Genomic DNA, 54140 nt, shown 5'->3' with positions numbered 1-54140 from the left:
CCCCTCCAGGCTGATCACCAGGAACGGCAGCGCGACGAACGTCTGCGCCATGACGACCGCCGTCGTGGTGAAGGCGATCTCGATGCCGAGGACGTCGAGGGTGTGGCCGAGCAGCCCGCGCCGGCCGAACGTGTAGAGCAGGGCGAGGCCGCTGACCACCGGCGGCAGGACGAGGGGGAGCAGGACGAGCGAGCGTACGACCGACTGGCCGGGAAAGCTGGTGCGGGCGAGGACGGTGGCCATGGGTACGCCGAGCACGATGCACAGAACGGTGCTCGCGGCCGCGGTGCGCAGGCTGAGCAACAGCGCGTCGACCGCCGACTCGGAGGTGATGAGCGAGCCGAAGTGGCTCCACTCGACGCGGGTGACGACCGCGACCAGGGGGAGGAGCACGAAGGCGGCCCCCACGAGCGCCGGCAGCCAGAGCCAGCGGGGGAGTCCCAGCGAGGCGGGAGCCGCCGCGGCGGCAGGCCCGGACGCACGCGCCCGGGCCTGCCGCCGCGGCGAACCGACGTCAGGGCTTGCCGAACCCGGCATCCTGGAGCACCTTCTGGCCCTTGCTGCCGACGACGTAGTCGACGAACTCGTCGGCGAGGTCGCTGTCGCTCGCGTCCTTCAGGGTGGCGATCGGGTAGGTGTTGACCACCTGGGAGGACTCGGGGAACGTCACGCCGGTGACCTTGTCGCCGGCCGAGGTCACGTCGGTCACGTAGACCACGCCCGCGTCGGCCTCGCCGGACTCGACCTTGCCGAGTACGTCGGTCACCGACTGCTCCTCGCTGACCGGCTTGATCGTAACGCCGGTCTTCTGCTCCATCTGCTGGGTCGCGGACCCGCACGGCACCTCGGCGGCGCAGACGACGACCTTCACGCCGCTCTTGCCGAGGTCGGCGAAGCTCTTGATGCCGGCCGGGTTGCCCGGCGGCGTCGCGATCTCGAGGACGTTGGAGGCGAAGTTCTGCGGGTCGGTCGCGGTGCCGTCGGACGTCAGCTTGTCCATGTTGTCGGTGTCGGCCGAGGCGAACACGTCGGCCGGGGCGCCGCTCTGGATCTGGGAGACCAGGTCGGAGGAGCCGCCGAAGCTGAACTTGACGGTCACGCCGTCGTGCGCGGCCTCGAACTGCTTGCCGATCTCGGTGAAGGTGTCGGTGAGGGAGGCGGCGGCGAAGACGGTGAGCGTCTGGGAGTCACCGCCGCCGCTGTCGTCGCTGCTGCCGCAGGCAGCGAGCGGGACGAGAAGGGCGGCAGCGACGGCCGCGAACAGGGTGCGAGGTGTCTTCATCTAGGGGCGCTCCACGACGACGTTGGTTGACTTGATCGAGGCGACCGCCGTGACGCCGGGCTCCAGGCCCAGGTCGTCGGCGGCCTCGGTGCTCATGAGCGACACGATCCGGTACGGCCCGCAGATCAGCTCGACCTGCGCCATCACGGTGTCCTTGGTGACCTTCGTGACCAGGCCGAGGAGGCGGTTCCTCGCACTGACCGACCGGGCCCGATGGGGATCGGGGGCGTCGGCGAGCTCGACCGCGAGGTCTGCCAGCGCCGGCCCAGGGACGACGGTCCTGCCGCCCTCTGTCACCGTCTCCAGGCGACCCGCGTCAACCCAGCGGCGGAGGGTGTCGTCGCTGACGCCGAGCAGGTCGGCCGCCTCGGCGATCCGGTAGGTGCTCATGATCGGGCATCATGCCGCATCTGCGGACTCATGTCGCCGCACCTTCCGAATCTGCGTGACGATATGCCGTCGCTTGACCGCACTTGCGGCTCAGGTGACGGCCGCGAGCACGGCGGTCGCAGCGACCAGTGACACGGGGGTGAGGAGCAGCGAGACGCGGTGGAAGAGGGCCTGGTCGGGTCTGATCCCCTGCCGGACCAGCGTGCGCCGCCACAGCAGGTTGGCCAGGCTGCCCGTCCAGGTGAGTCCGGCGCCGATCCCGAGGCCGAGCAGGGCGGCGAGGACCTCGGGCCCGCCCGCCGGCGCCAGGAGCGGGACGAGCAGCAGCGTGGCCGATAGGTTCGTCAGCAGTGCCGCGGCCAGGGTGGCGATGACCGCGATCAGCAGCAGGTCCACGAAGGTGGCGCCGTCGGGCAGCAGGTGCGTGGCGACGTCGCCGAGGAACCCGTCGGCGAGGCCCGCGACGACCACGCCCAGCGCGAGCACGAACAGCACGAAGCTGGGGTGCGCCGCGCGGGCCGCGTCGCGCCCGCCCAGCAGCCGCCGGTGCCGTGACCAGGCCAGCAGCACCACCGCCGCTGCCCCGGCAGGCCAGCACGGATCGACGCCCAGCGGCGAGAGCGCCCCGAAGCCGACCAGCATGAGAGCCACCACCGCGAGGGGTACGCCGACCGAGCCCTCCCACGCGAGCGCGCCGGTCTCCGCGACGGTCGCCGGCGGGGACAGGTCGCGGCGGAACAGCAGTCGCAGACCGGCGTACTCCACCAGCAGGGTCGCCCCGAGCGGCAGCGCCATCCTGGCGGCGAAGCCGCCGAACCCGTACGGCAGATGCGGCATCGCGAGCAGGTTGGTGAGGTTGGAGACCGGCAGGAGGAGCGAGCCGGAGTTGGCCATCCGGAGGCAGGCGTACGCCGCAGGCCGCGGCGAGGTGCCGAGCCGACGGGCGGCGACCAGCACGACCGGGGTCAGGAGTACGACCGTCGCGTCCAGGCTGAGCACGGTCGTCGTCAGGACGGCGACCGCGAACACCCCGAGCAGGAGCGCCTGAGGCCTGGCGCGGCCGTCCGCGCCCACGCTGTGGCGGCGTACGACGTCGGCGGCGCGGGCGAAAAGGCCCGCCCGCGCACACACCTCGGCCACGACCAGGATCGAGACCAGGAAGCCGACGACCGGCAGGAGCGGGTCGACGGCGTCCCACGCCCGGTCCGGCCCGACCAGGCCGCACGCGAGCACGACGCCAGCAGCGACCACGCTGAGCAGGGCCTCGGTGCGGGGCCGGGGATGTCGGTGGGCGGTGACGAGCAGCCCGGCCAGCGCCACCACCCCGACGGTGTCCTGGAGAGGTGGGGGCAGCTGCACCGGACCATTGTCGGGGTCAGCGCCGTCCGCTCACCGGCGGGATGGGACGATGGAGGGCGTGAGTGAGCAGGGCAGCCAGCCGGGACCGCAGGCGGGGACCCAGGCGGGAGCCCAGGCCGGATCCCCGCAGGGGGCCCGCCGCTACCCGCGGACCTTCGGGGGTCTGATCGGCTCCATGGTCGTGCTGGTGCTCGCCGTCGTCGCCTACTGGGTGATCACCACCACCTTCGGCGACGCGACCCGGGACCTTCGCAACGAGGGCGTGCCGAAGAGCGCCGACTGGGTCGGCACCGTGCGCACCGTGCAGAGCGCCGAGGGTGAGAACGGCGTGAAGATCAAGGTCGTCTATCCGCGGTCGCTGCCGTCGGGGTGGTACGCCAACACCGAGCCGTCCTTCGCCCCCGGCAAGCACCCGACCTGGACGATGAACTTCGTCCGGGGCGACAACCAGTACGTCGGCATCGAGCTCGCCCCCGGCAGCGCCCACGAGCTCGCCGAGAAGAACGTCGACGACGGCGTCCGCGAGGGCGGCACCACGACCGTGGACACCGCGGTCGGCGACACCTGGCAGACCTGGTCGGACGCCGGCGGCGACCATGCCTACACCACCCGCCTCGCCGGCTCCACGCTCATCATCTGGGGTCCCCACGACGACGACCTGCGGACCTTCCTGGGCCTCCTGACCACGGACCGGCTCAAGCGTTGAGTCGGGGGTTGTGACCGGTCGAGTCCGGGGTTGTGACCGGTCGAGTCCGGGGTTTTGACCGGGCGTCGCGTCGAAACTCACGACTCGGCAGGGCAGAACCCCCGACTCGACGGGTCACTCGCGGTCGGAGTCCTGCGGGTCGGTGGCGATGGCGGCGTCGAGCTTCTTGCGGGCACCGTCGAGCCACTCCTGGCAGATGGTGGCGAGCTTCTCGCCCCGCTCCCAGAGCGCGAGGGACTCCTCGAGCGTGGTGCCGCCGGCCTCGAGCCGCCGGACCACGTCGACGAGCTCCTCGCGGGCTTCCTCATAGGAGAGCTTCTCGTCGCTCGGTCCCTGGCTGTCAGGCATCGGGCAGCTCCTGTTCGATCGTCTCGGTGTCGGTCGTGGTGGCGTGGATCCGGCCGTCAGCGAGCCGCACGCTGAGTGCGGAGCCCGCGCCGACCCCGGCCACGCTGGCGATCACGTGTCCCCGGTCGTCCTGGACGACGGCGTATCCCCGCCGCAGGGTCTGCAGCGGCGACAACGCCCGCGCTCGGGCGCGGTGGTGGCCCACCTCGTCACCGGCCCGGTCGAGCTGGTGGGAGAGGCAGCGCCGGGCGCGCTCGCGCAGTGCGGACACCTCCTCGAGCCGGGCGTCGAGCAGGGAGCGCGGGTCGGCCAGGGCCGGGCGGGAGCGAAGCGCGTCGAGCATCGTCTGCTCGCGATGGAGCCAGGAGCCGAGTCCGGAGCGCATCCGGTCACGAGCGGTGGCGACGAGCCGGAGCTCCTCGGCGACGTCGGGGACCACCAGCTTGGCCGCGTCGGTCGGGGTCGAGGCACGGACGTCGGCGACCAGGTCGAGCAGCGGCATGTCCGGCTCGTGGCCGATCGCCGAGACGACCGGGGTGCGGAGCGCATGGACGGCCCTGACGAGGTGCTCGTCGGAGAACGGCAGAAGGTCCTCGACCGAGCCGCCGCCCCGGGCGACCACGATCACGTCGACCTCGGCGTCGCGGTCGAGGCGCTGCAGCCCCTCGACGACCTCGGGGACGCTGCGCTGACCCTGCATCGCGGCGTACGCCACCTCGAAGCGGACCGCCGGCCAGCGGCGTCGGGCGTTGTCGAGCACGTCGCGCTCGGCGGCGGAGTTCGGCGCGGTGACGAGCCCGACCTTGGTCGGCAGGAACGGCAGCCGCTGCTTGAGCTCGGCCGCGAAGAGGCCCTCGGCAGCGAGCAGCTGTCGGCGCCGCTCCAACCGGGCGAGCAGCTCACCGAGCCCGACCATCCGGATGTCGCGGGCGTAGAGCGAGAAGGTGCCGCGGTTGGCGTAGTAGGACGGCTTGGCGTGGACGATCACGCTCGCGCCCTCGACCAGCGGCGGGTTGAGCCCGTCGAAGAGGACCCGGCTGCAGGTCACGGTGACCGAGATGTCGGCGACGGTGTCGCGCAGCGTCATGAAGACCGTGCCCATCCCCGGCCGACGGTTGACCTGGGCCACCTGGCCCTCGACCCACACCGCGCCGAGCCGGTCGATCCAGCCGGCGACCGCGTTGGCGATCTGCCGGACCGGCGCCGGCGACTCGGGGGAGGTCTCGAGGGCCATGTCGCGACCTTACTGACGACCGCCGACAAGCCCGAGCGCATGGGCAGTCCGTAGACTCGGGCCCATGAGCACAGACCTCGGTACGCCGCGTGTCCTGTCCGACGACGAGAGGTCGGTCCTGCTCGCCTCGCCGCGGGGCTACTGCGCTGGTGTCGACCGGGCGGTGGTGACGGTCGAGCAGGCACTGGACCTGTACGGCGCCCCTGTCTACGTGCGCAAGGAGATCGTGCACAACAAGCACGTCGTCGACGACCTGCGCGAGCGCGGCGCGATCTTCGTCGAGGAGCTCGACGAGGTCCCGGAGGGCGCCACCGTCGTCTTCTCCGCCCACGGCGTGTCGCCGGCCGTCCACGCGGCTGCCGCAGAGCGCGGGCTCAAGACGATCGACGCCACCTGCCCGCTGGTCACCAAGGTCCACCACGAGGCCAAGCGGTTCGCCGGCGACGACTACGACATCCTGCTCATCGGCCACGCGGGCCACGAGGAGGTCGAAGGCACCATGGGCGAGGCCCCCGGCCGCATCCAGCTCGTGGAGGGGCCCGCCGACGTCGACAAGGTGGTCGTCCGCGACCCGTCCCGCGTCGCGTGGCTCTCGCAGACCACGCTGTCGGTGGACGAGACGCTCGAGACGGTCGCAGCGCTGCGGGAGCGGTTCCCCGAGCTGCTCGACCCGCCGAGCGACGACATCTGCTATGCCACCCAGAACCGCCAGCAGGCCATCAAGGACATCTCCAAGGACGCCGATCTCGTCATCGTCGTCGGCTCCGGCAACTCCTCGAACTCCGTCCGGCTGGTCGAGGTCGCCCGGGAGGCGGGCGCCGCCGCGGCCCACCGCGTCGACGACGCCTCCGAGGTGCAGGACGCCTGGCTCGAGGGTGTCAGGAGGGTCGCCGTCACCTCGGGGGCGAGCGTCCCGGAGAAGCTGGTCGACGGCGTGTTGGCGACGCTGGCGGAGAAGGGGTTCCCCGACGCCCGCGTCGTACGCAGCGCTGAGGAGTCGCTCATCTTCGCGCTCCCCAAGGAGCTGCGCCGCGACCTGAAGGCCGCCGCGGCCGGCTCCTGATGGCCCGTTACGTCGACGTCCACCCGGACAACCCCCAGCCGAGGCTGATCCGACAGGTGGTCGACGCGCTCCGCGACGACGCCCTGATCGCCTACCCGACCGACTCCGGCTACGCGCTCGGCTCGCGGATCGGCAACCGCGACGGCCGCGACCGGATCCTCGCCATCCGCGGCCTCGACGAGCGGCACCACTTCACCCTGGTGTGCCACGACTTCAGCCAGCTCGGCCAGCTCGTCCACATCGACAACAGCGCCTTCCGGGCGATCCGGGCGGCCACGCCGGGGCCGTATACCTTCATCCTCCCCGCCACTCCCGACGTCCCGCGGCGGCTGATGCACCCGAAGAAGCGCACCGTCGGCGTACGTATCCCCGACCACCCGGTCGTCCGTGCCCTCCTCGAGGAGCTCGGCGAACCCATCCTCTCCTCGACGCTCATCCTCAAGGGCGAGAGCGAGCCGGAGACCTTCGGCTGGAACGTCAAGGAGGAGCTCGACCACCAGGTCGACATCGTCATCGACACCGGTGAGGAGACCCCCGCGCAGCCGACCACGGTGATCGACTGGTCGGGGTCGGAGCCGGTCGTCGTACGCGAGGGCGCGGGCGAGGTGTCCGGCTTCCTGGCATGAGCGAGGGACCGTCAAGATCCTCAGGCCGAGACCGTCTCCTCGTCGCGGGGGAGATCGGCGGTAGCGGCTGCCCGCACGGTGACGACGTGGCGACGCATCGCGAGGCAGCCGAGGCAGAGGGCGTAGCCGACGAAGAGGCTGATGCTGTGATGCCCGAGGCCGCTGACGACGGCCTGCACGACCCCGTCCTCCGCGTCGGCGATGGCGTCCGGACGGGTCAGCCCGAGCAGCAGGAAGACGCCGACCATCAGCAGTGGCGGCAGCACTCCGACGGTGAAGAAGTCGCGGGGGTGGACCAGGAGGGCGACCCCCACGCTGAGCGCCACGAAGACCACGTCGAAGAGGAGGCTCATCCGGCCGGTGAGCTCGAGGTCGAGCGCGGCCACGGTGAGGGCGAGCGCGACTCCGAGGGCGACCACCCGGCGTCCGGGTTCGCGCCCCTCCTCCCAGATGGTCCGTGCATGGGTCATGGCACCGTCACAGTCCTCGTCTCTCGAGGCTCACCGTAGAGCCGTCGTCGTCCTCCGCGGCGGCGACGCGCCGCCCGGGTGCCTCCGGCGCGGGGTCGACGGGGGTGAGCCGCTCCACCGCGCGCAGCTCCACCGAACGCGGGCTCGGCAGCTCCTCGTCGGTCACGCCGAGCTCGCTGAACCGCCGCGCCGAGACGAGCACGCGGGTGTCGAGGGAGCCGATCGCCTGGTTGTAGCGAGTCACGGCGGCGTTGAGCGAGCGGCCGATGCCGTCGAGATGGCCGGAGAGCGTCACCAGCCGCTGGTGGAGCTCGCGGCCGAGCTGGTGGATCTCCCGCGCCCGCTCGGCGAGCGCCTCGTGGGACCATCCGTGAGCGACGGTGCGCAGGAGCGCGATGAGGGTCGTCGGGGTGGCGAGCACGACGCGGCGCTCCGCGGCGTACTCGATCAGGGTCGGGTCGGCCTCCAGCGCAGCGGCCAGGAAGGACTCCGCCGGCACGAAGAGGACCACGAACTCCGGGGTCTCGGGCAGCGCCCGCCAGTAGGCCTTCGAGCCGAGCTGGTCGACGTGGGTCCGCAGCTGGCGGGCGTGGCGCTGCAGGTGTGCCCGGAGGCTGTCGTCGTCCTGGGCGGCGACGGCGTCGAGGTGTGCATCGAGCGGGACCTTCGCGTCCACGACGAGCTGCTTGCCGCCGGCGAGGTGGACCACCAGGTCGGGCCGGAGGCTGCCGCCCTCGAACTGGACCTGCTCGGTGAAGTCGCAGCGGTCGACCAGCCCGGCCAGCTCGACGGCGCGGTGCAGGTGGAGCTCGCCCCAGCGCCCGCGCACCTGCGGACGCCGCAGCGCCGTCGACAGGGCCTTGGTCTCGAGCCGCAATTGCTCGACCTGGGTGTCGAACTGGCCCTGCCACTGCGCCCGGGCGCGGTCGAGGTGGTGCATCTGGTCGCTCAGCCGGTCGAGGCCCTGCATCACCTCGGCCTGGTCCACCATCCCGGCCGCCACGCTCCGCACGCTGCGTGCGCGCACCCAGAGCACGCCGACCAGCGCACCGAGCGCGAGGCCGACCAGGAGGCCGAGGACGAGGGCGAGGATCTCCATGGCCCCAATGTCGCAGGGGCCACCGACAGTTTCGGGGGGATGGGTCGGTGGCCCCTGCGGGATGGGGACGATTCAGCGGTGGAGTCGGATGATCTTCGAGCTCGACGTCGTGTAGCCGACCCAGCTGCTCGCGACCGCCTTGGCGCGGAGTTTGACCGGCCTCCCTTCGTAGCGCGCGCGACCGGTCACCTTGCCCCGAGCGCTCGTGACGTCCTTCGACCACCGGTAGTTGACCCACGCGCCGCCGACCTTGTGCTGCAGGACGACGTACTCATACTTCGTCGGGAAGTAACCGCGTGGGCGCTCATCCCTGAGGGTGATCGTGTAGCGGACGATCTGGCCCTTGCGCGGCGTCCGATCCGACACGGTCAGCGTCGTGCGCGAGTGTGGTCTGCGCATCGTGAAGGAGCTCGTCGGAAGGCTCACCTGGTGCTTCCAATTCGAGGAAGCGTCCCAGTCGTACCACGTGAGCTGAGCCTTGACCCGGTACCGGCCCGGCATCTCGGAGCCGAAGAACCAGAAGTAGCCGCTCGCAGACTTGGAATTGCTGCCGTACTTGTAATCCGATCCGGCGTCCGTGCCGTCGGGCGCGACGAGCGTGACCTCGAGATCCCAGTCGTCAGCTGCTGCCGGCACTGAGACGCTGAAACCGTAGCGGTGCTTCTGGCTCGTGTCGTACAGGACACCGTTCGAGGACGAGGTCCAGCCCGAGGCACTGGCCGCCTGTGCTGCCGACGGGGAGAGCAGCACGAGGCCTGCGACTGCGAGGAACAAGCTGACGAGTACGGCGACGCTGCCGCGAAGGGGCTTCACGTCTCACCATCGTCCGCCTGTCGCGGGTCGGGGCCGACATCCGGAGCGCTGTCTGGTTGATCTCGTCCGTAGTCGCGAGCGGTGTGACTGAGCGCTCATGTGGTGGTCGTCGGCGTCCCCTGGTGGAATCGGAGCAGCCAGCGGTCGCCGACCCACTGCCAGAGCGAGGACCGGTTGGACGCCGTACGCCCCTCGTCGGTGGAGCGGATGGTGCGGTAGGTGACGAGTACGACGTCGTCGGAGACCTCGTGGACCGCGAACGCTGACAGCGGCAGCTCGACCGGGATCGGTGCGCCCTCCATCGCGACGCTCGCCTCGCGGGTCCACACCCTCCCCGACGTGCCGAACTCGAGGAAGTCCGGGTGGAGCATCGGCTCGTAGAGGTCGGGGTCGAAGCGGACCTCGGCGCGCCACAACGACTCCTCGAGGTCCTGGAACATCGCCGCGTCGACCATGGCGACCACCCTAGGAGAGGTGGACGTCCGCACGCGCGGTCAGCTCGAAGACGCCTGGCCGATCAAGTGGGCCTTGATGAGGTGGAGGTCGGCCTCGATGGAGGTCAGGCGCTGGTCGACGGCACCGAACCGCGCCTCGACGGAGCCGAACCGCGCGTCGATCAGCCACTTGAAGATCGTCGCGAGTGACACGACGGTCGCAACGACCGACGTGACCATGCCGATCAGCAGCGCCATGGTGTTCATTCTGCAGGCTCCGTCCGGACTTGTCAGGCGTGAGGTAGCCGGAAGTCAAGCGCGTCGGGGTGCGGGACGCCCGTCGCCGGGCAGAGCCTGTGGAGAGTGTCGATGCGAGAGCTGGCTGTGGACGATCACCGGTTCGACCCCGAGCAGCTCTTTGTGCATCACACGGAACCGACCTCCCCATGTGGAGTCGCGATAGACGAGGACGCCGACCTTCCACGTATTCCGCCGCGCGAGGAAACGCTGATAGGTCCAGCCCACGAGCAGGTAGACGATCGCGTCGCCCAGGCCGCCGTCCCAGCGCAGGTCAGCGCGCAGCATCTGACCCTTCTTGTAGTGTCAATCGGCCACGTCGACGACGACCGGCGCGTGGTCTGAGGCGCCGACGCCGGCGCGCTCCTCGCGGTCGATGAAGGCGTGGGTGACCCGCTTCGCGAACGACGGGGAGCCGAGGACGAAGTCGATCCGAAGGCCCCGATTGCGCTCGAACCGCTGCCGGTAGTAGTCCCAGTACGTGTAGACCTCCGGACCCGGCGCGAAGGGGCGTACGACGTCGGCGTACCCCTCCTCGACGAAGGCCTGGAACGCGGTCCGCTCGGCGGGCGTGACGTGGGTGGAGTTCTTGAACTGCGCCATGTCGAAGACGTCCTCGTCGAAGGGCGCGACGTTCCAGTCGCCGACGAGCGCGGTGTCGTCGTCCTTCCACGCCCGCGCCGCCTCACGGAGCCGGGCGAGCCAGTCGAGCTTGTAGACGTAGTGCGGGTCACCTGGCTTGCGCCCGTTCGGCACGTAGAGCGACCAGATCCGCACCCCGCCGCCCCCCTTCGTCCCACACAGTGCGCCGAGCGCCCGAGCCTCCGGCGCCAGCGGCTCGCCCCAGCCGGGCATGCCGGAGAAGCCGACCTCGACGTCGTCGAGCCCGACCCGGGAGAGGATCGCGACTCCGTTCCACTGGTTGAGTCCTGCGGCGGCGACCTCGTAGCCCATCGACTCGATGCCCATCAGCGGTAGCTGGTCGAGCCGGGCCTTGGTCTCCTGGACGGCGAGCACGTCGACGTCCTGCCGCTCGAGGAAGGCCTCGACCCTGGTGATCCGGCTGCGGAGCGAGTTGACGTTCCAGGTCGCGATGCGCACACGGGCAGACTAGGGGGTGTGACCGACCCTGCGACCGACCCCGTGTCCCAGTCCGGCGACCTCGACGACTCCGCCGACATCCCCGAGCTGCGCGAGGCGCTGGCGGCGCTCGCCTCCTCGGTGGTGGTGGTGACCGCGACGGTGGACGGTACGCCGTACGGCTTCACCGCGACGAGCTTCACGAGCGTGTCGATGGAGCCTCCGCTGGTCGGGGTGTTCCTGGCCGACTCGGCGTCGTCGTACGACGCGTTCTGGCGGGCCCGCACGGTCGCCTTCAACTTCCTCGGGGCGCACCAGGCCGACATCGCGACCCGGTTCGCGACGCGGGGCGCCGACAAGTTCGGCGGCATACCCCTGGCCGCCTGCCTCGACAAGGGCCCGGAGGCGGCGCCGGTGATCGCCGACGCGATGGTTACGCTCGCCGGTGAGGTGACGGAGCGGGTCGTGCTGGGTGACCACGTCCTCCTGCTGGCCCGCCCGACGGTGGTCACCCCGGTGCGGCACGAGCCGCTGCTCTACTACCAGCGCGCGTTCAGGCGCCTCGAGTCCTGAGAGGGAGAGTGATGTCGGCCCCCACCCCCGACGAGGTGTCGTGCGCGATCGAGATCGCCGGCGCGCGCCGGGTCTACGAGCTGCCCGACCTCTCCCGGCTGCTGGCGCTGCACGACGTCCACCTCTCCGTCGCGGCCGGCGAGTTCGTGAGCGTGATCGGTCCCAGCGGCTGCGGGAAGTCGACGCTGCTGCGGCTGATCGCGGGACTCGAGGAGCCCGACGGCGGGTCGATCTCGGTCGGCGGGCTCACTCCCGCGCGGGCCGCGGGGGCGAAGATGCTCGGCTTCGTGCCGCAGACCCCGGCGCTGCTGCCGTGGCTCTCGGTCCTGCGCAACGTCGCGCTGCCGACCAGGCTCAACCGCCGGGCCGCGCGACCGGGCGCCACCCGGCAGGAGCTCGAGGAGCTGCTCCGCAAGGCCGGCCTCGGGGACGCGATGCACAAGCTGCCCTCGCAGCTCTCGGGCGGCATGCGGCAGCGCGTCTCGATCGTGCGCGCCTTCGGGCTGCGCCCCGAGGTGCTGCTCATGGACGAGCCGTTCTCCGCGCTCGACGAGTTCACCCGCGAGGCGCTGCAGCAGCAGCTGCTCGACCTGTGGGGTGAGCTGCGGGCCACCGTCGTCTTCGTCACCCACAACATCACCGAGGCGGTCAGGCTCTCCGACAAGGTCGTGGTGATGGCCCCCAAGCCGGGCCGGGTCGTCGACGTGGTCGACATCGACCTGCCGCGGCCCCGCGACCAGGAGCTGATCACCTCCGAGGCGTTCCACGACTACGAGATCGCCCTCCGCGACCGGCTGCGCGACGCCTTCGAGCACGGGCTGGAGTCCGCGTGACCGACCGTCTGGCCGAGCAGGGCGCGACCGAGCACGCCGGCGTACTCCCTCCCTCGACGACCACCCCGTCGCCCGGCACCGTACGCCGGCGGCTGATGCTGCGCCGGCTTCGGATCCTGCACCCGGCGTACTGGGGTCCGTTCGTCGTCATGCTCCTCGTCCTCGGCCTGCTCTGGCGCATGGGCGCGCACCGCTGGCCCTACCTGCTGCCGCCGCTCTCCGAGGTCGGCAGCCAGCTCACCGACGACCCCGGGTTCTTCGTCCACAACGCCTGGGTGACCCTGCGCGAGGCACTGCTCGGTCTCGGCATCGCGTTCGTCTGCGCCTTCGTGATCGCGGTCGTCGTCAGCGAGCTCCCGCTGGCCCGGCGGGCGATCATGCCGGTCGCGGTCGTCCTCAACGTCACCCCGCTCGTCGCGATCGCGCCGGCGCTGGTGGTGGCGTTCGGGTTCGGCGTCGTGCCGAAGCTGGTGGTGACCGCGCTGATCTGCTTCTTCCCGATCCTGATCAACACCGCGGTCGGGCTCCGGTCGGTGCCTGGGCCGGTGCTGCAGGTCTACCGCACGGTCCACGCCTCTCGCTGGGAGGTGCTTCGCCACCTGCGGGCCCCCACCGCCCTGCCGTACGTCTTCGCCTCCCTGCAGATCGTCTTCCCGCTCTCCGTCATCGGAGCGGTCGTCGCCGAGCTGTCCGCGGCCGGCTCCGCCGACGGGCTGGGTACGACGATCCAGGTCGCCTCAGGCAGGAACAATCTGAGCCTGGTGTGGGCTGCCATCTTCGTGTTGGCCATCATGGGTGCCCTGCTCCTGCTGCTGGTCAGCGTCGTCCAGCGCCGGGTGCTGCACTGGCACGAGTCCAGCCAGCGCCTCGCCTGAGCGACCCCGACCGCCGAACGACCGGGCGCCGAGCCCCGCCGTACCCCCGAGGAGAACGCATGACCATCCGTCCCCGCCTGCGCGCCGTCGCCCTCGGCGCCGCCGCCTCGCTGCTCGTAGCCGGCCTCGCCGCCTGTGGCAGCGACGAGGGCTCCGACGAGGGCTCCGACGAGGCGGGGACGACCGGATCGGCGGTCCCGAAGGAGCGCTGCGCCCAGAACCAGAAGGCCGGGAAGATCACCTACCTGACCAGCTACTTCTACCAGGCGTCCGCGTCGATCTTGGAGGTCCTCGCGGCCGAGAAGCTCGGCTACTTCAACGACGTCTGCCTCGAGGTCGGTGTCCAGCCGGGCTCGGGTGACACCCCGCAGAACGCCAAGCTCCTCGCCGCAGGCAAGGTCGAGTTCACCGGCCTCGCCGAGCAGGACGTCATCAGCGCCAACGAGACCGGCGCGAAGGTCGTCGGCCTCTCGTCGTACGCCGATGCCGGGCTGGACATCCTCATGACGCCGACCGACGTCACCGACCTGAAGCAGCTCGACGGCAAGACGCTGGGCGAGAAGGGCTCGGTGCCGCTGTCGGTCCAGGCGATGCTCATCAAGGAGGGCGTCGACTGGGACAGCGTGAAGAAGGTCAAGGTGGGCTACGACCCCTCCGTGCTCGCCCGCGGCCAGGTCGACGCGCTGACCGGCTTCGCGTCCAACGAGCCGAACCTGCTGAAGGAGAGCGGCTACACGCCGAAGGTGTGGCAGCCGGCCGACTACGGCGTACCCGGCTCGATCGTCACGCTCGCCACCACCCCGTCCTTCGCCGACGAGCACCCCACCGTCGTCGAGGACTTCCTGCGGGCCGCGTTCAAGGCCTACCAGTACTGCGCCGAGCCCGACCACGTGAAGGAGTGCGTCGGGTTCGTCGAGGACTACGAGGGCAAGCAGCAGTTCGACGAGCAGCACGAGACCGACGTGTGGACCACCGAGGTCAAGGTCGGGGAGGACAACCCCGTGCCAGGCAAGTGGGGGAGCGTCGACCTCGACAACGTGCGGGCGCTCGCCGGCCTGATGGGGAAGTACGCCGACCAGCAGGTCGACCCGCAGGACGCGGTGGGCTACTTCGACACCTCGTACGCCGACAAGGTCGTCGACGATCAGGGCACGGTGATCTGGCCGGTGAAGTGAGGGCCCGCGCCGGAGATATACAAGAACCCTTGTAGACCGCGTGCCGGGTCCCTAGCGTCCCGGCCATGGCCACCTCGATCGCGACCCTCCGCGCCGTCCTGCACCCGACCCGGCGCCGGATGGTCGAGTACCTCCTGCTGAACGGTCCGACGCAGGTCGGCACGCTCGCGCGCGAGCTGGGCGAGCAGGTCGGCAGCATCAGCCACCATCTCCGGATGCTCGAGCGGGTCGAGGTGGTCGCCCGCGTGCCCGAGCTGGAGACCGACGGCCGGACCAGCTTCTGGCGGCTCCTGGAGCGATCGTTCACCTGGTCGGCGTACGACTTCGACGAGCCGGCGCACCGGATCGAGGCGAAGGCTGCCGAGCGGGCGAACATCGAGCACCAGTTCCGCAAGCTCGCCGAGTGGAAGCGGGAGGCCGACAAGTCACCCGCCGCCTGGCGGACGGCGGCGTTCACGACCGACTTCACCGTGCTCGCGACGCCCGAGGAGCTCGCCGAGATCGATACCGTGCTGTTGGGCGCGCTGCAGGAGTGGCGAGCCCGGATCCAGGAGCGGATCGAGGCCGGCGACGGCCAGGAGCGCGAGCCGGTCTTCGTGTTCCTCCACGGCTTCCGGTCACGGCCGTGAGCACCCCGCGGGGCCGCGACCGGGCCGTCTGGGGCTGGCTCGCCGTCGGCGCCCTCTCCGACGTCGGCGACATGGTCTGGAACGTCGCGCTCGCATGGACCGCCGTCCACCAGGCCTCGCCGGCCGTCGCCGGACTGGTCATCGCGGCGGGTCGGATCCCGATGGCCGTCATGCTCCTGATCGGCGGCGTCGTCGCCGACCGGGTCGACACCCGGCGCCTGCTCGTTGCCACCGACGCCCTCCGCGCTGTCGTCCTCTGCGTCGCCGCCGTCGCGTCCTGGGCGGACGTCGCCTCGGTGCCGCTGCTCCTGACGGTGGCGGTGCTCTTCGGGATCGGCGACGCGTTCTACAGCCCCGCGGCCGGCACGTTCCCGCGCCAGCTGGTGGCGCCGGACGACCTGCCCGCCTTCCTCGGAGCCCGCCAGGCGGCGAGCCGGCTCGGCACGATGCTCGGCGGCGCTCTCGGCGGCGTGCTCGTGGCGCTCTGGGGCCTCCCCGGCTCCGCGCTCGTCGACGCCGCCACCTTCGTCGTCCTGCTGGCGTACGTCGTCCTGATGCTCGCCCCGCGCTACCCGATCGACCGCAGCGGCCCCCGCGAGTCCGTGCGCGCCGGCATCTTCGACGGCTTCCGGCACCTGCGCCACGAACGGCTGACCCGGACGCTCGTGCTCACTCTGGCCGGCACGAACCTCGCCGTCACACCCGCGCTCACCGTCGGCGTCGCCCTGCGCGTCGCCCACGAAGGGTGGGGAGCGCACACGCTCGGCCTCTCGGACGCCGCGTTCGGGCTCGGCGCGATCCTCGGCTCGCTCCTCGGCACCTGGCGGAAGCCGCAGCGGATCGCGCTGTGCGGGTTCGTCAGCCTGGTCGCCCAGGGCGGCCTGATCGTCGCGCTCGGGCTCGGCGGGCGGACGGTCCTCGTCGCTGCGGCGGCCGCGATCGGGGTGACGGCCGGCGTCGCCTCGACCTACCTCGGCGGCTTCTTCATGATGGTCGTCGCCCCGGCGTACCTCGGCCGCATGGCGTCCGTCCAGGCGCTCGGCGACAACGTCCTGATGCCGGTGGCGAGCACCGGGTTCGGCGCCCTCGCGGCGGCGACGGCGACCGCGCTCCCCTTCGGGGCGTACGGCGGTGCCATGGTGCTCCTCATGCTCGCCGCCCTCGCACGGCCCTCCCTCCGCACGCCCGCCGCGGTGGCACCGCAGCCGGTCGCGGTGCGACTTGACGGTGCGTCCACACGTTCTTGACGCTGCGTCGATATTGCCTTGTCCGGGCCCGGTGCGCCGCCGAGCCTGACGTGGTCCCGCGCTCCCGGGCGACCGCCCGGGCGCGCCACCACCTCGGGTTCAGGGGGATCCCATGCTGCACGTCCCGGCGGCCGTCGCCGCCCTCCTTCTTCTCGCCGGCAGCGCCGGCGCGACCAGCGTCGCCCAGGCCGACGCCCGCACCGGCTCGGCCCACGTCGTCGCCCGTGCCGACGCCACCGACCATGCCTCGCTGGAGTGGGCCTGTCTCTCGCTCCACCGGGGGCAGGAGCACACCGTCCGCATCCCCGGCCGGGTGGTCGACGCCCTGGTCGAGCGGACGCCGTCGTACCGCGGTCCCTGCGCGGAGTACGGCGAGACCGCGCACCTCGGCGACGGCACCCTGACGGCGTACTCCCAGCGCGTCGGCGATCGCCCCGTCGCGATCGGCGTCGTCATGAGCGACGGCGTGCTCGACGATCTGCCGTACGACCCGCCCAACGCCGGGCTCTACTGCTACGACAAGGACGGCGACGGCACAGTCGACCGGATGCACGAGTGCAGCGGCGGCTACGAGAGCCAGCTCGACCTGTCGCGGAGCTTCCGCGAGCACGCCGACAGCCCGTTCACCTACGCGCTCGTCAACTGGAACCCGTTCGGGCACATCCCGGTCGGCGTCTACGACGTCGCTCACTTCGACATGCACTTCTACACCGGCGAGGACGCCGATCGGCTCGCCATCCGGCCCGGGCCGTGCGGGGCGCTGGTCGACTGCGACGACTACAAGCTGGGCAAGCACCTGCCCGACGCGAAGTACATCGCTCCCGGCTTCGTCGACCTCGACGCCGTCGAGCCGGCGATGGGCAACCACCTCATCGACCCGGACGGCCCGGAGTTCCACGGCCAGCCCTTCACACACACCTGGATCTACGGCACCTGGGACGGCAAGGTCACCTTCGACGAGGCGATGGTGACGCTCAAGTGGTACGACGGCCTGCGCGACGGCACCACGGCCGACGCCTGCTTCGACATCCCACAGCCCAGCGCCTGGCAGAAGTCCGGCTGGTACCCCACGTCGTACTGCCTCCGCCACCGCGACAACCGCCACGAGGTCGTCACCTCGCTCGAGGACTTCGTCCACCGGACCGCGTCCTGAGGCCCTTCCGCGTCGCCGCCGGGCATTCGTCCGGCGGCGGCGTACGCACCTAGGATTGCCCCTCGTGGCTCTCACCATCGGCATCGTCGGACTCCCCAACGCAGGCAAGTCGACGCTCTTCAACGCGCTGACCAAGAACGACGTGCTCGCGGCGAACTACCCGTTCGCGACTATCGAGCCCAACGTCGGTGTCGTCGGCGTCCCCGACCCGCGGCTGGAGAAGCTCGCCGAGATCTTCGGCTCGGAGCGGATCCTGCCGGCCACCGTGGAGTTCGTCGACATCGCCGGCATCGTCCGCGGCGCCTCGGAGGGGGAGGGACTCGGCAACAAGTTCCTCGCCCACATCCGCGAGTCCGCCGCGATCTGCCAGGTCACCCGCGTCTTCCGTGACGAGGACGTCACCCACGTCGACGGCGAGGTCAACCCCGGCAACGACATCTCCACCATCCAGACCGAGCTGATCCTCGCCGACCTGCAGACCGTCGAGAAGGCGATCCCGCGGCTGGAGAAGGAGGCCAAGGGCAAGAAGGACCTCCTCCCGGTCGTCGAGGCGGCGAAGGCCGCCCAGGAGGCGCTCGAGGCCGGCACGCCGATCCACAGCACCTCGCTCGACCGCGGCCTGCTGCGGGACCTGTCCCTGCTCACCGCGAAGCCGTACCTCTACGTCTTCAACTGCGACTCCGACGAGCTCGGCGACGAGGAGCTCAAGCAGAAGATGCGCGAGCTGGTCGCGCCCTCCGAGGCGATCTTCCTCGACGCGAAGTTCGAGGCCGAGCTCGTCGAGCTCGGCGACGACGAGGAGGCCCGCGAGATGCTCCACGAGATGGGCATCGACGAGCCAGGCCTCGAGCTGCTCGCCCGGGTCGGCTTCGACACCCTCGGCCTGCAGACCTACCTCACCGCCGGGCCCAAGGAGGCCCGCGCCTGGACGATCCGCAAGGGAGCCACCGCGCCCGAGGCCGCCGGGGTCATCCACACCGACTTCCAGAAGGGCTTCATCAAGGCCGAGATCGTCTCGTACGACGACCTCGTCGAGGCCGGCTCCCTTCTCAAGGCCCGCGAGGCCGGCAAGGTGCGGATGGAGGGCAAGGACTACGTCATGCAGGACGGTGACGTGGTCGAGTTCCGGTTCAACGTCTAGCGTCATGAGCTCGGGTGCCGTCGGCGACGAGCCGATCATCCGCCGGGGCGACGCTGCCGACGTCCCGGATCTTCTCGCCTTCTGGGCGGTGGCCGGTGAGAACGCGGCCCGCCCGAGCGATGACGCGGCACTGGTCGAGAACCTGCTCGCTCGGGATGCCGACTCCCTCCTCGTCGCCGAGCGCAACGGGATGATCGTGGGCACGGTCATCGCGGGCTGGGACGGCTGGCGGGCGCATCTGTATCGGCTGGCCGTCGACCCGGAGTCGCGCGGCCAGGGGATCGCGCGGCGTCTTGTCCTGGCGGCCGAGGAGCGGCTGCGGGCGCTCGGAGCGATCCGCTTCGATGCGATGGTGCTGTCGGGCAACGCGCTCGGCGAGACCGCCTGGACGGCGCTCGGCTACGAGCCGCAGCACGACTGGACACGATGGGTGAAGCCCTCGGGCGCATGACAGCCGAAAATCCGGGATAGCTTCGGCCGGGAATCGTATATGATAACACACAGGGTGTCGTGTATGGACTGTGACCGACATCACCTATACGATCCTGACGTGCCCAACTCGGGGCTAGGAAGGGTCGACGTCGGTGTCGTCTGGAGAGCGATGTGCGCGTCGGCTGTTCGTCGGCGAAAGAGGCAAATCGTGACTCGGAAGAGCGAAGACATCCACGGCGGACTTTCGGCCTCCAGCGGCGGTCTGAGGAGACGTTCGGTCCTGCTCGGCGGCGCCGCCGCGGCGGTCACGGCGTCGGCGGCGTCCACGACCGGGACGCCCGCCGCCGCTGCCGGCCCGGCGGCCAGCAGGACAGACGGCAGGTCGCCGTCGCGACGCCGTGGCGACCAGCTGAGCGTCGGTGCGGGCAAGGCCGAGATCTCGATCCCTGCCGCCACCTACCAGGCGGAGGGCTACAACGACATTCACGATCCGCTGTACGCCCGCCTTCTGCTGGCCAAGACGAACTCCGCGAGCCTGGTCCTGCTCGTGCTGGATCTCACCTCGATCAGCGAGGAGGCCATTGCCGACATCCGGACGTCGGTCGCCACGGTGACCGGTGTCGCCCCTGAGAGCATCATGGTGACGGTCACCCACAACTTCTCCAGTCCGCACGTCGGCCCGGCGTCGTCCTCCACGCAGGCGGCCACCTGGGTGGCCAATCTGGTGGCAGCCGCGACCAGTGCCGCCAAGGCCGCGGTGGCGGGGTTGACGAAGGCTCGCGTCGGGTACGGCGCGGGCAACTCGAACGTCAACGTCAACCGCAACCTGCTGACCAAGGACGGGTACTACCTCGGCGCGAACGAGCAGCTGCCCTCGGACAAGACCGTTCTGGTCGCGCGGTTCGACGACGCGACCGGGCAGCCCATCGCGATCCTGATCAACTACAGCGTGCAGTCCTCGGTGATCATGGAGTCGTCGACCAGCGGCAACAGTACCTACCCCCTACGAGGTGTCGGCCGACCTGGCGGGCGCAGCCTCCGCGTGGGTCGAGGACGCCTACCCGGGCGTCGTCGCACCGTTCATCTGTGGCGCGACCGGCGACCAGCACCCGATCTTCCGGTCGTTGAACACGCTGATCGACAAGGATCTCGTCACCTCCACGGAGGACGAGGGCGCCGCAGGCTGGACGCTGCTCAAGGTCCAGGGTGAGCGCCTGGGCACTGAGGTGGTTCGTGTCGCAGAGAAGATCGAGTCGAGTCCAACCGCAGATCTGGCGCTGTCGGCGACCAGCATCACCGTGCCCACCGTCGAGACCACCCAGGGACAGCAGGCACAGCCGACGACGACGCACACCTGGACCGTGAACGGCAGCCAAGCGCTGCCGGTGTGGGTCTTCCGCATCGGCGAGGGCGTCTATGCGGGAACGCCGCCCGAGCTCTCCACCTCAACCCTGGAGAGCATCCGGCGCGCCTCACCGTTCAGGCACACCTTCGTGGCGGGCATGTTCGAGGGCGGCAACAAGAACATGCCCGACAAGTGGAACTACGACCACATCACCTACGCCGCTCTCGACGGCAACTTCGCGCCGGGTTGTGCCGAGAAGTACGCCGCGTACGCGGGAAGGCAGATCAGGTCGCTTGCCTGATACGAAGAACCAGCACTACTCGGGGAGTTGAGGACCTTGGGAAACATGTCGATGGACCGGCGAGCATTCATCGCCGGGGCGGCGGGAACGGGAGCGGCTGCGGTGCTCGGGGTGTCGGGCGCCGCGTCCGCGGAGTCGGCGAGAAGGGGGTGGAACGCCCACGGGCACATCCGCACTCTGACCGCCATCACGCAGGTGTTCGGCGAGGGACAGAAGCTCGTGGCCGTCGCCGTCGAGTACGACGCCGTGATCTCCCGACATGGGCTGTCCACGACGACCTTCGCCGTGGCCGACCGTACGGTGACCGCGGTCTACCCGAACTCCGAGCCCCGGATCGCGGCGTCCGGGCGCGACGGAAGGTACGTCATCGTCGAGCTGTCCCCGGAGGATGACGCGGCGCTTCTCTGGGTGCACATCGACAACGGAGGTGGCGGCGTCGGAGCCGGCGGCCCCAGCGTGGGTGACAACACGCCGGGCTACAAGATCGTCCCCGCCTCTGCCGACGTCACCCAGACCGGCAGCGTGTACACCGTGCGCGGACGTACCTACCCGGCGTTGACGGAGGCCCTGCCGACGACCGGAGCGATCAACCTCATCGTCGACGAGTTCACCCAGCACACCTACACCGACGCCGCCACCGGCCGAACGCTGGGGTACAACCTCTTCCTGCCACGCGGCTACAACCGCCACAAGCGGTACCCACTCGTGCTCTTCATGCACGACGCCGGTGTGATCGCCGTCGACACGATCGGCCCACTCGTGCAGGGGTTGGGCGCCGTCTGCTGGGCCAGCCCTGAGGACCAGGCACGTCACGAGTGCATCGTTGTGGCACCGGAGTATCCGGAGGTGGTGATCGGCGACGACTACCAGCCGTCGACCTACTTCGAGGCCACGGTCAACCTGGTCAACGAGATCGCCTCGACGTACGCGGTCGACAGGTCCCGCATGCACGCGACCGGACAGTCGATGGGCGCGATGCTGGCCCTGGGCATGAACATCCGCCACCCGGGGATGTTCGCGTCCTCGTTCATCGTGGCGGGGCAGTGGCCGTCGGATCAGGCCGCCCCTCTCGCGAAGGAGAAGCTGTGGGTGCTCGTGTCCCAGGACGACGAGAAGGCGTACCCCATGGAGCAGGCCATCATGGACGTCGTGGAGTCCGAGGGAACCGAGGTGGCCACGGGCGTCTGGAACGGCGAGTCCACGCCGGCGCAGTTCGCCGCCGACGTACGCAGTGTGGCCGAGCAGCACGCTCCGGTGAACTTCACCTCGTTCGCCAGCGGAACGCTTCCGACTGACACCCAAGCACACCCCGAGACGTGGCGTGTCGCCTACACCATCCCCGGAATCCGCGATTGGATCCTTCAACGCCGCGGTCACCGGTAGCCGGCGGCCGTGCGGCTGTGGCGGCCTCCGTCAGCGAGCCTTGGTGATCGTTCCGGTTCAACCTCTGGTCTGGCGCTCCCGGTCCCGTCGGAGCAGCCCGTACACATGCGAGTCCGACACCTCGCCGTCGACGATGCAGTCCTCCCGCAGCGTCCCCTCACGCAGGAACTCGAGCTTCTCCAGGACCCGGGCGGAGGCGAGGTTGCGGGTGTCGGTCTCGGCCTGGACCCGGTTCAGGTCGAGCGTGTCGAAGGCCCACTGCAGCACCGCGCCCGCGGCCTCCGTCGCGTAGCCGTGGCCCCAGGCCGCGTCGTCGAGGCAGTAGCCCAGCGCCGCGCTCCGATAGGTCGGGTTCCACCGGCTCAGGCTGCACCAGCCGATGAAGGTCCCGTCGGAGGCGCGGTCGATGGCCAGCCGCGCCCCGGTGCCGTCCTCCGCCATCTGCCGGCAGGCCGCGATGAAGCGCTCGGCGCGGTCGCGCGAGGTCCACGACGGCGAGTCCCAGTACCGCAGCACCCGGGCGCTGCTGTGCAGGGCGAAGAGGTCGTCCGCGTCTTGGCCGGCGAAGGGGCGGAGCCTCAGCCGGGCGGTGACGAGGGTGGGCGTGGGCAGGGCCATGTGGGTCATCGTGCCCCGCGACGCCGGACGGCATAGGCTCGGCCTCGTGCCGATGCCGAAGCGAGTCGACCCGGACGACTACTACGCGCACCTGCCCGAGGTCGCCCGCCCGCACCTGCTGACCCTGCGCGAGCTGTGCCGCGACGGCCTGCCGAAGGCGGAGGAGGTGCTGCACTGGAACAACCCCGCGTTCGTCCAGGACGGCACCAGGCTGCTCATGCTGCAGTCGTTCAAGGCGCACTGCTCGCTGCGCTTCCCGACCCGGCAGTTCGCAACCCAGCGCGCGACGGTCGAGGCCGCCGACTACGAGGCCGGCGAGGGGTTCATCAAGCTGCCGTACGACCGCGAGCTCCCCGTCGACCTGCTGAAGAGCCTCATCCGGGCGCGCCTGGAGGAGTACGAGGCGACCGGCGCCGGCTGGTGAGGCTCACCCGCCCACAAGCAGCGCCTCGAGCGGCGCGAGCGGAACGATCCCGTCCGCCCGCGCGGCCAGTGCCTCGTCGACAGTGACGAGCGCGTCCGCCTGGAGACGGGCGACGGCGAGGGTCTCCGCGTCGTGGAGGTCGCCCCAGTCGTGCGCCAGAGCGAGCTCCCACGCCGTACGCCGCGACACCCGGTCGCCCAGCAGCCGCATCCTCTGCTCGGTGGCCCGGGTGTGGACGGTGAGCGCCGCGCTCTCAGTGCGTACGCCGCGGCGTACGTCGGCGAGCAGCAGCGTCAGCAGGTCGGAGTGGATCCCCTTGGCAGCCACCAGCTGATGGGCGGGATCGATCGCGAGGCCGTGGTCGATCAGGTGGAGAAGCGTGCGCGCGTCGATCGCGTAGCGGGCCATGTCGGCACCCTAGGACCGGTTCCGGACGGAGGCCGTCCGGCTCCAAGGCCATGATGGGCCCATGGCCGACTTCCCCACCCTGCTCCAGCCGGTGCTCGACTGCGTCAACATCCGGGAGACCGCGGAGTTCTACCGCCGGCTTCTCGGCTACACCTACCGCGCCGGCGAGGAGCCACCGGCGGAGGGCTCCGACGAGCCCGACGACGCCGACTGGATCGTGCTGCTCAAGCCGAACGGCGAGCGCGGCATGGCGTTCCAGCAGGTCGACGAGCTGCCGCGGACGACGTGGCCCGAGCCGGGCGTCGCGCAGCAGTACCACCTCGACCTGACGGTCCCGAGCGTCGCGGACCTCGAGGCCCAGCACGAGCGCGTGCTGGCTCTCGGCGCGACGCTCCGGTTCGACCGCAGCGACACCCCGGAGGAGCCGCTGCGGGTCTACGCCGACCCCGCGGGCCACCTGTTCTGCATCTTCGTGGCCTGACGCGTCGGCGGCCCGCCCGGCCCGCACGGCTCGCTAGGGTCCGCTCATGGACCGCAGTGACAGGCCGGTGGGCCCGCTCGACGGCACGAAGATCCCCCGCTACGCCGGAGCGTCGACGTACGCCCGGCTGCCGCGGATCGACGAGGTCGCCGCGTACGACGTGGCCGTGCTCGGCGCGCCGTTCGACGGCGGCGTGTCGTTCCGCCCCGGAGCCCGGTTCGGGCCGGAGTCGATCCGGCAGGCGTCGCGGCACCTGCGGCCGGCGTACAACCCCGCCCAGGACGTCAGCCCCTTCCAGGTGCTGCAGGTCGTCGACGCCGGGGACGTGGCGTGCAACCCGTTCAGCATCGACGAGAGCCTCGAGCAGATCCACGGCGGCGTCGGGGAGCTGATCGGCGGCGGCCGGCGGGTGGTCACGCTCGGCGGCGACCACACCATCGCGCTCGGGGCGCTGCGCGCGGTCGCGGCCGAGCACGGACCGGTCGCCGTCGTGCACCTCGACGCCCACCTCGACACCTGGGACACCTACTTCGGCGCCAGCCGCACCCACGGCACCGTCTTCCGGCGCGCGTTCGAGGAGGGTCTGCTGCTGGCCGACGCGTCCACCCACCTCGGCACCCGCGGCCCGCTCTACAGTGCGGCGGACCTGGGCGAGGACGCCACCTTCGGCTTCTCCGTCGTGAGCGCGCCCGACTTCGACCGGATCGGGCTCGAGGAGGTCGTCGGCCGGGTCCGCGAGCGCGCCGGCGACGCTCCGGTCTACCTGTCGGTCGACATCGACGTGCTCGACCCCGCCTTCGCGCCCGGCACCGGCACCCCGGAGATGGGTGGGCTCACCTCACGCGAGCTGCTCGCGCTGCTGCGCTCCCTGCCCGCGGAGCAGCTCGTCGGTGCGGACATCGTCGAGGTGGCCCCGGCGTACGACCACGCGGAGGTCACCTCCCTTGCTGCCGCCACTGTCGGCTTCGAGATCATCTCGGCGATGGCGCGGGTCGCGTCTGCGTGAGCCGCGGGCGCTGCCCTTTCGTCCAAGACAGCCGCCGCCGTACGCGAGCACACTGTCCGCATGACCACGCTCTACGAGCAGGCAGGGGGCTTCGACGCGCTGCTGGCGCTCTGTCACCACTGGACCGAGCTGTGTCTCGCGGACCCGGTCGCCGAGCACCCGTTCTCCAGGCAGGACATCCACCCGCAGCACGTCGAGCGGCTCGCCGCCTATCTCGCCGAGGCGTTCGGCGGGCCGCCGCTCTACACCGGCGGCTACGGCGACGAGACGTCCATGCAGCGGATCCACGCCGGCAACGGCGAGCACGTCGAACTGGACGAGATCTGCCTGCGCCTCTTCGACCGGGCCCTCGACGACGTCGGCATCACCGGCGAGGTGGGTCGGCGGATCGCGGCGTACTTCCGCGACGCCACCGTCGCCATGCGCGACTACGACCAGAGCGCCGACCAGGTCCCCGAGGGGCTGCCGCTCAACCGCGCGTGAGCGGCGATAAGGCCTCGGCCCTTGCCGCGAGCGGTGGCAGTCTCGGGGCATGGACGTCCCCGGCCCGCGCGCGGTGCTGCTCGTGGAGGGCGAGAGCGACCGCGCCGCGCTCGAGGTGATCGCCGTACGCCGCGGGCGCGACCTCGCTGCGGAGGGCGTCCGGGTCGAGGTCATGCGCGGGGCGACCAACGTGAACCGGTACGTCGCGGCGCTCGCGGGCTCCGGCGTACGCCTCGGTGGCCTGTACGACGCCGCCGAGCAGCACTTCGTACGCCGCGCGCTGGAGCGCCACGGGCTGCGGACCGAGGGCTCCGGGGAATCGCTCGAGATGCAGGGCTTCTTCGTCTGCGTGCCCGACCTGGAGGGCGAGTTCCTCCGGGCGCTCGGCGTCGACGGCGTGCTGGAGGTCGTCGCCGCCGAGGAGGGGGTCCAGGCGTTCCGTACGCTCCAGCAGCAGCCGGCCCAGCGCGGCCGGCCCGTCGAGGCGCAGCTGCGCCGGTTCCTGGGGATCAAGTCCGGCCGCAAGGCGCTGTACGGCCGCCTGCTCGCCGAGGCGGTCCCGCTGGACCGGGTGCCGTCGCCGCTCGACGGCGTACTCGCCTGGACGGCGTGAGAACTTCCGCTCCCGACCGGGTACCGGCGACGCGGCCGCGGCACCCTACGCTGTCCGCGGACCCTGAGCAGCCGAGAAAGCAGTCGAGAAGGAGGAGCACTGTGAGCGAGGGAATCCGGGTCGCGTCCGTCGATGACATCCCCGAGGGCGAGGGCATCGCGATCCCCGCCGAGGTCGCCGGCACGGAGGACGACATCGCCGTCCTGCGCGACGAGGACGGCACCTGCTGGGCGCTCAACGACACCTGCACCCACGAGACCGCCTCGCTCGCCGAGGGCTGGGTCGAGGACGGCTACGTCGAGTGCCCCCTGCACTCCTCGCGGTTCAGCCTCAAGACCGGTGAGGTCCAGGGCCCGCCCGCGACCGTCGACACCGTTGCGCACCGGGTCGAGGTCCGTGACGGCGAGGTCTACCTGCACCCGAACGAGCGCCCCTGATGCCCCAGGACGGCGTCGTCGTGGTCGGCGGCGGGATCGCCGGCGTCTCGACCGTCGCGGCGCTCCGCGCGGGCGGGTACGCCGGCGCGATCACGCTCGTCGAGAAGGCGACCCGCCCCTACGACCGCCCGCCGCTCAGCAAGGAGTACCTCGCCGGTGCGAGCGACCTGACGCAGATCGCGCTCCAGCCCGCGGAGTGGTACGCCGAGCAGCGGATCGACCTCATCGGCGATGCGGTGGCCACCGCGCTCCGCCCCCGGCTGGGCGAGGTGGAGTTGGCCGACGGACGCCTGCTGGTGGCCGACCGGATCGTGCTCGCCACGGGAGGCCGGCCGGTGCGCCCGCCGATCCCCGGCGGCGACTCGCCGCGCGTCCACGTGCTCCGCGAGGCCTCGGACGCCGACAGGCTGCGGGAGCTGCTGCTTCCCGGCGCGAGGCTGTTGATCGTCGGCGCCGGGCTCATCGGTGCCGAGGTCGCCTCGACCGCCCGGGACCGCGGCGCGGACGTCGTTCTCGTCGACCCGCTCGATCCGCCGCTGGCCGCCGCGGTCGGTCGCGACGTGGCGCGCTGGCTCCACGGCCTCCACGCCGACCACGGCGTCGAGACCGTCACGACCACCCTCGAGGCGCTCCAGGAGACCGCGACCGGCATCGGGGCCCAGCTGGTCGGCGAGCCGGACAGCCGTGAGTTCGACGCCGTGCTCCTCGGCGTCGGGATGACGCCCGACACCGGGCTCGCGCACGCCGGCGGTCTCGCGACCGACCGCGGCATCCTGGTCGACGAACGGCAGGTGACCAGCGCGCCGAACGTCCTCGCGGTCGGGGACTGCTCCCGGCTGCGCGACCACCGGCGTACCGAGCACTGGGAGGCCGCCCAGCACGACGGCGCCCGCGCCGCGGCGACCATCCTCGGTGCCGAGCCGCCGAAGCCGACCGCGCCGTGGTTCTGGAGCGACCGCTACCACCTCCACGTCGAGGGCGTGGGCGAGATGCGCGAGCCGGACGCGGAGACGCAGGTCGTCGTACGCGGGACGCTCGGCGAGCCGCCGTTCTCCGTCTTCACCGTCCGGGTCTCGACAGGCTCGACCACCGGAAGGGTCGTCGGCGCGGTCGCCGTCGACGATTCCAACGCGGTCCGGGCCGCCCGGCGGCTCATCGACCGCGGCGTCGCCGTCGAGCCGGCGGACCTGGCCGAGGGCGACCTGCGCCAGCTGCTGCGCGGGCGCTGAGCGCCCCGGTCGCAGTCACCCGACGACTGCGACCGGGGGCGCTCCGGGTCCGCCCGCGTCAGTCGCGGCGCGGACGCTGCAGGGTGAACGACTCGAACGGCGTCAGGGTGCCGTACGGGCCGGTGACCTCGTAGTAGGTGACCTTGATCGTCGTCAGGTCGCCCGGGCGGGAGCCGGGGTCGACGTCGAACGCCGCGAAGCCGTAGGAGTTCGCTGCGTCGCGGGTGCCGGCCCAGACGGCGTCCTCGGTGACGTACGTCGGGGTGCCGTGCGTGACGGTGCCCTCGGGCGCGCTCGGCCGGTCGCTGACCGCCACGATGACGCGGCACTGCGGCGGGTCGAAGAGCAGCTGGTTCGACGGCGCCGAGGTGCCGCCACCGCCGATGATCATGTGGACGGTGCCCTTGGTCGTGTCCACCACGTCGAGGTCGTCGACCGTCGGGATCGGCGTCTTCGTCTGGTTCTGCTGCTGGCCGCGGATCGCCTTCGACCGCTCGTAGTGGTGCTCGTGGCCGGCGACGACCAGGTCGACGCCGTACTTGTCGAACAGCGGCAGCCACTCCTCGCGGACGCCGAGGTCGGCGCCGTTGAAGTTGTTGGCCGTCGAGATCGCGACCTGGTGCATGCAGACGACGATCCAGTCGATGCCCCTGTCGGCCCGGGCGGCCTTCAGCGTCCGCTCGAGCCAGGCCTTCTGCGCGCCCTTGGAGTAGCCGAGGACGCGGACGTCGCCGCCGTCCTGCAGGCAGACGTCGTCGTTGGCGAGGAAGACGAACTTCACCGAGCCGACGGTGACGTCGTACCAGAGCCCCTCGGTGACGTCGGTCTGGCCGGGCTGGCGCGGGGTGTCGAAGTAGGTCTGGAACGCCTTGTAGCCGATCGGGCCGTTGCCCAGCTCGTTCTCGTGGTTGCCGGGCGCCGGCATCCAGGCGCGGTGACGCGCCGAGCGGGTGTTGTTGTTCCAGAAGTCCGACCAGGTGCGCACCCGGTCCGTGGCGAGGTTGGCGTAGCAGAGGTCGCCGTTGAACAGGTGGAGCAGCGGCTCGACGCTCTCGACGCCCGCCGTCGTGTCGCCGGCGGCCGGCGACCCGAGGTTGTCGTTGACGTAGGTGCCGTCGGAGTTCTTCTTGCCCATCGTCGGCGTGCCCTGGTCGCCGAAGCTGGTGAACCGGAACGCCTTCCGGCCTCGGGGCGCGGTGCGGAAGGTGCCGAACTCCGGCGCCGCGCCGTCGTGTACCGCCAGATAGACGTACGACGTGTCGGGCGACAGCCGGGTCGCGCGGGCGTGGTAGGCGTAGACGACCGTGCCGGACTTGTCGTCGGTGTAGCTGTCGACCGCGGCGCGGATGGTCTGCTCGTGACCCTGGCCGTCCTTGGCGATGAGGATGCGCGGGTTCTTCACCTGCTGGATCGAGTGCCACGTGATGCTCGCGGTCGTGGACGCGTCGGCGCCGAAGGCGACGTGCAGGCCGGCCACCGGCGGCACCGGCTTGGCAGGAGCGGCGCTCGGCACCGTCGCGCCGGACGGCGCCGACCCGCTCTGGGCGGCGGCGCTGCCGGTGCTCAGGCCGACCGTGGCGGCGGCGCCGCCCACGCCGAGGGCGGCGAGGAGGCTGCGCCGGGAGAAGTCGGAGCCCTTGGTCGTGGTGACGGGGTCCGGTGCGGGGAGAGTCGTGTCAGTCACGGACGCCACCTTGGCGGGAGTCAGGTGGATAGCGCCGCTAAGTAAATGCGAACGTCCGGCGAACCCTGGTGGGCGCGTTCCCCCTTACTCCCTAGTATCGGCCCATGACCCAGAGCCAGACTCCGGCCCAGCTCCCGACGCAGGCGGACGTGATCGTCGTAGGAGCCGGTCTCGCCGGCCTGGTGGCCGCGGCGGAGGTGGCCGACGCCGGGAAGAAGGTGCTCCTCGTCGACCAGGAGCCCGAGCAGAGCCTGGGCGGGCAGGCCTTCTGGAGCCTGGGCGGGCTGTTCTACGTCGACAGTCCCGAGCAGCGGCGGATGGGCATCAAGGACTCGGTCGACCTCGCGCTCCAGGACTGGATGGGCAGCGCGCAGTTCGACCGCGACGAGGACTTCTGGCCGCGCCGCTGGGCCGAGGCGTACGTCCACTTCGCCGCCGGCGAGAAGCGCGCCTGGCTGCGTGCGATGGGGCACCGGGTGTTCCCCGTCGTCGGGTGGGCCGAGCGCGGCGACGGCCGCGCGGACGGCCACGGCAACTCGGTCCCGCGGTTCCACATCACCTGGGGGACCGGTCCGGGCGTGGTGGAGCCGTTCGAGCGGCGGGTCCGCGAGCACGCCGCGACCGGGCGGATCGCCTTCGCCTTCCGGCACCGCGTGGACGAGGTCGTCGTCGAGGGCGGCGCGGCCGTCGGCGTACGCGGGAAGGTGCTCGAGCCCACCGACCCTGCCGTCTGGGAGCGCGGGCAGGAGAGCAGCCGGGTCGAGATCGGCGACTTCGAGCTGCGCGGGCAGGCCGTCATCGTCACCAGCGGCGGCATCGGGGGCAACCACGACCTCGTGCGCAAGGCGTGGCCCCAGCGGCTCGGCACCCCGCCGGCGAGCATGGTGAGCGGCGTCCCGGTCCACGTCGACGGCCGGATGCTCCGCATCACCGAGGCCGCGGGGGCCCGGATCATCAACGCCGACCGGATGTGGCACTACGTCGAGGGCATCCGGAACTGGAACCCCATCTGGCGCAACCACGGCATCCGGATCCTGCCCGGCCCCTCCAGCCTGTGGCTCGACGCGACCGGCCGCCGGCTGCCGGCCCCCAACTTCCCAGGCTTCGACACGCTCGGCACACTCGAGGTGCTGCGCGGGACCGGCTACGACTACTCCTGGTTCGTCCTCACCCAGCGGATCATCGAGAAGGAGTTCGCGCTCTCCGGCTCCGAGCAGAACCCCGACCTGACCGGCAAGGACATCCGCGGTGTCATCGACCGCGCGCGGAAGGGGCCGGGGCCGGTCGAGGCGTTCAAACAGCACGGCGAGGACTTCGTCGTCGCCGACACGCTCGCCGAGCTCGTCGCCGGCATGAACAAGCTGGCGGACGTCGAGCCCACCGGCCCCGCAGTCGACGAGGTGGCCCTGCGCCGGCTCATCGAGGCGCGCGACCGGCAGATCGACAACCCGTACGCCAAGGACGCCCAGATCACCGCGATGTACGCCGCCCGGCACTACCGCGGGGACAAGCTCTCCCGGGTCGCGAGGCCGCACAAGCTCCTCGACCCCGAGGCCGGGCCGCTCATCGCGGTCAAGCTCCACATCCTGTCCCGCAAGACGCTGGGCGGGCTCGAGACCGATCTCTCCGGCCGGTGCCTCACCGCCGCCGGCGTACCCCTCCCGGGGCTGTACGCCGCAGGCGAGGTCAACGGCTTCGGCGGCGGCGGGATGATGGGCTACAACGCGCTCGAGGGCACCTTCCTCGGCGGCTGCCTCTTCTCCGGGCGTACGGCGGGCCGCGCCGCTGCCGCGGCGGTCTGACCCGACGCCGCGATCCGGGCGCAGGCCGCCGCAACCCGAGGCCGTGCCCGGGCGTCTCCCTCGTGAACCTGACGCCTCACTCGGGAGACCCGTGATGCTCACAGTCGTACGCAACGCGGCGCGGGCCGCGGTCCTCGTCGTACTCCTCGCCCTCGTCGGGCTGCCCGCGGCCGCGGTGCCCGCAACCGCCGCCGTCCAGGCGGGCTCGGCGCAGTCCGCGACGGTCGCGACGAAGGACGCCCATCCGCCGATCCACCCGAAGACCCTGACGAAGCGCACGAAGAAGTTCATGTATCGCTGGGGCAAGGCGATCAACCACCACCGGTGGCACTGGCTCCGCAGCCGCCTGAACCCGCGGGACAACCTCAAGCGGCTCAAGGTCTACAGCCGCTACTTCGTAATCCACTGGGCGAACAACTGCGACCCGTACTTCAAGAAGTCCGACCGGGAGTGCTTCTTCCGGGAGATGACGGTCTACGTCCACCGTCGCCCGGACGGGTCGCTGTGGGTGCACAACTACGCCGTCTACGGCTGAGCCGGCCGGTCACACGCCGACGAGGTTGAGCCCGACCACGCCGGCGACGATGAGCGCGAGCGAGCCGATCTTGGCCGGCGACATGTCCTCGCCGAGGAACAGGTAGCCGATCAGCGCCACCGCCGCGGTGCCCACCCCTGCCCAGATGGCGTACGCCACCGAGACCGGCATCGCCTGGACGACCACGGTCAGCAGCCAGATCGACACGCCGTAGCCGACGACCACCGCGGCGCTCCAAGGCATGTTGTGGAACCCGTCGGCGCGGGGGAGCAGTGCGGAGGAGGCGACCTCGATGCCGATGGCGGCGAAGAGAAGTGAGAGCGCACCGAGCATGATCAGTTCCTCTGACGGTGACCTGGCGAGACCTGAGCGTAGCGAGTGCTACACACCGTCAATGTAGCACTCGCTACACGGCCCGTCTACACTCGGCGCATGTCCCGTCGCGAGGAGCTCCTCGACCAGGTGACCGACTACGTGCTCGAGCACGGCCTGATCGGGCTCACGCTGCGTCCCGTCGCCGCCGCGATCGGCACGAGCGACCGGATGCTGCTCTACCACTTCGAGAGCCGCGACGACCTCGTCACCGCGGTGGTCACCCGGTCCAACGACCGGGCGGTCGCGAGCATCCGCGCGCTGGAGCCGGCCGACGGCGTACGCGCGGGCGTCAACGAGCTGTGGCGGCGCTACCAGATCGAGCCGCTGCACAGCTGCCTCGACGTCTACGTCCAGGCGGCGGCGACCAGGCTGATCGGCGTCGAGCCGTACCTCTCGGCCGTACGCGCGGCCAACGAGCGGTGGTACGCCGGGCTCTGCGACTACTTCGTCGCCTGCGGTGCGCCGCACGGCGCGGTCCGTCGCGTCGTGACCCTGGTCGACTCCAGCCTCTTCGGCTTCCACCTCGACCTCGCGACCGACCGGCCCGAGGAGCTGGCGCAGGGCGTCGACGACCTCGCCGCTGCGGCGGAGGCACTGGCCGGCGCCTGACCCCGATGACGCCTCCGGGGCCGTCCACCCGCGAGAATGACTCGCGTGACCGAGCGCCTGCGGCTGATCCCGACCGACCGGATGCACCTGTGGCTGATGATGGTGCTGACCTTCACGACCGGCATCAACGACGCCGTCGGCTACCTCGGCCTCGACAAGGTCTTCACCGGCAACATGACCGGCAACGTCGTCGTGCTCGGCATGGCCCTCACCGGCGACACCGGCCTGCCGGTCCTCGGTCCCGCGCTCGCCCTGGTCGGCTTCCTGGGTGGCGCCGCGCTCGGCGGCCGGGTGCTCAAGGGCGACCAGGAGCCCTGGAGCGCCCGGACGACCGGGCTCTTCGCACTCGTCGCCATCATCATGGTCGCTCTGGCGGCGCTGCTCCTGACCGCCGGGGAGGACCCGTCCCGCCACGTCATGGTCACGACGACGACGATCGCCGCCGTCGCGATGGGTACCCAGGCCGCCGCCGCCCGTCACATCGCGGTCAAGGACGTCACCACCGTCGTCGTCACCAGCACCCTCACCGGCCTCGCGGCCGACAGCCCGTTCGGCTCCGGCCGCTCCGGCTGGCTCAACGGCGGCACCTCCCGGCGCTTCGTCGCCGTCGCGGTCATCCTCCTCGGCGCGCTCGCCGGGGCGTTCCTGCTCAAGTGGCACCTCGGCGCCGGCCTGCTCGCCGCAGGCGTCGTCATCGGCACCGCCACCGTCATCGGCGCCTGGCACCAGCGCGCCGTGCGTGCGGTCGCCGCGTGACCGCCGGTCTCGTCTAGCCGCGGGCTGCCGCGGCGGCGGCCTCGTCGGCGAAGTGGCAGGCGGCGAGGTGGCCGGCGCCGCCCTCGGTGGTGAGCGTCGGGTCCTCGGTGCGGCACCGGTCGGGCACACCCCCGTCCGCCAGTGTCCGGGCGAGCCAGCAGCGGGTGTGGAAGTGGCACCCCGAGGGCGGGCTGATGGGTGAGGGGACGTCGCCCTCGAGGACGATCTCCTGCCGCTGACCGCGCAGGGTCGGGTCGGGCACCGGCACCGCGCTGAGCAGCGCACGGGTGTAGGGATGGCGCGGGTCGACGTAGACCCTCTCCGCGGGACCGCTCTCGACGACGCGGCCGAGGTACATGACGGCGACCCCGTCGGCGATGTGGCGTACGACGGAGAGGTCGTGGGCGATGAAGAGGTAGGACAGCCCGAGCTCGTCCTGCAGCCGCTCCAGCAGGTTGATCACCTGGCCCTGGACGGAGACGTCGAGGGCGGAGACGGGCTCGTCGCAGATCAGCACCCGTGGGCGTACGGCGAGGGCCCGGGCGATCCCGATCCGCTGCCGCTGCCCGCCGGAGAACTGGTGGGGATACCGGCGGGACGAGTCGGGGTCGAGCCCCACGAGCTCGAGCAGCTCCCGGACCGCCGCCGCCTTCCCCTCTGACGGCACGAGGTCGCGGTGGATGTCGTAGGCCTCGCCGACGATCTCCCCGACGGACATGCGCGGGTTGAGCGAGGTGTAGGGGTCCTGGAAGATCATCTGGACGTCGCGCCGCAGCCGTCGCCGCTGGTCGCGGGAGAACGTCGAGACGTCCTCGCCGTCCACGAGCACCTGGCCGCTGGTCGGCGTCTCGACGCCGGTGAGGACCTTCGCGAGGGTCGACTTGCCCGACCCGGACTCCCCGACCAGGCCGAGGGTCTTGCCGCGGTGCAGTGTGAGCGAGATGCCGTCGACGGCCCGGACCTGGCCGATCTGGCGCTTGATGACGGCGCCGACCCGGACCGGGTAGTGCTTGACGAGGTCGCGGACCTCGAGCACGGGGGTGTCGCTCACAGGCCCTCCTCCAGCAGCTCGGCGGGCTCGCGGCCGGCCAGCACGTCACCGGCGAAGTGGCACCGCGAGAACCGTCCGGGCGCCACCTCGACCGGCTCGGGGCGGGGGTCGGTGCGGCACACGTCCTGGGCGTAGCCGCACCGCGGGTGGAACGGGCACCCCGCCGGGATGCGGCCCTGCACGGGCGGACGGCCGGGGATCACGTCCAGCGTCCCGCCCCTCTGGTCGAGCCGGGGGATCGAGGCCAGCAGCGCCTTGGTGTAGGGGTGGGCGGGGGAGGCGTACGCCGAGAACACGTCGGCCTGCTCGACCGCGCGGCCGGCGTACATCACGACCACGTCGTCGGCCACGTCGGCGACGACGCCGAGGTCGTGGGTGATGAGGACGAGGCCCATCTGCCGCTCGGCCTGGATCTCGGCGAGGAGCCGCATGATCTGGGCCTGGACGGTCACGTCGAGCGCGGTCGTCGGCTCGTCGGCGATGAGCACCTCGGGATCCATCGCGAGCGCGATCGCGATCATCACCCGCTGTCGCATGCCGCCGGAGAACTGGTGCGGGTAGTCCTTCACCCGCTGCTTCGCATGCGGCACCCTCACGAGGTCGAGCAGCTCGACCGCGCGCTTCCGCGCATCGCGGCGCGAGATCCGGTGGCGTGCGACGAGCGCCTCGGTGAGCTGCCAGCCGACGGTGTGGACCGGGTTGAGCGCGGCGAGGGCGTCCTGGAAGACCATCGCGACGTGGTCGCCGCACACCGCCCGGTGCTCCTTCGGGGGCAGCGAGAGCAGGTCGCGGCCCTGGAAGAGCGCGCGGCCGCCGACGATCCGGGCCGGCGGCCTCGGCAACAGGCCCATCACGGCGAGCGAGCTGACGCTCTTGCCGCTCCCCGACTCGCCGACGATCGCGAGGGTCTGCCCGGCCGAGACCGAGTACGACAGCCCGTCGACGGCGCGTACGACACCCGCCGGCGTCCGGAACTCGACGGCCAGGTCCTCGACCTGCAGGAGCGGCTCGGTCGCGGGGCGGGCTGTCGGTGTGCTGGACATCCGGGTCACCTCAGCTTCGGGTCGAGCGCGTCGCGCAGGTTGTCGCCGATGATCACGAACGCCAGCACGGTGGCTACCAGACAGCACAGTGGAATGAGCAGGAGATACTTCGCGCCGCCGAGGAACCACGGCGCACCGTTGGAGATCATGATCCCCCAGCTGATCGCCGGCGGCTGGACCCCGACGCCGAGGAACGCGAGGACCGCCTCCGTGCTGATGATCCCGGCGATCGCGGTCGGTACGAGCGCGGTGACGGTGCCGATCGCGTTGGGGAGGATGTGTCGGACCATGATCCGCAGGTCGGAGCCGCCGAGCACCCGGGCGGCGGTGACGTAGTCGAGATTCTTGGTCTCCAACACGCTCGCGCGGACGTAGCGGGCGTAGCCCATCCACGCGAACGCCGTCAGTACGATCGCGGGTTGGACGATCGAGCCGAACGTGCCGTCGCCGGTGTCGATGCCCTTGAACAGCGAGAGCACGAGCAGCGCCGCGAGCAGCAGCGGTATGACGAGGAACACCTCGATCACCCGCGAGACCACCGCGTCGACCCACCCGACGTAGTAGCCGGACAGCAGCCCCAGGACGAGTCCGATGACCACCGAGACGGCGACGACGAGCAGGGCGAGCAGGAGCGAGGGCCGGGCGCCGTTGACCAGCTGGGCGTAGACGTCGCAGCCATGCACGTCGGTGCCGAACGGGTGCTGATGGCCGAACCCCTGGGGGTGGACCTTCGACTGCGAGATGTCGCAGCGTTGCGGGTCCGTCCGGGTGAAGGCGTGCGGGAAGCCCACCATGAACACGAAGAACAGCGCTACGAGGGCCGCGAGGATGACGCTCGGCCGCCGGCTGAGGGTGTGGATCGCGTCGGCCCAGATGGACCGGCTTCCGCGTTCGACGGGGTCCGCGGACCCGGTCGGCGGGGTCTCCTCCGCGACGAGGGCGGTGACGTCCGGTTCAGTCAAAGCGGATCCTCGGGTCGAGCGCGGCGTACAGCAGGTCCACGAGCAGCATGACGGTGACGGTCAGGACGGTGAGCAGCGTGACGACGCCCATGATGACGCCGACGTCGTTCGTCTGCACGGCGCGCCACAGGGTGCCGCCCATGCCGTAGATGTTCATCACGCCCTCGGTGACGACCGCGCCGCCGAGCGCATCGGTGAACACGAAGCCGACGGCGGTCACGACCGGGATGGCCGAGTTGCGGACGATGTGATGGATGATCACGTGCCGCTCCGCGAGCCCCTTGGCGCGGGCCGTGCGGACGTGGTCGGCGCCGTAGTTCTCGAGCTGCGCGGCGCGGACCAGCCGGATGAACGACGCCGACCCGGCCAGGCCGAGCAGCACCCCCGGCATGATCACCGTCGCCCACGGATGGGTCCGATCGAACGACGGCTTGAACAGGATCGCCCAGAAGCTCTCCGACCCGAGGCTGTCGCGCAGGTGGGTGTAGACGGGCACGGTCACGATGTACTTCCAGACCAGCATGATCACGAAGACCGGGAGCGCGTCGATGAGGATCGACAAGCCCCTGATCCCCCCGTCGGTCACCTTGCCGCGATAGCGGGCGGCCACCGACCCGAGCAGCATCCCGACAACGAACCAGGTAACGGTCACGACCAGGAAGAGCCGGAGCGTGTTGGGCGCCGCCGTCGACACGATGTCGGTGACGGAGCGGTCGTGCAGGTCGGTTCCGAAGTCGCCGCGGAAGTAGTCGCCGAGCCGATGGACGAACGGCTTCACGCACGGGTTGCCGGTCTGGTCGAAGCATGGGTCGTCCAGGCCGTACCGCTTCTCCACCGCGGCCAGCTGCGCGGCACTGGGGAGATGGTCCCCGAAGAACGCGCGGGCGGGGTTGCCGTTGACCTGGATCGCCAGCGTCGTCAGCAGGTGGAGGAGCAGGACAGCGAGGAAGAGGGTCAGGATGCCCTGGAGGACCCGCCGTACGACATATCTACCCATTCCTTGTGTCGTGACCGGTGTCGGACGATCAGTTGCTGACCGAGACCAGGCGCAGCTTCACCGCACCGCTGAACGGGTCGAGCACGACGTTGCTCAACCGGTCGCTGTAGAACACCACCGACTCGCTGTAGCTCAGCGGCGCCGTCGGGAAGTCGGACGCCAGGACCTTCTCCGCCTGCTGGTAGCCGCTGATCGCGGTGTCGAGGTCCGGTGCGGTGTCCGCCTTGTGGATATCGTCCATGAACTTCTGGTCGTAGTAGCCGTAGCTGTCGTCACCGTGCTTCGGGTCGTCACTACCGTAGATCGGGGTCAGGTAGTTCTCGTTGAGCGGGTAGTCGGGGAACCAGTTGGACCGGATGATGCCGTCACCGTGGAAGGAGCGGGCGTCGCGGTTGTCGAAGAAGTCGGGGTCCGGGTCCAACTTGTAGGGAATGCCGAGGTTGAGCTTGAGCTGGTCCCCGATCGCCTTGAAGTACTGCTCCTGGACGTCGTCCTGGCCCAGGTGGATGTAGAGGGTCTTCCCCTTGGGCCACCCGCCCGCCTTCGCGAGCAGCTTCTTGGCCTCGGCCACGTTGAACGTGCACGCGTCGCCACAGGTGCCCTTCGTGCCGCCGGGGACGGTCGGGGAGACCCAGCTGTCGGCGGGCGTGGCCTGGCCGGGAAGGATCGCGTCGATGACCTTCTGCCGGTCGATCGCCATGGAGATCGCCTTGCGGAAGTTGATGTCGTTGAAGGGCTTGCCGAGGTACGCCGGGAAGCCGATGTAGGTCAGCGCCGCGGTCGGCGCCTCTACCTTGCGGGTCGAGAGGTCGGGGTCGTTGTTGGCCGCCTCCCACTGCTCGGGCGGTGGGGTCGACGCGTCGATGTCACCGGCCTGGAAGTCGGCCCAGTCGTCGCCGCCGGGCACCTCGACGTAGTCGATCTCGCTGTAGTCAGGCACCTCGTTGAGCGTGTAGCCGCTCCAGCGCTTGAGCGTCATGCTCTCGCCCTGGTTCCACTCCGTCACCTGGAACGGACCGTTGCCGATGGGCTTCACCGCACAGGTCTTGATGTCGGCGAGGCAGGCCTTCGCGATCGGGAAGAAGCCGGTGTAGCCCAGCATGGTGGAGAAGCCCGCGAACGGGCCGGTCAGCGTCACGTCGAGCGTGGTCGCGTTGACCGCCTTGAGGCCGGAGAGCTGCTTCACGGTCGGCTTCTTGATGTAGTTGCCGTCGTCGTCGGTCTCGCCCTGCATGGCGTCGTAGCCCTTGATCCGCTCGAAGAAGTAGTTGTTCTCCATCGCGTTCGGGCCATAGGCGGCGTAGTTCCACGCGCGGGCGAAGGCAGCAGCATCGACCGGCTCGCCGTTCTGGAACTTCAGACCCGGCTTGATCTTGATCGTCCAGTGGACGTTGTCCTTGGTGGTGATCGACTGCGCGACGTAGTTGTGCGGCTTCGTCGTCTTCGGGTCGTAGCGGACCAGGCCGTCGTACACCACGTCGTCGACCGCGATGTTGTCGGCGACGTTGGAGTCCATTGGCAGCAGCGTCTTGACGTCCTCGGACAGCGACATGTGCAGTGTCGCCCCGTTGCCGGTCTTGCTGCTGCCGCCGTTGTCGTCGTCACCTCCCGAGCCGCATCCCGTGGCGAGGAGCGCGATTGCCAGCAGACCTGCGGCTGTCCGAGAGATCTTCACGAGTTCGTGCCTTCCGAGTGGGCTTCTTCCCGGGTGCGAGGGGATGACCGGGCAACGCCATACCCTGCACCACCGGACCGCCTCGGCGATAGTCCCGTAACAGAAGGGTTACAAGTGTCTAGAGGGTTCGTCGCTTGGCCGGCGGCGTCGCGAGCGCCCCGACCTTGCTCGTGGCCAGGCCGAGCCGGACCAGCTTCTCGACCTCCGCGGTGGCCGCCGCGACGCCGTCGACGACGGGTACGCCGAGGGCCGCGGAGATCTCGGCGCACAGGTCCGCCATGCCGGCGCAGCCGAGCACGATCACCTCGGAGCGGTCCTCCTCCAGCGCCGTCTTGCAGGCGCCCGTGATCGTCTCCCGTGCGGCCGGGTCGGTCTCGAGCTCGACCACGGGGATCTCGCAGGCCCGGATGCCGGCGCACAGCTCCGCGACCCCGTACGCCCGGGCGATGTCCCAGGTGTGGCCGACGACCCGCGACAGCGTGGTCACGACCGAGAACGACTGCCCGAGGTAGCCGGCCGTGCGCATCGCGGCCTCGGCGATCCCCACGACCGGCCCGCTGACGAGCTCGCGGGCGGCGAGGAGGCCGGGGTCGCCGAAGCAGGCGACCACGTAGCCGTCGTACCCCTGCTCCTGGCCTGCGGCCAGCTCGGCGAGCAGGTGCGGGGTGGCCAGCGCCTCGTCGTAGTGACTCTCGATCGACTCCGGCCCGGCGGCGGGGTTGACCGCGTCGACGACCACGCCCGGACCGACGGCGGCCCGGGCGCAGTCACCGACCAGCGTGGTCATCCGCGCCGTGGTGTTCGGGTTGACGACCAGGATCCGCATCTCAGCCCTCGGCCTCCAGGGCGGCGGCCCGACCGGCGGAGCGGCGCCGGGCGACGCCGGCCACGTCCGCGGCGAGCGCGAAGGCGTAGTAGGCGAGCAGCCCGGCGCCACATCCGACGAACCAGCTGTACTTCGAGATCCACAGCAGGTCGCCGGTCACCTTCGGCAGGATCACCGAGAGCAGCGAGACGGCGCCGGCGACCACGACCGCCTTGATCGCTGCGGGGTTGTAGCCCTTCTCGTAGAAGTACTCGCCGTCCTCCTCGAGGGTGAACAGGTCGTCGACGACGATGCGCTGCTGCCTGACGAGGTAGAAGTCGGCGATCAGGATCCCGAACAGCGGGCCGATCAGGGCGCCGAGCAGGTTCAGCGTCCAGAAGATCGCCTCGTCGTTGGCGTACCAGTTCCACGGCGTGAGGATCACGGAGCCGACGGCCGCGATCATGCCGCCCATCCGCCAGGAGATGCGCTGGGGGCTGACGTGGGAGAAGTCGAACGCCGGGCTGATGAAGTTGGCGACGATGTTGATGCCGACGGTGGCGGTCACGAAGGTGACGCCGCCCAGGGCGATCGCGAACGGCGTGTCGATCGCCTTGACGGTCTGGATCGGGTCCGTGATGAGCGACCCGAAGACGGGGACCGTCGCGGCCGCCGTCAGGACGGTCAGGAGCGAGAACAGCACGAAGTTGACCGGCAGGCCGAGGAGGTTGCCGCGCTTCACCGCGTCGAAGCTCTTCGCGTAGCGGGAGAAGTCGCCGAAGTTGAGCATCGGCCCGGAGAAGTACGACACCACGGTGGCGACCGCGCCGCAGAACACCCAGACCAGGTGCCAGCCGGACAGGTCGATGTCGGAGAGGGTCAGGCTGATGTCGAACCTCGCCTTCGCCAGCAGGTAGACGCAGAGGACCGTCATCACGACGTAGACCGCCGGGCCGGCCCAGTCGACGAACCGGCGGATCGTCTCCATGCCGCGCCAGAACAGCAGTGCCTGCAGGACCCACAGGATCGCGTAGGAGAGGTAGCCGAGCATCGAGAGGCCGAGCAGGCTGTGCCTCTCCATCGTGGCGGAGAAGTCGGGGAGGAACTTCTCGAAGATGATGATGAGCGACTCGGCGGCGAGGAACGTCTGGACGCCGTACCACGCGACGGCGATGAGGCCGCGGATGATCGCCGGGATGTTGGCGCCCAGGACGCCGAAGGAGACGCGGCTCGTCACCGGGTACGGCACGCCCGCCTGCTGGCTCGGCTTCGCGACCAGGTTGCAGAAGACCTGCACGATGACGATGCCGATGATGAGCGCCAGGAAGACCTGCCACCCGGTCAGACCGAGCGCGAAGAGAGCTCCGGCGGTCGTGTAGCCGCCGACGCTGTGCACGTCGGACATCCAGAAGGCGAAGATGTTGTAGCTGCCCCACCTCTGCTCCTTCAGCGGAGCGAGGTCCTCGTTGGTGAGGCGGGGGTCGTAGGTGCGCTTGCCGACGCCGCGGCCGGGCGGGTAGCCGGCGGCCTCGACGAGGTCGGCGTCCTCGGGCTGGTTCATGGGGTGCTCCTGCGGGGGTGCGGACTCTATGCGCGCGACGCTAGGAGCGGCCTGTTTCAGAGGCCGTGACGTCGTGTCAGGCCCGTGTGACGGGAAAGATATAGGTTCCGTACGTCGCCCATGTCGCTGCTTCAGCGGGCCACGGTCAGGGCTCCTGGCGGAAGACGTCGGGGTCGTCGCGGAACGCCTCGATCTCCGCCTTCAGGTGCTCGTAGTGGTCCCGCGACTCGGCGACGAGACGCTCGGTGTCGCGGGCGGTGAACGCGTCGAGCATGCGGTCGTGGTCGCCGTGGAAGAGCTCGCGGCCGGCGGGGGAGACCCGGGCCATCGGCCGGGCGGGCTCGGTGATGTTCCACGCGCCCTCGTACATGTGCAGCAGCCGCTCCATCCGGGCCGGGGCGATCAGACACATGTGGAACCGGCGCGACCCGGCGTGGTAGGCCCGCTCGTCGCCGTCGGCGACCGCCTTCGCCATCGCCTGGTGGGAGGCACGGACCAGGTCGTCGTCCTCGGGGGTGGCGTGGCGTACGGCCTCGCGCAGCGCGGACGCCTCGAGGGCCGCGCGTACGTCGTACAGCTCGCGGAACTCGGTGAAGGTCAGCTTGGCCACCGAGTAGCCCACGTGGGGAACGTGGTCGACGAGCCCCTCGCCGTGGAGCACCTTGAGGGCCTCCCGGACCGGGATCTGACTGACCCCGAAGAACGCCGCGACGGCGTCGATCGGGATCAGCGTGCCGGGCGGCTCGTCGCCACCGAGGATCGCCTGGCGGAGGTCCTCGGTGACCCGCGGCTGCTCGCCCTCGGCGGCGGAGTTGACCAGCCGCGCGGTGAAGATCGAGCGCCTCCGGGTGCCCTGCACGGGTCAGATCCTCTCGCTCATCGCGAACCGGGCCATGACGAGCTGCTCGGGATGCCGGGCGCCGGGCTGCGAGGGATCGGTCACGACGTGGTCACAGGGAGGTCACGGAACGATAACGGCGCCCGCTTTGATGTCCTTGCTGGGCGCCTCCAGCGAGCCGAGATCCGCGTCGATCCCGGCCGGGCCGTCGTGAAGATATCATCCGGGTCGCTTTCGTCGCTGCGGAACAGCGTCTTGCACCGGCGGCGATCAGTAGTCGGTCCGGTCGTCCTTCGCGAGCCACGCGTCGAACGGCGCGGCGCAGTCGGCGAGGCGGAGCTCGTCGACGCGGGTTGGCCAGTCGTGGTGCTCGCGCGCCCGCTCGCTGCCGAACAGCTCGTAGAACGCGCGGTCGTCGAAGCCTCCGCGGGCGGCGTCGTCCCGGTCGGCGGCGTACACCACCCGGTCCAGGCGCGCCCACAGCGAGGTGGCGAGGCACATCGGGCACGGCTCGCACGAGGTGTAGAGCGTGCAGCCGGCGAGGGAGAAGTCGCCGACCGTCCGGCAGGCGGCCCGGATAGCGAGCACCTCGGCGTGCGCGCTCGGGTCGAGCGCGCGGGTGACGCTGTTCTGGCCGGTCCCGACGGCGACGCCGTCGCGGACCACCACGGCCCCGAACGGGCCACCGCCGTCGGCCACGTTGGCGACCGCCAGCGCGATCGCCTGCTCCAGCCAGGTCTCGTCGTCACTCATCTCGTCCTCTCCTGGATCAGTCGCCAGATCCGGTCGCGGGTCATGGGCAGCTCGTGGGGGCGTACGCCGGCGGCCCGGGCGACCGCGTTGGCGATCGCCGGCGCCACCGGGTTGTAGGGGGCCTCCGACATCGACTTCGCGCCGCGCGGGCCGAGCCCGTCGTACGTATCGGCGAAGAGCACCTCGGTGCGCGGGACGTCGCCGATCTTCGGCACCCGGTAGCTGCGGAAGGTGCGGGTCACCACCTCGCCCTCGCTGACGACGAGCTCCTCCAGCAGCGCGCTGCCGATCGCCTGCGCGACGCCGCCCTCGACCTGGCCGCGCAGCTGCTCGGGGTTGATGACCACGCCCGCGTCGACCGCATGCACGGAGCTCAGCACCCGCACCTCGCCGGTGGCCGGGTCGACGGCGACCCGGACGCCGTGGACGTTGAAGGCGACGGACCTCGGCGTGCCCGAATGGTAGCCGTCGCTGGTCCGCGGCAGCGGCTTGCCCTCGTCCAGCTCGCCCCTGAGCGTGGCGGCGGCGCGCTGGACGGCGAGGCCGGCGACGACCGAGCCGGCGGACCCGAACGCCCCGGAGTCGTACGACGTCGCGTCGGTGTCACCCGCCACCAACCGCACCCGGGCGGGGTCGACGCCGAGCTCCTCCGCGGCGATCTGCACGTGCACGGTGGCGGTGCCGTTGCCGAACTCGGCCGTCCCCGCGCGGACGGTGAAGGTGCCGTCCTCCTCGGCGGTCACCGACGCGGTCGCGACGTGGCCGCGGGGCGGGATCGTCGCGATCATCGCGAGCGCCATCCCGTCCCCGACCAGCCAGCCCGGAGGCGCGTCGGGCGTGGGGCGGGCCAGGGCCGCCTCGACGAGGTCGAGGCACTGGTCGAGGCCATAGCTGCCGTACTCGAGATCGGTGCCCGGGGTTCCGTTGACGACGAACTCGTCGCCGGGGACGACGACGTTGCGGCGGCGCAGCTCGACGGGGTCGATCCCGAGCCTCTGCGCGAGCTCGTCGAGAGCCGACTCGACCGCGAACATGACCTGGCCGAGGCCGTAGCCGCGGAACGCGCCGGACGGCAGGTTGTTCGTATAGACCGCCTCGGCGTCGACCCGCTTGTTGGGGCAGCGGTAGACGGCGACCGACTCGTGGATGCCGTGGTACATGACCCCGGGGGCGTGGTTGCCGTAGGCGCCGGTGTCGGTGAGGACGTCGAGCCGCAGGGCGGTGAGTACGCCGTCGGCGTCGGCGCCGAGCTCGACCTCGACCCGCATCGGCGTCCGGCACGGCATCACCGCGAACTGCTCGTCGCGGGTGACCTCCCACTGGACCGCGGCGTCGACGCCGCGCTCTCGGAGCTTCAGGACGGCGAGGCCGACGACGTCCTCGACCAGCAGCTCCTGCTTGCCGCCGAAGCCGCCGCCGACGCGTGCGGTGACCACCCGGACGTCGTCCTGCTCGAGCCCCAGGACGCGGGCGAGCTCGTCGCGGGTGAGGAACGGCACCTGCGTGCTCGACCGGACCGTCAGCCGGCCCTGCGGGTCCGTCCAGGCGCGGGCGCCGAGCGTCTCGAGGTAGGCGTGGCTCACCCGTGCCGTCCGCCAGGTCCCCCTGACGACGGCGCCGGTAGCCTCGGCGGCGGCCAGCCCCGCGGCCACGTCGCCCACCTCGCCGTGGGTCTGGGCGGCGACGTTGCGCAGTGGCTCGCTGATCCGGCTCGCCTCGGCGTCCTTCTCACCGTGCAGCAGCGGGGCGCCGTGTGCGCGGGCGGCCTCCGGGTCGAAGACCGCCGGGAGGTCGTCGTACGCCACCTCGATGAGGGCGAGCGCCTCCTCCGCGACCGCGACGGAGTCGGCGACGACGACGGCGACCCGCTGGCCGCGGAAGCGGACGACGTCGTCGAGGAGCCGGGTGTCGTCCGGGTCCTCGAGGCGGCTCTCGTGGCGCGCCGTCGAGTAGAGGACGTCCGGGGCGTCGCAGTGCGTCAGCACGAGGCGTACGCCGGAGAGCGCCTCGGCGGCGGTCGTGTCGATCGCGGTGATGCGCGCGTGCGCGCGGTCCGAGCGGAGCACCTTCACGTGGAGCAGCGGCGTGTCGCCGGGCGGCAGGTCGAGCGTGAACGGCTCCTGGCCGCAGACCAGGCGGGGGCCGGCCGGGGCGCCGACCGCGGCCCCGAACCGCCCCGGAGCGAGGTTGACGGTGCCGGCGAGGGTGTCGCGGATCGAGCGGTAGCCGGTGCAGCGGCAGAGGTTGCCCTTGAAGGTCCGCTCGACCGGCGACTCCGTGCCGTCCGGGGTGACGGACGGCGCCGCGGAGGCGGTCACGACCCAGCCGGCGGTGCAGAAGCCGCACTGGAACCCGCTCGCGTCGACGAACGCGCGCTGGACGGGCGAGAGGCGCTCGGGCGTCCCGAGCCCGGCGGCGGTGACCACGTCGCGGCCGACGGCCCGGACGGCGGGGGTGATGCAGGAGTGCACCGGCGTGCCGTCCAGCAGGACCGAGCACGCCCCGCAGTCGCCGGCGTCGCAGCCCTTCTTGGGTGAGGTGTCGCCCTGCTCCCGGATCCAGGTGCGCAGACACTGGCCGGCGCCGGGCCAGCCGTCGACCGGGGTTCCGTTCAGCCTCATCCGGACAGCTCCTGGAGGACCTCCGCGACGAGCCGCCGGGTCTGGGCCGCGCGCCAGTCGGCGGCGCCGTGCGGGTCGGCGTACCACTCGACGGACGCCAGCTCCGCCGGATCGGCGAGGACGACGGGCCGCGGCGTGGAGGCGGTGACGGTGACGACCGGGTCGGCCGACGTGGTGCGGCCGACGACCACGGCGGCCGACCGCCCGCGGTCCGCGAGGGAGACGCGCCGGAAGGCGGTGCGGGCGGCGAGCGAGGAGGCGGGTACGTCGACGGCGCGGATCAGCTCACCGGGGCCGAGCGCCGTCGTGCCGGCGCCGGTGATCAGCTTAGCGGCGGGGACCGACCGCTCGCCCTCGGCGGTCCAGAGGACGGCGGTCGCGCCGAGCCCGGCGAACAGCGACGTCATCGCCCCGGCGGGAAGGGCGAGCGCGAGGTTGCCGCCGACGGTCGCCGCGCCCTGGACCTTCCACGACATCAGCAGCGCGTCCGCGCAGGAGCGCACCAGCCCGGCGACCTGCTCCGGCCAGGGCGCGCGCTGGAGGTCGGCGACGGTGCAGGTCGCCGCGATCCGCAGGCCGCCGCCGGGAAGCTCCTCCCACGGCTCCCAGCCGAGCGCGGCGAGGTCGACGAGCCCGGTCACGCCGGGCTGCGGCTCGCTGAAGAGCCAGGTCCCGCCGGCGACGTAGGTCTCCCCCGGCGCGAGGGCGAGCCCGGCCCGTCCCTCCGGAGTGCGCCAGGTGCTGACGGTGGTGAGGTCCACGGCCTACTCGACCTCGCCCAGGCGGTCGTACGCGGCGCTGATCGAGGAGACCCGGTCCCGGCCGGCACGGCCGCGCTCGAAGAGCACCGCGTCGGCGATGACGCTCACGAGGCTCATCGCGGTGGCGTAGGAGTCGAACGCGAGCTGGCCCTGGACCGGGCACTCCAGCGCGACGTCGGCGCGGGCGAGCGGCACCGTCGCACTCGGGTCGGCGAGGACGACGACCTTCGTGCCGCTCTCGGCCGCGGCCGAGACGAACTCGGCGAACCCACGCGGCCGGCGGCGGAAGCCGACCGCGACGACGACGTCGTCGGGGCCGAGGTCGGCGAGCTCCTCGCCCATCACCTGACCGGGCAGGGGCGCGAGGCTGACCTCGGGCCGCGCCTGGACCAGCTGCTGCCGCAGGTGGAGCGCCACCGGGTAGGAGTTGCGCCAGCCGGCGACGAGCACGTGCCGAGCAGCGGCCAGCAGCGTGGCGGCGTCGGCGATCGCCGGCTGCTCGAGCGCCCGACGGATGGCCTCGCCCTCCGCGTCGGCGTGCACGGCGAGGTTGGGCGGCCCCTCCACCCGGCGCGGCTCGCCCGCGGTGCGGAGCGAGCGGAGGTGGTCGCGGACCTCGTCGAAGTCGGCGAACCCCAGGGAGCGGAAGAGCCTGCTCATCGTCGCCTTCGAGACGCCCGCCAGGCCGGCGAGCTCGGCAGCCCGGTAGGTGGCGAGGTCGTCGAGGTGCTCGAGCAGCGTGTCGGCGGCCCTCCGCTCCTGCGGCGACAGCCGGCTGTGGTGCCGGGCGATGCGCTGGTCGATCCGCTCGGCGGCGAGCGCCGGGCGCTCCTCGATCGGTACCGTCATCCTCGCTCCCGTACGACGCGTGCCACCTCGAGCACCGCCGCCTCGAAGGCGTCGATCCCGCGGGCGACGTCGATCTCCCTGACGTCCTCTGCCGGGTGGTGGCTGATCCCGTCGAAGCACCTGACGAAGAGCATCCCGATCTCGGCGACGCCCGCGATCGCCATCGCGTCGTGGCCGGCCCGGCTCCACAGCCCCAGCGGCCGGTCGGCGCCGCGGTCGTCGGTGCTGCCGATGCCGGCGATGACCGCCTCGCGCAGCCACGGCGCGCACGGCGCGGACGCGGCGCGGTGGTTCTCGAGGACCTCGAGGCGCAGGCCGCGGTCGAGGCAGATCGCCCGGAGCTCGGCGTACATCCGCGCCCACATCCGGTCCCGCTCCTCGTCGGTGGCGGCACGCAGGTCGAGGCTGAAGTCGGCGCGGCCGGGGATCACGTTGACGGCGCCCGGGCGCACCTCGATCCGGCCGACCGTGGCGATGACCCCCTGCGGACCGGTGCCGCGGGCGAGCCGCTCGATCGCGGAGATCGCCTCGGCGGCACCGACGAGGGCGTCCTTGCGGCGGGCGTACGGCGTGCCGCCCGCGTGCCTGGCCTCGCCGATGACGGTGAGCTTGAAGCGGCGGGCCCCGGCGATGGTGGTGACGTAGCCGAGGCTGCGGTCGGCTGCCTCGAGCTCGGGGCCCTGCTCGATGTGGGCCTCGAGATAGCCGACCAGCTCCGCAGGGGCCCGCGCCGCCTCGCCGACCCGCCGGGGGTCGAGGCCGAAGTCGAGGAAGGCCTGGTGGAGCGTCACGCCGTCGCGGTCCCGCAGGTCCCACCAGTCCGGGTCCCACTCGCCGGCGACCGCCTGCGACCCGAGCAGCGCCTTGCCGAAGCGGGCGCCCTCCTCGTCGCTGAACCCGTAGACCTCGAGCGCGAACGGCAGGTCGGTCGCGCGCAGCCGCTCGGCGACGGCGACCGCCATGACGACGCCCAGCATGCCGTCGTACGAGCCGGCGTCGGGGACGGTGTCGAGGTGGGAGCCGAGCACGAGCGCCGGCATCCCGGGCTCCGGGCCCTCCCGGCGGCCGAGCAGGTTGCCGGCGGCGTCGACCCGGGTCTCGAGCCCGGCCTCCCGCATCCAGGCGGCGACGCACTCGTTGGCATATCGATGCTCCGGGGTCAGGTAGACCCGCTCCAGGTGGTGCGGGCTGGAGGAGAACCGGTCCAGCTCGCTGCAGCGTCCGAGCACCTCGGCGGCCGAGGTCCTCGCAGTGATCGTCATGCCGGCACCTCCACGGTCGCATCCGCGTAGACCTCGCGCGCGGCGCCGACCCCGCCTCCGGCGGTGAGGGGTACGCCGGTGGCGCGGAGCACCTGCTCCAGGGCGGCGAGCGTGGTCAGCACCGCGTCCTTGCGCGCGTTGTAGCCCATCGTCCCGATCCGCCAGACCCGGCCGGCCAGCGGACCGAACGACGTGCCGATCTCGATGCCGAAGTCCTCGAGCAGCGCGGTCCGGACGCGGTCGCCGCCGGCGGCGCCGAGCACCTCCGGGATCTCCACCGCGACGACGTTGGTCATCTTGTGGTCCTGGTCGCCGAAGACCTCCAGGCCGAGCCCCTGGACGCCGGCGGTCATCGCGCGGCCGTGGAGCGTGTGGCGCGCGATCGCGGCCGGAAGGGTCTCCTCGACGAGCAGCCGGGCGCACTCCCGGGCGGCGTACAGCATGCTCGTGGCCTCGGTGTGGTGGTTGAGCCGACGCGGGCCCCAGTACTCTATGATCTGGGCGAGGTCGAGGTAGTTGGACGCGATCCGCGCGCCCGGCAGCTCGCGGGCCTCGTCGGCGTCGTCGTCCGGGGTTCGGATGCCCTCCTCGACATGCTTGCGGCGGGTGATCCGCTCCACCGCGGCGGGGCCGATCGTGATCGGCGCGCTCCCGGACGGGCCGCCGAGACACTTCTGCAGTCCGGCGGTGGCGACGTCGATCCCCCAGGCGTCGGTCTCGAACGGATTGCCGCCGATGGAGGCGGTCGCATCGACGTACAGCAGCGAGCCCCAGGCCCGGCACAGACGGCCGATCTCGGCGAGTGGCTGGCACATCGTGGTCGAGGTGTCGCCCTGCACGATCGCGACCAGCGTGGGCTCGAGCCGGCTGATCGCGTCCTCGATCTCCTCGGGGTCGAACACCTCGCCCCACGGCCGCTCGATCGTGTGGACGTCGGCGCCGCAGCGCTCGGCGATCTCCTTCAGCAGGTGGCCGAACCGGCCGAAGACCGGGACCAGCACGCAGTCGCCGGGCTCGACCAGCGAGACCAGCGCGGCCTCGATGCCGGCGCGGGAGGTGCCGTCGACGAGGAAGGTCTGCTCGTTGTCGGTGGCGAAGACCGTGCGGTAGAGCCCCATCACCTCGGTCATGGCCGCGGTCATGGTGGGGTCGTACTGGCCGACCAGCTGGGTCGACATCGCCTGCAGCACCCGCGGGTCGACGGTGATCGGGCCGGGGCCCATCAGCAGCCGCGGCGGCATCGAGAGCGGGGCGGTCACGGTTTCCTCCTCAGCGGTCGGCCCCAGCCGTGGTCGGGGCGGTCGACGTCGACGGCGTTGCCGCGTACGACGGAGCGGGTGACGCGTCCGCCGTACCGCAGCCCGTCGTACGCCGAGATCGGGTTGCGGTGGGCGAGCCGCGTCGCCTCGATCCGGAACTCCACCCCGGTGTCGTAGACGGCGAGGTCGGCGTCGGCCCCGACCTCGATCCTGCCCTTCTGCGAGAGGCCGACGAGCCGCGCGGTGTTCCGCGACATCCAGTGCGACACCGTGGCGAGCGGGATGTTGCGCCGCCGGGCCTCGTAGGCCATCGCGGAGAAGCCGACCTGCAGCCCGGAGACGCCGCCCCAGGCCTGCTGCAGGTCGCCGTCACCGCGGCCCTTCTCCTCGGCGGTCGCCGGGGAGTGGTCGGAGACGACGCAGTCGATGATCTCGGCCCGCAGCGCCGCCCAGAGCTCCTCGCGGTTGCCCTGGTCGCGGATCGGCGGGCAGCACTTGAACTGCGGCGCGGCGTCCGGGATCTGCTCGGCGGCGAAGGAGAGGTAGTGCGGGCAGGTCTCCACCGTGACCTGCAGCCCCTCGTCGCGGGCGGCCTTGATCTCGTCGAGCGCGCGGGCCGACGACAGGTGCAGGATGTGCACCCGGCAGCCGCTCTCCCGCGCCCCGTCCAGGACCCGGCGGATCGCCGTGGTCTCGGCCTCGTCGGGGCGGGAGAGAAGGAAGTCGGCGTATGCGCGGGACGGCGGGTGCGGCGCCGCATCGAGTACGCCGGGGTCCTCGGCGTGGACGATCATCAGCCCGCCGAAGCGGGCGACCTCGCGCAGCGCCGCGGTGAACTCGTCCGGCGCGAGCGGCGGGAACTCGTCGACCCCCGAGGGCGACAGGAAGCACTTGAACCCGAAGACGCCCGCCTCCCACAGGGGCTCGAGGTCAGCGAGGTTCCCGGGGACCGCGCCGCCCCAGAACCCGACGTCGACCATCAGCTCGCCGTGGGCCGCCTTCTGCTTGATCAGCAGGTGCTCGACGCTCGTCGTCGGCGGGATCGAGTTGAGCGGCATGTCGACGAGCGTGGTCGCGCCGCCGAGCGCCGCCGCCTCCGTGGCGCTGTGGAACCCCTCCCAGTGGGTGCGCCCGGGGTCGTTGATGTGGACATGGGTGTCGACGACGCCGGGGACGAGGTACGCCGTGTCGGGCAGCTCGAGCACGAGCCCGTCCACCTCGGCCTCGAACGGCCCGATGGCCTCGATCCGGCCCTGCCGCAGCCGGAGGGTGGCGGGGACGAACTCCTCACCCACCAGGACCCGCCGCCCGCGGACGCCGTCCAGCCTCATCCGAGCGCCTCTCCGGTCGTCTCCTCGGGCGCGACGCCGTGGACCGCCCGCAGAGCCGTGCTCGGGAGGAGCACGTTGAAGAACAGGTTGAGCACGAATGCCACCAGCGCGGCGGCGCTGATCTCGGAGTCGAAGATGGTCTGCCACCAGTCCGGGAAGCCGGCCCAGAACGCGGGGTAGGCGATCGGGATGACGCCGAAGCCGACGGAGGTCGCGACGATGACGAGGTTCTGGGTGCCGTCGTACGCCACCTTGCCGAGGGTGCGGATGCCGCTCGCCGTCACCGAGCCGAACAGCGCGATCCCCGCGCCGGCGAGCACGCTGAGCGGCATGACGTTGACGACCGCGGCAAGCCACGGCGAGAGGCCGAGCAGCGCGATGACCGCGCCGCCGGTGGCGACGGCGTACCTGCTCTTGACTCCGGTGATGGCGACCAGCCCGACGTTCTGCGCGAACGCGGTCGCGGGGAAGGTGTTGAGCAGTGGCGCGACCAGGGAGGAGAGCATGTCGGCCCGCAGGCCGGCGGCGATCCGCCTGTCGTCGACCTCGGTGCCGACGACCTCGCCCACCGCGAGGATGTCGGCGGTCGTCTCGACCATGATCACGAGGATCACGATGACCATCGCGACGATCGCGCCGACGTCGAAGAGCGGCCCGCCGAAGTGGAACGGGCGGGGGAGCGCCACGGCGTCCGATGCGCCCACACCGTCGAAGGACGCCTTGCCGGCGGCCAGCGCGACGACGGTGCCGAGGACGAGGCCGAGCAGGATGGCGTACCTCGAGAGCGCCGCGATCTTGCTGAGCACCAGCACGATCCCGAGCGTGACCGCGGCGAGGACGATCGAGGAGATCGGCGCAGTGTCCTTCTGGTCGGTGATCCAGCCGGCGGCGACCGGGACCAGGGACAGCCCGATGACGGTGATGACCGAGCCGGTGACGACCGGCGGGAAGAGGCGCACGACGCGGGAGAAGAACGGCGCGACCAGGAAGCCGAAGGCCGCCGCCACGATCACCGCCCCGAACGCGGTGCGCAGGCCCTCCTCGCCGCCGTGCTTGCCGACGATGGTGAGCAGGGTGGAGACCGAGCCGAACGAGATCCCCTGGACGAGCGGCAGCCGAGAGCCGACGTACGGGACGCCGAGGGTCTGCAGCACGGTGGCGATCCCGCTGAGGAAGAGGGATGCGGAGACGAGGACGGCGAGGTCGGCGCCGGAGAGGCCGGCGGCGCCGCCGATGATGAGGGGTACGGCGAGGACGCCGCCCACCATCGCGAGGATGTGCTGCAGGCCGTAGCCGAGCGTCGAGAGCGCCGGGAGCCTCTCGTCCTCGGGTCGCGTGGTCGCGGAGGTGGTTGTCATGGGTCTTCTCCTGGATGCTCGCTGAGGAGCGGGTCAGGCGAACGCGGGGACTGACGCCCAGGCGCGCGGCTCGTCGGGGACGCCGTCGCGGCAGAGCGTGGCCTCGATGAGGCCGTAGGGGCGATCGGCGGCGAAGAAGACCTCGTTGTCGTTCGTCAGCCCGAAGGGGGACAGGTCGACCAGGAAGTGGTGCTTGTTGGGACAGCTGATCCGGAACTCGGCCACGGCGGGGTACTTCTCCATGACCGCCCTGCCCATCTCGAAGATGGTCTGCTGCAGGGCGAGGGAGTGCACGTCGGCGAAGGTGCTCAGCAGCATCTCGCGGATCCCGTCGTACACCTCGTCCCAGTCCTCGGGGTGCTCTGTCCAGCGCCACCACGCGGTCACGCTGGTGGCCAGGATGCGGTCGGTCGTCTCCTGCAGCGTCGTGTAGCGGTCGCGCGGGAAGCCGGAGAACTCGCTGCCGGTCGACTTGAGGACGACCAGGTCGGTGAGGCCCGAGACGACGAGGCTCTCCTCGCCGTACGTGTTGACGACGGCGGTGCGCGTCTCCTGTCCGGTGCGGACGAAGGAGTGGTCGTTGGGCGCGAGCCGCTCCCAGGCGTACGACTCGGCCTTCATCACCGAGCCGTGGACGTACGGCTGCCGGCTCCAGTAGGCCGCCAGCTCGAGCAGGAACGCCTCGGGCGAGGCGACGCCGAGCTCCTTCGCCTTCGCGTAGACGACGTTCTTCTGGGTGTCGGTGGCGTGGACATGGCCGTTGTCGCCCTCGGTGAACGCCGTCTCGAAGTCGCCGCGCAGCTGCGAGGAGACGTTGAGGTCGTGGAGGACGTGGGTCGGCCCGGCGCGGTCGACCTTGACCACGCGCACCTCCGCCTTGCCGTGCTGGTTGGCGCCGAGCTTGATCGTGCCGGTCATCAGCTGCCCCTGTAGGTGGTGTAGGCGAACGGGCTGAGCAGAAGGGCGACGTGATGGTGCTCGCTCTCCGTGACGGTGAACGAGACGGTCACCTCGGGGTAGAACGTCTCCCGGCCGTGGGCGGCGAACCAGTCGCCGGTGGCGAAGGCGAGCACGTGGGTGCCGGCGGAGAGACCGCCGTCGACGCGTGCGCGGCCGTCGGCATCGGTCCTGCCCGACTTGGTGCTGCCGTCGGGAAGAGTGAGCGTGACCGACACGCCGACGGCGGGCCGGCCGAGGGCGGCGTCGAGGACGTGGGTGCTGACACTGGTCACTGCGCTTCCTCCCCGAAGAGGCGCTCGAGGCGGA

Annotated in this window: 62 protein-coding genes (2 of these 62 only partly in view); 26 read left to right on the top strand and 36 right to left on the bottom strand. The window is 71.3% G+C overall.

All coding sequences use genetic code 11. From position 1 onward, the window contains the following. From ABLE53_RS04425 to ABLE53_RS04410, 4 genes are all read right to left on the bottom strand, one after another. Window positions 1-537 carry the 5' portion of an ABC transporter permease gene (locus ABLE53_RS04425; RefSeq protein ID WP_348857462.1) on the bottom strand. 327 nt of this gene lie to the left of the window's left edge, so the window shows 537 of its 864 coding nt (coding positions 1-537); it begins with the start codon at window positions 535-537; its stop codon lies beyond the left edge, outside the window. Beyond that, window positions 515-1282 carry a molybdate ABC transporter substrate-binding protein gene (gene modA / locus ABLE53_RS04420; RefSeq protein ID WP_348857461.1) on the bottom strand — a complete coding sequence of 256 codons (768 nt, stop codon included), beginning with the start codon at window positions 1280-1282 and terminating at the stop codon, window positions 515-517. Before modA ends, ABLE53_RS04425 begins: the two co-directional genes overlap by 23 nt. Then, window positions 1283-1672, bottom strand: coding sequence for a TOBE domain-containing protein (locus ABLE53_RS04415; protein ID WP_348857460.1), 390 nt, complete (start codon window positions 1670-1672; stop codon window positions 1283-1285). A gap of 90 nt (window positions 1673-1762) precedes the next feature. Further along, on the bottom strand, window positions 1763-3031 hold the full coding sequence (locus tag ABLE53_RS04410; RefSeq protein ID WP_348857459.1) for an SLC13 family permease: 1269 nt from the start codon (window positions 3029-3031) through the stop codon (window positions 1763-1765). 58 nt (window positions 3032-3089) lie between these two features. Here ABLE53_RS04410 and ABLE53_RS04405 point away from each other — a divergent pair, with 58 nt between their 5' ends. After that, the gene (locus ABLE53_RS04405; RefSeq protein ID WP_348857458.1) at window positions 3090-3737 is read left to right on the top strand and encodes a DUF4245 family protein; all 648 of its coding nucleotides are present in this window, start codon (window positions 3090-3092) and stop codon (window positions 3735-3737) included. A 114-nt stretch (window positions 3738-3851) separates the two neighbouring features. Here ABLE53_RS04405 and ABLE53_RS04400 read toward each other — a convergent pair whose 3' ends face one another. Continuing rightward, window positions 3852-4085 (bottom strand): exodeoxyribonuclease VII small subunit, encoded by a 234-nt coding sequence (locus ABLE53_RS04400; protein WP_348857457.1) that lies wholly within the window; start codon window positions 4083-4085, stop codon window positions 3852-3854. After that, entirely contained in the window at window positions 4078-5319 is a 1242-nt protein-coding gene (gene xseA, locus ABLE53_RS04395) for an exodeoxyribonuclease VII large subunit (protein WP_348857456.1), read from the bottom strand. Before xseA ends, ABLE53_RS04400 begins: the two co-directional genes overlap by 8 nt. A 64-nt stretch (window positions 5320-5383) precedes the next feature. On the opposite strand from xseA, the gene ABLE53_RS04390 reads away from it, so the two are divergent. Together ABLE53_RS04390 and ABLE53_RS04385 are read left to right on the top strand one after the other, a co-directional pair. Continuing rightward, on the top strand, window positions 5384-6382 hold the full coding sequence (locus ABLE53_RS04390) for a 4-hydroxy-3-methylbut-2-enyl diphosphate reductase (protein WP_348857454.1): 999 nt from the start codon (window positions 5384-5386) through the stop codon (window positions 6380-6382). Then, window positions 6382-7008 carry an L-threonylcarbamoyladenylate synthase gene (locus ABLE53_RS04385; protein ID WP_348857453.1) on the top strand — a complete coding sequence of 209 codons (627 nt, stop codon included), beginning with the start codon at window positions 6382-6384 and terminating at the stop codon, window positions 7006-7008. Before ABLE53_RS04390 ends, ABLE53_RS04385 begins: the two co-directional genes overlap by 1 nt. Before the next feature lie 20 nt (window positions 7009-7028). On the opposite strand, the gene ABLE53_RS04380 is transcribed toward ABLE53_RS04385, so the two are convergent. From ABLE53_RS04380 to ABLE53_RS04350, 7 genes are all read right to left on the bottom strand, one after another. Continuing rightward, window positions 7029-7478 (bottom strand): DUF6542 domain-containing protein, encoded by a 450-nt coding sequence (locus ABLE53_RS04380; RefSeq protein WP_348857452.1) that lies wholly within the window; start codon window positions 7476-7478, stop codon window positions 7029-7031. 7 nt (window positions 7479-7485) lie between these two features. Next, window positions 7486-8577, bottom strand: a complete 1092-nt coding sequence (locus ABLE53_RS04375) for a DNA recombination protein RmuC (RefSeq protein WP_348857451.1) — start codon at window positions 8575-8577, stop codon at window positions 7486-7488. A gap of 72 nt (window positions 8578-8649) precedes the next feature. Then, a complete protein-coding gene (locus ABLE53_RS04370; RefSeq protein WP_348857450.1) occupies window positions 8650-9390 on the bottom strand; it encodes a hypothetical protein in 741 nt (246 codons plus the stop codon). 95 nt (window positions 9391-9485) lie between these two features. Further along, on the bottom strand, window positions 9486-9845 hold the full coding sequence (locus ABLE53_RS04365; RefSeq protein ID WP_348857449.1) for a nuclear transport factor 2 family protein: 360 nt from the start codon (window positions 9843-9845) through the stop codon (window positions 9486-9488). A gap of 39 nt (window positions 9846-9884) precedes the next feature. Then, window positions 9885-10082, bottom strand: coding sequence for a hypothetical protein (locus tag ABLE53_RS04360; protein ID WP_348857448.1), 198 nt, complete (start codon window positions 10080-10082; stop codon window positions 9885-9887). 54 nt (window positions 10083-10136) lie between these two features. Further along, window positions 10137-10409 carry a hypothetical protein gene (locus ABLE53_RS04355; RefSeq protein WP_348857447.1) on the bottom strand — a complete coding sequence of 91 codons (273 nt, stop codon included), beginning with the start codon at window positions 10407-10409 and terminating at the stop codon, window positions 10137-10139. Window positions 10410-10427: 18 nt separating this feature from the next. Next, window positions 10428-11222 (bottom strand): exodeoxyribonuclease III, encoded by a 795-nt coding sequence (locus ABLE53_RS04350; RefSeq protein WP_348857446.1) that lies wholly within the window; start codon window positions 11220-11222, stop codon window positions 10428-10430. Window positions 11223-11240: 18 nt separating this feature from the next. Here ABLE53_RS04350 and ABLE53_RS04345 point away from each other — a divergent pair, with 18 nt between their 5' ends. The 12 genes from ABLE53_RS04345 (at window position 11241) to ABLE53_RS04290 (ending at window position 22288) form a co-directional block, all read left to right on the top strand. Then, window positions 11241-11774 carry a flavin reductase family protein gene (locus tag ABLE53_RS04345; RefSeq protein ID WP_348857445.1) on the top strand — a complete coding sequence of 178 codons (534 nt, stop codon included), beginning with the start codon at window positions 11241-11243 and terminating at the stop codon, window positions 11772-11774. A gap of 11 nt (window positions 11775-11785) precedes the next feature. Continuing rightward, window positions 11786-12607: an ABC transporter ATP-binding protein gene (locus ABLE53_RS04340; RefSeq protein ID WP_348857444.1), complete on the top strand. Its 822-nt coding sequence runs from the start codon at window positions 11786-11788 to the stop codon at window positions 12605-12607. Next, window positions 12604-13482, top strand: a complete 879-nt coding sequence (locus tag ABLE53_RS04335; protein WP_348857443.1) for an ABC transporter permease — start codon at window positions 12604-12606, stop codon at window positions 13480-13482. Before ABLE53_RS04340 ends, ABLE53_RS04335 begins: the two co-directional genes overlap by 4 nt. A gap of 59 nt (window positions 13483-13541) precedes the next feature. Next, the gene (locus tag ABLE53_RS04330; protein WP_348857442.1) at window positions 13542-14657 is read left to right on the top strand and encodes an ABC transporter substrate-binding protein; all 1116 of its coding nucleotides are present in this window, start codon (window positions 13542-13544) and stop codon (window positions 14655-14657) included. Window positions 14658-14722: 65 nt separating this feature from the next. Beyond that, window positions 14723-15286, top strand: a complete 564-nt coding sequence (locus ABLE53_RS04325) for an ArsR/SmtB family transcription factor (protein ID WP_348857441.1) — start codon at window positions 14723-14725, stop codon at window positions 15284-15286. Then, on the top strand, window positions 15283-16533 hold the full coding sequence (locus ABLE53_RS04320; protein ID WP_348857440.1) for an MFS transporter: 1251 nt from the start codon (window positions 15283-15285) through the stop codon (window positions 16531-16533). The genes ABLE53_RS04325 and ABLE53_RS04320 overlap by 4 nt, the downstream gene beginning before the upstream one ends. A 112-nt stretch (window positions 16534-16645) precedes the next feature. Continuing rightward, window positions 16646-17686, top strand: coding sequence for a hypothetical protein (locus ABLE53_RS04315; protein WP_348857439.1), 1041 nt, complete (start codon window positions 16646-16648; stop codon window positions 17684-17686). Window positions 17687-17750: 64 nt separating this feature from the next. Next, window positions 17751-18827, top strand: coding sequence for a redox-regulated ATPase YchF (ychF, locus tag ABLE53_RS04310; RefSeq protein ID WP_348857438.1), 1077 nt, complete (start codon window positions 17751-17753; stop codon window positions 18825-18827). Window positions 18828-18831: 4 nt separating this feature from the next. Beyond that, window positions 18832-19278, top strand: coding sequence for a GNAT family N-acetyltransferase (locus ABLE53_RS04305; protein ID WP_348857437.1), 447 nt, complete (start codon window positions 18832-18834; stop codon window positions 19276-19278). 63 nt (window positions 19279-19341) lie between these two features. Continuing rightward, entirely contained in the window at window positions 19342-20469 is a 1128-nt protein-coding gene (locus tag ABLE53_RS04300) for a hypothetical protein (protein WP_348857435.1), read from the top strand. Next, on the top strand, window positions 20384-20905 hold the full coding sequence (locus tag ABLE53_RS04295; RefSeq protein WP_348857433.1) for a hypothetical protein: 522 nt from the start codon (window positions 20384-20386) through the stop codon (window positions 20903-20905). Before ABLE53_RS04300 ends, ABLE53_RS04295 begins: the two co-directional genes overlap by 86 nt. A gap of 45 nt (window positions 20906-20950) precedes the next feature. After that, window positions 20951-22288 (top strand): alpha/beta hydrolase-fold protein, encoded by a 1338-nt coding sequence (locus tag ABLE53_RS04290; RefSeq protein WP_348857432.1) that lies wholly within the window; start codon window positions 20951-20953, stop codon window positions 22286-22288. 57 nt (window positions 22289-22345) lie between these two features. On the opposite strand, the gene ABLE53_RS04285 is transcribed toward ABLE53_RS04290, so the two are convergent. Next, a complete protein-coding gene (locus tag ABLE53_RS04285) occupies window positions 22346-22906 on the bottom strand; it encodes a GNAT family N-acetyltransferase (protein ID WP_348857431.1) in 561 nt (186 codons plus the stop codon). Between the two features lie 52 nt (window positions 22907-22958). Between ABLE53_RS04285 and ABLE53_RS04280 the strand changes: the two genes are divergently transcribed. After that, complete coding sequence (locus ABLE53_RS04280) at window positions 22959-23330, top strand: iron chaperone (RefSeq protein ID WP_348857764.1); 372 nt, start codon at window positions 22959-22961, stop codon at window positions 23328-23330. A 3-nt stretch (window positions 23331-23333) separates the two neighbouring features. Here the strand turns inward: ABLE53_RS04280 and ABLE53_RS04275 are convergent, their stop codons facing one another. Continuing rightward, window positions 23334-23738 (bottom strand): hypothetical protein, encoded by a 405-nt coding sequence (locus ABLE53_RS04275; protein WP_348857430.1) that lies wholly within the window; start codon window positions 23736-23738, stop codon window positions 23334-23336. A gap of 61 nt (window positions 23739-23799) precedes the next feature. Between ABLE53_RS04275 and ABLE53_RS04270 the strand changes: the two genes are divergently transcribed. The 6 genes from ABLE53_RS04270 (at window position 23800) to ABLE53_RS04245 (ending at window position 27987) form a co-directional block, all read left to right on the top strand. Continuing rightward, the gene (locus tag ABLE53_RS04270) at window positions 23800-24219 is read left to right on the top strand and encodes a VOC family protein (protein WP_348857428.1); all 420 of its coding nucleotides are present in this window, start codon (window positions 23800-23802) and stop codon (window positions 24217-24219) included. Window positions 24220-24265: 46 nt separating this feature from the next. After that, complete coding sequence (speB, locus tag ABLE53_RS04265) at window positions 24266-25225, top strand: agmatinase (protein WP_348857427.1); 960 nt, start codon at window positions 24266-24268, stop codon at window positions 25223-25225. Window positions 25226-25285: 60 nt separating this feature from the next. Continuing rightward, the gene (locus ABLE53_RS04260; RefSeq protein ID WP_348857426.1) at window positions 25286-25708 is read left to right on the top strand and encodes a globin domain-containing protein; all 423 of its coding nucleotides are present in this window, start codon (window positions 25286-25288) and stop codon (window positions 25706-25708) included. Between the two features lie 49 nt (window positions 25709-25757). Further along, window positions 25758-26321 (top strand): TOPRIM nucleotidyl transferase/hydrolase domain-containing protein, encoded by a 564-nt coding sequence (locus ABLE53_RS04255; RefSeq protein ID WP_348857425.1) that lies wholly within the window; start codon window positions 25758-25760, stop codon window positions 26319-26321. A 101-nt stretch (window positions 26322-26422) separates the two neighbouring features. Further along, window positions 26423-26758: a non-heme iron oxygenase ferredoxin subunit gene (locus ABLE53_RS04250; RefSeq protein ID WP_348857424.1), complete on the top strand. Its 336-nt coding sequence runs from the start codon at window positions 26423-26425 to the stop codon at window positions 26756-26758. Further along, window positions 26758-27987 (top strand): NAD(P)/FAD-dependent oxidoreductase, encoded by a 1230-nt coding sequence (locus tag ABLE53_RS04245; RefSeq protein WP_348857423.1) that lies wholly within the window; start codon window positions 26758-26760, stop codon window positions 27985-27987. The genes ABLE53_RS04250 and ABLE53_RS04245 overlap by 1 nt, the downstream gene beginning before the upstream one ends. 58 nt (window positions 27988-28045) lie before the next feature. Here the strand turns inward: ABLE53_RS04245 and ABLE53_RS04240 are convergent, their stop codons facing one another. After that, entirely contained in the window at window positions 28046-29671 is a 1626-nt protein-coding gene (locus tag ABLE53_RS04240) for a purple acid phosphatase family protein (protein ID WP_348857422.1), read from the bottom strand. 104 nt (window positions 29672-29775) lie between these two features. Between ABLE53_RS04240 and ABLE53_RS04235 the strand changes: the two genes are divergently transcribed. Both ABLE53_RS04235 and ABLE53_RS04230 read left to right on the top strand, forming a co-directional pair. Further along, window positions 29776-31473, top strand: a complete 1698-nt coding sequence (locus ABLE53_RS04235) for an FAD-binding dehydrogenase (RefSeq protein ID WP_348857421.1) — start codon at window positions 29776-29778, stop codon at window positions 31471-31473. A gap of 94 nt (window positions 31474-31567) precedes the next feature. Next, the gene (locus ABLE53_RS04230; RefSeq protein ID WP_348857420.1) at window positions 31568-32008 is read left to right on the top strand and encodes a hypothetical protein; all 441 of its coding nucleotides are present in this window, start codon (window positions 31568-31570) and stop codon (window positions 32006-32008) included. Window positions 32009-32017: 9 nt separating this feature from the next. Here the strand turns inward: ABLE53_RS04230 and ABLE53_RS04225 are convergent, their stop codons facing one another. Continuing rightward, window positions 32018-32341: a DMT family transporter gene (locus ABLE53_RS04225; protein ID WP_348857419.1), complete on the bottom strand. Its 324-nt coding sequence runs from the start codon at window positions 32339-32341 to the stop codon at window positions 32018-32020. 99 nt (window positions 32342-32440) lie between these two features. Between ABLE53_RS04225 and ABLE53_RS04220 the strand changes: the two genes are divergently transcribed. Further along, window positions 32441-32992 (top strand): TetR/AcrR family transcriptional regulator, encoded by a 552-nt coding sequence (locus ABLE53_RS04220; protein ID WP_348857418.1) that lies wholly within the window; start codon window positions 32441-32443, stop codon window positions 32990-32992. A gap of 45 nt (window positions 32993-33037) precedes the next feature. Then, window positions 33038-33748, top strand: a complete 711-nt coding sequence (locus ABLE53_RS04215) for a YoaK family protein (protein ID WP_348857416.1) — start codon at window positions 33038-33040, stop codon at window positions 33746-33748. A 13-nt stretch (window positions 33749-33761) separates the two neighbouring features. Here the strand turns inward: ABLE53_RS04215 and ABLE53_RS04210 are convergent, their stop codons facing one another. The 19 genes from ABLE53_RS04210 to uraD all read right to left on the bottom strand — a co-directional run. Then, complete coding sequence (locus ABLE53_RS04210) at window positions 33762-34799, bottom strand: ABC transporter ATP-binding protein (RefSeq protein ID WP_348857415.1); 1038 nt, start codon at window positions 34797-34799, stop codon at window positions 33762-33764. Next, the gene (locus ABLE53_RS04205; RefSeq protein WP_348857414.1) at window positions 34796-35842 is read right to left on the bottom strand and encodes an ABC transporter ATP-binding protein; all 1047 of its coding nucleotides are present in this window, start codon (window positions 35840-35842) and stop codon (window positions 34796-34798) included. Before ABLE53_RS04205 ends, ABLE53_RS04210 begins: the two co-directional genes overlap by 4 nt. Before the next feature lie 5 nt (window positions 35843-35847). Further along, on the bottom strand, window positions 35848-36804 hold the full coding sequence (locus ABLE53_RS04200) for an ABC transporter permease (RefSeq protein ID WP_348857413.1): 957 nt from the start codon (window positions 36802-36804) through the stop codon (window positions 35848-35850). After that, on the bottom strand, window positions 36797-37801 hold the full coding sequence (locus ABLE53_RS04195) for an ABC transporter permease (RefSeq protein WP_348857412.1): 1005 nt from the start codon (window positions 37799-37801) through the stop codon (window positions 36797-36799). The genes ABLE53_RS04200 and ABLE53_RS04195 overlap by 8 nt, the downstream gene beginning before the upstream one ends. Window positions 37802-37829: 28 nt before the next feature. Next, window positions 37830-39476 (bottom strand): peptide ABC transporter substrate-binding protein, encoded by a 1647-nt coding sequence (locus ABLE53_RS04190; RefSeq protein ID WP_348857411.1) that lies wholly within the window; start codon window positions 39474-39476, stop codon window positions 37830-37832. Between the two features lie 118 nt (window positions 39477-39594). Beyond that, a complete protein-coding gene (locus ABLE53_RS04185) occupies window positions 39595-40302 on the bottom strand; it encodes an aspartate/glutamate racemase family protein (RefSeq protein ID WP_348857410.1) in 708 nt (235 codons plus the stop codon). 1 nt (window position 40303) lies between these two features. After that, window positions 40304-41842, bottom strand: coding sequence for an NCS1 family nucleobase:cation symporter-1 (locus ABLE53_RS04180; RefSeq protein WP_348857409.1), 1539 nt, complete (start codon window positions 41840-41842; stop codon window positions 40304-40306). Window positions 41843-41987: 145 nt separating this feature from the next. Beyond that, on the bottom strand, window positions 41988-42701 hold the full coding sequence (locus ABLE53_RS04175) for a GntR family transcriptional regulator (RefSeq protein ID WP_348857408.1): 714 nt from the start codon (window positions 42699-42701) through the stop codon (window positions 41988-41990). Between the two features lie 249 nt (window positions 42702-42950). After that, window positions 42951-43433, bottom strand: a complete 483-nt coding sequence (locus ABLE53_RS04170; RefSeq protein WP_348857407.1) for a nucleoside deaminase — start codon at window positions 43431-43433, stop codon at window positions 42951-42953. Next, entirely contained in the window at window positions 43430-46054 is a 2625-nt protein-coding gene (locus ABLE53_RS04165; RefSeq protein WP_348857406.1) for a molybdopterin-dependent oxidoreductase, read from the bottom strand. Before ABLE53_RS04165 ends, ABLE53_RS04170 begins: the two co-directional genes overlap by 4 nt. Next, window positions 46051-46815 carry an FAD binding domain-containing protein gene (locus tag ABLE53_RS04160; protein WP_348857405.1) on the bottom strand — a complete coding sequence of 255 codons (765 nt, stop codon included), beginning with the start codon at window positions 46813-46815 and terminating at the stop codon, window positions 46051-46053. The genes ABLE53_RS04165 and ABLE53_RS04160 overlap by 4 nt, the downstream gene beginning before the upstream one ends. Before the next feature lie 3 nt (window positions 46816-46818). After that, window positions 46819-47664, bottom strand: coding sequence for a MurR/RpiR family transcriptional regulator (locus ABLE53_RS04155; RefSeq protein WP_348857404.1), 846 nt, complete (start codon window positions 47662-47664; stop codon window positions 46819-46821). Beyond that, on the bottom strand, window positions 47661-48926 hold the full coding sequence (locus ABLE53_RS04150; RefSeq protein WP_348857402.1) for an allantoate amidohydrolase: 1266 nt from the start codon (window positions 48924-48926) through the stop codon (window positions 47661-47663). Before ABLE53_RS04150 ends, ABLE53_RS04155 begins: the two co-directional genes overlap by 4 nt. After that, a complete protein-coding gene (locus ABLE53_RS04145) occupies window positions 48923-50185 on the bottom strand; it encodes a pyridoxal-phosphate-dependent aminotransferase family protein (protein ID WP_348857401.1) in 1263 nt (420 codons plus the stop codon). The genes ABLE53_RS04150 and ABLE53_RS04145 overlap by 4 nt, the downstream gene beginning before the upstream one ends. After that, window positions 50182-51516, bottom strand: a complete 1335-nt coding sequence (gene allB, locus ABLE53_RS04140; protein ID WP_348857400.1) for an allantoinase AllB — start codon at window positions 51514-51516, stop codon at window positions 50182-50184. The genes ABLE53_RS04145 and allB overlap by 4 nt, the downstream gene beginning before the upstream one ends. Next, window positions 51513-52874, bottom strand: coding sequence for a nucleobase:cation symporter-2 family protein (locus tag ABLE53_RS04135; RefSeq protein ID WP_348857399.1), 1362 nt, complete (start codon window positions 52872-52874; stop codon window positions 51513-51515). The genes allB and ABLE53_RS04135 overlap by 4 nt, the downstream gene beginning before the upstream one ends. A gap of 33 nt (window positions 52875-52907) precedes the next feature. Continuing rightward, window positions 52908-53792 carry a factor-independent urate hydroxylase gene (gene pucL / locus ABLE53_RS04130; RefSeq protein ID WP_348857398.1) on the bottom strand — a complete coding sequence of 295 codons (885 nt, stop codon included), beginning with the start codon at window positions 53790-53792 and terminating at the stop codon, window positions 52908-52910. Then, window positions 53792-54106, bottom strand: coding sequence for a hydroxyisourate hydrolase (gene uraH, locus ABLE53_RS04125; RefSeq protein WP_348857397.1), 315 nt, complete (start codon window positions 54104-54106; stop codon window positions 53792-53794). Before uraH ends, pucL begins: the two co-directional genes overlap by 1 nt. Further along, window positions 54103-54140: the final stretch of a 2-oxo-4-hydroxy-4-carboxy-5-ureidoimidazoline decarboxylase gene (uraD, locus tag ABLE53_RS04120; RefSeq protein ID WP_348857396.1), read on the bottom strand. It continues 469 nt past the right edge of the window; 38 of the gene's 507 nt are visible here — the last part of the coding sequence; the start codon falls outside the window, past its right edge; its stop codon occupies window positions 54103-54105. Before uraD ends, uraH begins: the two co-directional genes overlap by 4 nt.

This window comes from Nocardioides asiaticus (genome assembly GCF_040049175.1).
Classification (GTDB): domain Bacteria; phylum Actinomycetota; class Actinomycetes; order Propionibacteriales; family Nocardioidaceae; genus Nocardioides; species Nocardioides cheoyonin.
The sequence above is the reverse complement of the archived record's forward strand: the minus strand, read 5'-3'. Positions and strand labels throughout refer to the sequence as shown.

Excerpts from the sequence above, each read along its gene's own strand:
- ABLE53_RS04135 (WP_348857399.1), bottom strand. The coding sequence starts at position 52,874 with ATGACAACCACCTCCGCGACCACGCGACCCGAGGACGAGAGGCTCCCG.
- ABLE53_RS04205 (WP_348857414.1), bottom strand. The coding sequence starts at position 35,842 with ATGTCCAGCACACCGACAGCCCGCCCCGCGACCGAGCCGCTCCTGCAG.
- ABLE53_RS04150 (WP_348857402.1), bottom strand. The coding sequence starts at position 48,926 with ATGACGATCACTGCGAGGACCTCGGCCGCCGAGGTGCTCGGACGCTGC.
- ABLE53_RS04155 (WP_348857404.1), bottom strand. The coding sequence starts at position 47,664 with ATGACGGTACCGATCGAGGAGCGCCCGGCGCTCGCCGCCGAGCGGATC.
- ABLE53_RS04415 (WP_348857460.1), bottom strand. The coding sequence starts at position 1,672 with ATGAGCACCTACCGGATCGCCGAGGCGGCCGACCTGCTCGGCGTCAGC.
- ABLE53_RS04225 (WP_348857419.1), bottom strand. The coding sequence starts at position 32,341 with ATGCTCGGTGCGCTCTCACTTCTCTTCGCCGCCATCGGCATCGAGGTC.
- ABLE53_RS04255 (WP_348857425.1), top strand. The coding sequence starts at position 25,758 with ATGGACGTCCCCGGCCCGCGCGCGGTGCTGCTCGTGGAGGGCGAGAGC.
- ABLE53_RS04280 (WP_348857764.1), top strand. The coding sequence starts at position 22,959 with ATGCCGAAGCGAGTCGACCCGGACGACTACTACGCGCACCTGCCCGAG.
- ABLE53_RS04195 (WP_348857412.1), bottom strand. The coding sequence starts at position 37,801 with ATGGGTAGATATGTCGTACGGCGGGTCCTCCAGGGCATCCTGACCCTC.
- ABLE53_RS04315 (WP_348857439.1), top strand. The coding sequence starts at position 16,646 with ATGCTGCACGTCCCGGCGGCCGTCGCCGCCCTCCTTCTTCTCGCCGGC.
- ABLE53_RS04235 (WP_348857421.1), top strand. The coding sequence starts at position 29,776 with ATGACCCAGAGCCAGACTCCGGCCCAGCTCCCGACGCAGGCGGACGTG.
- ABLE53_RS04300 (WP_348857435.1), top strand. The coding sequence starts at position 19,342 with ATGGACTGTGACCGACATCACCTATACGATCCTGACGTGCCCAACTCG.
- ABLE53_RS04305 (WP_348857437.1), top strand. The coding sequence starts at position 18,832 with ATGAGCTCGGGTGCCGTCGGCGACGAGCCGATCATCCGCCGGGGCGAC.
- pucL (WP_348857398.1), bottom strand. The coding sequence starts at position 53,792 with ATGACCGGCACGATCAAGCTCGGCGCCAACCAGCACGGCAAGGCGGAG.
- modA (WP_348857461.1), bottom strand. The coding sequence starts at position 1,282 with ATGAAGACACCTCGCACCCTGTTCGCGGCCGTCGCTGCCGCCCTTCTC.
- ABLE53_RS04285 (WP_348857431.1), bottom strand. The coding sequence starts at position 22,906 with ATGGCCCTGCCCACGCCCACCCTCGTCACCGCCCGGCTGAGGCTCCGC.
- ABLE53_RS04400 (WP_348857457.1), bottom strand. The coding sequence starts at position 4,085 with ATGCCTGACAGCCAGGGACCGAGCGACGAGAAGCTCTCCTATGAGGAA.
- ABLE53_RS04170 (WP_348857407.1), bottom strand. The coding sequence starts at position 43,433 with ATGAGTGACGACGAGACCTGGCTGGAGCAGGCGATCGCGCTGGCGGTC.
- ABLE53_RS04245 (WP_348857423.1), top strand. The coding sequence starts at position 26,758 with ATGCCCCAGGACGGCGTCGTCGTGGTCGGCGGCGGGATCGCCGGCGTC.
- ABLE53_RS04180 (WP_348857409.1), bottom strand. The coding sequence starts at position 41,842 with ATGAACCAGCCCGAGGACGCCGACCTCGTCGAGGCCGCCGGCTACCCG.
- ABLE53_RS04385 (WP_348857453.1), top strand. The coding sequence starts at position 6,382 with ATGGCCCGTTACGTCGACGTCCACCCGGACAACCCCCAGCCGAGGCTG.
- ABLE53_RS04270 (WP_348857428.1), top strand. The coding sequence starts at position 23,800 with ATGGCCGACTTCCCCACCCTGCTCCAGCCGGTGCTCGACTGCGTCAAC.
- ABLE53_RS04390 (WP_348857454.1), top strand. The coding sequence starts at position 5,384 with ATGAGCACAGACCTCGGTACGCCGCGTGTCCTGTCCGACGACGAGAGG.
- speB (WP_348857427.1), top strand. The coding sequence starts at position 24,266 with ATGGACCGCAGTGACAGGCCGGTGGGCCCGCTCGACGGCACGAAGATC.
- ABLE53_RS04330 (WP_348857442.1), top strand. The coding sequence starts at position 13,542 with ATGACCATCCGTCCCCGCCTGCGCGCCGTCGCCCTCGGCGCCGCCGCC.
- ABLE53_RS04260 (WP_348857426.1), top strand. The coding sequence starts at position 25,286 with ATGACCACGCTCTACGAGCAGGCAGGGGGCTTCGACGCGCTGCTGGCG.
- ABLE53_RS04275 (WP_348857430.1), bottom strand. The coding sequence starts at position 23,738 with ATGGCCCGCTACGCGATCGACGCGCGCACGCTTCTCCACCTGATCGAC.
- ABLE53_RS04185 (WP_348857410.1), bottom strand. The coding sequence starts at position 40,302 with ATGCGGATCCTGGTCGTCAACCCGAACACCACGGCGCGGATGACCACG.
- ABLE53_RS04360 (WP_348857448.1), bottom strand. The coding sequence starts at position 10,082 with ATGGCGCTGCTGATCGGCATGGTCACGTCGGTCGTTGCGACCGTCGTG.
- ABLE53_RS04325 (WP_348857441.1), top strand. The coding sequence starts at position 14,723 with ATGGCCACCTCGATCGCGACCCTCCGCGCCGTCCTGCACCCGACCCGG.
- ABLE53_RS04355 (WP_348857447.1), bottom strand. The coding sequence starts at position 10,409 with ATGCTGCGCGCTGACCTGCGCTGGGACGGCGGCCTGGGCGACGCGATC.
- ABLE53_RS04165 (WP_348857406.1), bottom strand. The coding sequence starts at position 46,054 with ATGAGGCTGAACGGAACCCCGGTCGACGGCTGGCCCGGCGCCGGCCAG.
- ABLE53_RS04340 (WP_348857444.1), top strand. The coding sequence starts at position 11,786 with ATGTCGGCCCCCACCCCCGACGAGGTGTCGTGCGCGATCGAGATCGCC.
- ABLE53_RS04365 (WP_348857449.1), bottom strand. The coding sequence starts at position 9,845 with ATGGTCGACGCGGCGATGTTCCAGGACCTCGAGGAGTCGTTGTGGCGC.
- allB (WP_348857400.1), bottom strand. The coding sequence starts at position 51,516 with ATGAGGCTGGACGGCGTCCGCGGGCGGCGGGTCCTGGTGGGTGAGGAG.
- ABLE53_RS04380 (WP_348857452.1), bottom strand. The coding sequence starts at position 7,478 with ATGACCCATGCACGGACCATCTGGGAGGAGGGGCGCGAACCCGGACGC.
- ABLE53_RS04230 (WP_348857420.1), top strand. The coding sequence starts at position 31,568 with ATGCTCACAGTCGTACGCAACGCGGCGCGGGCCGCGGTCCTCGTCGTA.
- ABLE53_RS04375 (WP_348857451.1), bottom strand. The coding sequence starts at position 8,577 with ATGGAGATCCTCGCCCTCGTCCTCGGCCTCCTGGTCGGCCTCGCGCTC.
- ABLE53_RS04220 (WP_348857418.1), top strand. The coding sequence starts at position 32,441 with ATGTCCCGTCGCGAGGAGCTCCTCGACCAGGTGACCGACTACGTGCTC.
- xseA (WP_348857456.1), bottom strand. The coding sequence starts at position 5,319 with ATGGCCCTCGAGACCTCCCCCGAGTCGCCGGCGCCGGTCCGGCAGATC.
- ABLE53_RS04290 (WP_348857432.1), top strand. The coding sequence starts at position 20,951 with ATGTCGATGGACCGGCGAGCATTCATCGCCGGGGCGGCGGGAACGGGA.